Annotated in this window: 51 protein-coding genes and 4 tRNA genes (1 of these 55 only partly in view); 35 read left to right on the top strand and 20 right to left on the bottom strand. The window is 66.1% G+C overall.

From position 1 onward, the window contains the following. Together ilvD and QQS52_RS00270 are read right to left on the bottom strand one after the other, a co-directional pair. Positions 1–122: the 5' end (the start) of a dihydroxy-acid dehydratase gene (ilvD, locus tag QQS52_RS00275; protein ID WP_472772039.1), read on the bottom strand. 1,732 nt of this gene lie to the left of the window's left edge; the window shows 122 of its 1,854 coding nt (coding positions 1–122); its start codon is at positions 120–122; the stop codon falls past the left edge of the window. A gap of 96 nt (positions 123–218) precedes the next feature. Beyond that, entirely contained in the window at positions 219–827 is a 609-nt protein-coding gene (locus QQS52_RS00270) for a PH domain-containing protein (RefSeq protein WP_472772038.1), read from the bottom strand. Between the two features lie 414 nt (positions 828–1,241). Here QQS52_RS00270 and QQS52_RS00265 point away from each other — a divergent pair, with 414 nt between their 5' ends. From QQS52_RS00265 to QQS52_RS00205, 13 genes are all read left to right on the top strand, one after another. Continuing rightward, positions 1,242–3,077, top strand: a complete 1,836-nt coding sequence (locus QQS52_RS00265) for an acetolactate synthase large subunit (protein WP_472772037.1) — start codon at positions 1,242–1,244, stop codon at positions 3,075–3,077. 2 nt (positions 3,078–3,079) lie between these two features. Next, entirely contained in the window at positions 3,080–3,595 is a 516-nt protein-coding gene (gene ilvN / locus QQS52_RS00260) for an acetolactate synthase small subunit (RefSeq protein WP_070769661.1), read from the top strand. Positions 3,596–3,673: 78 nt separating this feature from the next. After that, positions 3,674–4,690: a ketol-acid reductoisomerase gene (gene ilvC, locus QQS52_RS00255; RefSeq protein WP_472772036.1), complete on the top strand. Its 1,017-nt coding sequence runs from the start codon at positions 3,674–3,676 to the stop codon at positions 4,688–4,690. A gap of 49 nt (positions 4,691–4,739) precedes the next feature. Continuing rightward, positions 4,740–5,675, top strand: a complete 936-nt coding sequence (locus tag QQS52_RS00250; protein ID WP_472772035.1) for a cation diffusion facilitator family transporter — start codon at positions 4,740–4,742, stop codon at positions 5,673–5,675. Positions 5,676–5,696: 21 nt separating this feature from the next. Further along, positions 5,697–7,502 (top strand): GmrSD restriction endonuclease domain-containing protein, encoded by a 1,806-nt coding sequence (locus QQS52_RS00245; RefSeq protein ID WP_472772034.1) that lies wholly within the window; start codon positions 5,697–5,699, stop codon positions 7,500–7,502. Then, complete coding sequence (locus QQS52_RS00240; protein WP_472772033.1) at positions 7,492–8,439, top strand: hypothetical protein; 948 nt, start codon at positions 7,492–7,494, stop codon at positions 8,437–8,439. Before QQS52_RS00245 ends, QQS52_RS00240 begins: the two co-directional genes overlap by 11 nt. A gap of 64 nt (positions 8,440–8,503) precedes the next feature. Beyond that, complete coding sequence (serA, locus tag QQS52_RS00235; RefSeq protein WP_472772032.1) at positions 8,504–10,090, top strand: phosphoglycerate dehydrogenase; 1,587 nt, start codon at positions 8,504–8,506, stop codon at positions 10,088–10,090. Positions 10,091–10,244: 154 nt separating this feature from the next. Beyond that, on the top strand, positions 10,245–11,270 hold the full coding sequence (locus QQS52_RS00230) for a 3-isopropylmalate dehydrogenase (protein ID WP_472772031.1): 1,026 nt from the start codon (positions 10,245–10,247) through the stop codon (positions 11,268–11,270). A 91-nt stretch (positions 11,271–11,361) separates the two neighbouring features. Further along, positions 11,362–12,948 carry a cell wall-binding repeat-containing protein gene (locus QQS52_RS00225; RefSeq protein ID WP_472772030.1) on the top strand — a complete coding sequence of 529 codons (1,587 nt, stop codon included), beginning with the start codon at positions 11,362–11,364 and terminating at the stop codon, positions 12,946–12,948. Between the two features lie 10 nt (positions 12,949–12,958). Next, positions 12,959–14,818, top strand: a complete 1,860-nt coding sequence (locus tag QQS52_RS00220; protein WP_472772029.1) for a DUF294 nucleotidyltransferase-like domain-containing protein — start codon at positions 12,959–12,961, stop codon at positions 14,816–14,818. A 53-nt stretch (positions 14,819–14,871) separates the two neighbouring features. Beyond that, positions 14,872–15,507, top strand: a complete 636-nt coding sequence (locus QQS52_RS00215) for an exonuclease domain-containing protein (protein ID WP_472772028.1) — start codon at positions 14,872–14,874, stop codon at positions 15,505–15,507. Positions 15,508–15,557: 50 nt separating this feature from the next. Continuing rightward, complete coding sequence (locus tag QQS52_RS00210; protein ID WP_472772027.1) at positions 15,558–16,352, top strand: fumarylacetoacetate hydrolase family protein; 795 nt, start codon at positions 15,558–15,560, stop codon at positions 16,350–16,352. 36 nt (positions 16,353–16,388) lie between these two features. Beyond that, complete coding sequence (locus tag QQS52_RS00205; RefSeq protein WP_472772026.1) at positions 16,389–16,871, top strand: hypothetical protein; 483 nt, start codon at positions 16,389–16,391, stop codon at positions 16,869–16,871. On the opposite strand, the gene QQS52_RS00200 is transcribed toward QQS52_RS00205, so the two are convergent. The 8 genes from QQS52_RS00200 to QQS52_RS00165 form a co-directional block, all read right to left on the bottom strand. Further along, positions 16,868–17,971: an isochorismate synthase gene (locus QQS52_RS00200; RefSeq protein ID WP_472772025.1), complete on the bottom strand. Its 1,104-nt coding sequence runs from the start codon at positions 17,969–17,971 to the stop codon at positions 16,868–16,870. The genes QQS52_RS00205 and QQS52_RS00200 overlap by 4 nt on opposite strands. 11 nt (positions 17,972–17,982) lie before the next feature. Next, a complete protein-coding gene (locus QQS52_RS00195; RefSeq protein ID WP_472772024.1) occupies positions 17,983–19,314 on the bottom strand; it encodes a hypothetical protein in 1,332 nt (443 codons plus the stop codon). 107 nt (positions 19,315–19,421) lie between these two features. Then, positions 19,422–20,300, bottom strand: a complete 879-nt coding sequence (locus QQS52_RS00190; protein WP_472772023.1) for an anchored repeat-type ABC transporter permease subunit — start codon at positions 20,298–20,300, stop codon at positions 19,422–19,424. A 2-nt stretch (positions 20,301–20,302) separates the two neighbouring features. Beyond that, the gene (locus QQS52_RS00185) at positions 20,303–21,043 is read right to left on the bottom strand and encodes an anchored repeat-type ABC transporter ATP-binding subunit (RefSeq protein ID WP_472772022.1); all 741 of its coding nucleotides are present in this window, start codon (positions 21,041–21,043) and stop codon (positions 20,303–20,305) included. Beyond that, complete coding sequence (locus QQS52_RS00180; protein WP_472772021.1) at positions 21,036–21,944, bottom strand: choice-of-anchor M domain-containing protein; 909 nt, start codon at positions 21,942–21,944, stop codon at positions 21,036–21,038. Before QQS52_RS00180 ends, QQS52_RS00185 begins: the two co-directional genes overlap by 8 nt. 69 nt (positions 21,945–22,013) lie before the next feature. Continuing rightward, positions 22,014–23,507, bottom strand: a complete 1,494-nt coding sequence (locus tag QQS52_RS00175) for an anchored repeat ABC transporter, substrate-binding protein (RefSeq protein ID WP_472772020.1) — start codon at positions 23,505–23,507, stop codon at positions 22,014–22,016. Beyond that, positions 23,507–25,093, bottom strand: a complete 1,587-nt coding sequence (locus QQS52_RS00170; RefSeq protein ID WP_472772019.1) for a TIGR03773 family transporter-associated surface protein — start codon at positions 25,091–25,093, stop codon at positions 23,507–23,509. The genes QQS52_RS00175 and QQS52_RS00170 overlap by 1 nt, the downstream gene beginning before the upstream one ends. Positions 25,094–25,117: 24 nt before the next feature. Continuing rightward, positions 25,118–26,239: a choice-of-anchor M domain-containing protein gene (locus QQS52_RS00165; protein WP_472772018.1), complete on the bottom strand. Its 1,122-nt coding sequence runs from the start codon at positions 26,237–26,239 to the stop codon at positions 25,118–25,120. A 215-nt stretch (positions 26,240–26,454) separates the two neighbouring features. Here QQS52_RS00165 and gltX point away from each other — a divergent pair, with 215 nt between their 5' ends. The 5 genes from gltX to QQS52_RS00140 all read left to right on the top strand — a co-directional run bounded on the left by gltX (position 26,455) and on the right by QQS52_RS00140 (position 29,765). After that, positions 26,455–27,948: a glutamate--tRNA ligase gene (gene gltX / locus QQS52_RS00160; RefSeq protein WP_472772267.1), complete on the top strand. Its 1,494-nt coding sequence runs from the start codon at positions 26,455–26,457 to the stop codon at positions 27,946–27,948. Between the two features lie 170 nt (positions 27,949–28,118). Then, a tRNA-Gln gene (locus QQS52_RS00155) sits at positions 28,119–28,190 on the top strand. A gap of 39 nt (positions 28,191–28,229) precedes the next feature. Continuing rightward, positions 28,230–28,302 (top strand) — tRNA-Glu (locus tag QQS52_RS00150). A 580-nt stretch (positions 28,303–28,882) separates the two neighbouring features. After that, positions 28,883–28,955 (top strand) — tRNA-Glu (locus tag QQS52_RS00145). 168 nt (positions 28,956–29,123) lie between these two features. Beyond that, positions 29,124–29,765, top strand: a complete 642-nt coding sequence (locus QQS52_RS00140; RefSeq protein WP_472772017.1) for a DedA family protein — start codon at positions 29,124–29,126, stop codon at positions 29,763–29,765. A gap of 1 nt (position 29,766) precedes the next feature. Here QQS52_RS00140 and QQS52_RS00135 read toward each other — a convergent pair whose 3' ends face one another. Further along, positions 29,767–30,450 carry an IclR family transcriptional regulator gene (locus QQS52_RS00135; RefSeq protein ID WP_472772016.1) on the bottom strand — a complete coding sequence of 228 codons (684 nt, stop codon included), beginning with the start codon at positions 30,448–30,450 and terminating at the stop codon, positions 29,767–29,769. Between the two features lie 51 nt (positions 30,451–30,501). On the opposite strand from QQS52_RS00135, the gene leuC reads away from it, so the two are divergent. Genes leuC through QQS52_RS00120 form a run of 3 tightly spaced genes read left to right on the top strand, consistent with a single transcriptional unit; the run spans position 30,502 to position 33,424 of the window. Then, positions 30,502–31,926 (top strand): 3-isopropylmalate dehydratase large subunit, encoded by a 1,425-nt coding sequence (gene leuC / locus QQS52_RS00130; protein WP_472772015.1) that lies wholly within the window; start codon positions 30,502–30,504, stop codon positions 31,924–31,926. Positions 31,927–31,967: 41 nt separating this feature from the next. Beyond that, complete coding sequence (gene leuD, locus QQS52_RS00125; protein WP_472772014.1) at positions 31,968–32,552, top strand: 3-isopropylmalate dehydratase small subunit; 585 nt, start codon at positions 31,968–31,970, stop codon at positions 32,550–32,552. 23 nt (positions 32,553–32,575) lie between these two features. After that, on the top strand, positions 32,576–33,424 hold the full coding sequence (locus QQS52_RS00120; protein WP_472772013.1) for a hypothetical protein: 849 nt from the start codon (positions 32,576–32,578) through the stop codon (positions 33,422–33,424). Between the two features lie 3 nt (positions 33,425–33,427). Here the strand turns inward: QQS52_RS00120 and QQS52_RS00115 are convergent, their stop codons facing one another. Next, a complete protein-coding gene (locus QQS52_RS00115; protein WP_472772012.1) occupies positions 33,428–34,426 on the bottom strand; it encodes an NUDIX hydrolase in 999 nt (332 codons plus the stop codon). A gap of 117 nt (positions 34,427–34,543) precedes the next feature. On the opposite strand from QQS52_RS00115, the gene QQS52_RS00110 reads away from it, so the two are divergent. Next, on the top strand, positions 34,544–35,539 hold the full coding sequence (locus QQS52_RS00110; protein ID WP_472772011.1) for an NAD(P)H-dependent glycerol-3-phosphate dehydrogenase: 996 nt from the start codon (positions 34,544–34,546) through the stop codon (positions 35,537–35,539). Between the two features lie 22 nt (positions 35,540–35,561). Next, positions 35,562–36,644 (top strand): D-alanine--D-alanine ligase family protein, encoded by a 1,083-nt coding sequence (locus QQS52_RS00105; RefSeq protein WP_472772010.1) that lies wholly within the window; start codon positions 35,562–35,564, stop codon positions 36,642–36,644. Here the strand turns inward: QQS52_RS00105 and QQS52_RS00100 are convergent. Beyond that, a complete protein-coding gene (locus tag QQS52_RS00100) occupies positions 36,641–37,561 on the bottom strand; it encodes a DUF3515 domain-containing protein (RefSeq protein ID WP_472772009.1) in 921 nt (306 codons plus the stop codon). The genes QQS52_RS00105 and QQS52_RS00100 overlap by 4 nt on opposite strands. Before the next feature lie 28 nt (positions 37,562–37,589). On the opposite strand from QQS52_RS00100, the gene QQS52_RS00095 reads away from it, so the two are divergent. The 8 genes from QQS52_RS00095 to QQS52_RS00060 are packed head-to-tail and all read left to right on the top strand — an operon-like array spanning position 37,590 to position 44,689. Continuing rightward, positions 37,590–38,546, top strand: coding sequence for a thiamine-phosphate kinase (locus tag QQS52_RS00095; protein ID WP_472772008.1), 957 nt, complete (start codon positions 37,590–37,592; stop codon positions 38,544–38,546). A 5-nt stretch (positions 38,547–38,551) separates the two neighbouring features. Further along, positions 38,552–39,208, top strand: a complete 657-nt coding sequence (locus tag QQS52_RS00090; protein ID WP_472772007.1) for a uracil-DNA glycosylase — start codon at positions 38,552–38,554, stop codon at positions 39,206–39,208. Positions 39,209–39,218: 10 nt separating this feature from the next. Continuing rightward, positions 39,219–40,571, top strand: coding sequence for a DAK2 domain-containing protein (locus QQS52_RS00085; protein WP_472772006.1), 1,353 nt, complete (start codon positions 39,219–39,221; stop codon positions 40,569–40,571). A 5-nt stretch (positions 40,572–40,576) separates the two neighbouring features. Next, entirely contained in the window at positions 40,577–42,652 is a 2,076-nt protein-coding gene (locus QQS52_RS00080) for an ATP-dependent DNA helicase RecG (RefSeq protein WP_472772005.1), read from the top strand. A 26-nt stretch (positions 42,653–42,678) separates the two neighbouring features. Further along, entirely contained in the window at positions 42,679–42,894 is a 216-nt protein-coding gene (locus tag QQS52_RS00075; RefSeq protein ID WP_296205180.1) for an acyl-CoA carboxylase biotin carboxyl carrier protein subunit, read from the top strand. Next, positions 42,891–43,454 carry a 16S rRNA (guanine(966)-N(2))-methyltransferase RsmD gene (rsmD, locus tag QQS52_RS00070; RefSeq protein ID WP_472772004.1) on the top strand — a complete coding sequence of 188 codons (564 nt, stop codon included), beginning with the start codon at positions 42,891–42,893 and terminating at the stop codon, positions 43,452–43,454. The genes QQS52_RS00075 and rsmD overlap by 4 nt, the downstream gene beginning before the upstream one ends. A gap of 27 nt (positions 43,455–43,481) precedes the next feature. After that, positions 43,482–43,955 carry a pantetheine-phosphate adenylyltransferase gene (coaD, locus tag QQS52_RS00065; RefSeq protein WP_070767775.1) on the top strand — a complete coding sequence of 158 codons (474 nt, stop codon included), beginning with the start codon at positions 43,482–43,484 and terminating at the stop codon, positions 43,953–43,955. Further along, a complete protein-coding gene (locus tag QQS52_RS00060; RefSeq protein ID WP_472772003.1) occupies positions 43,952–44,689 on the top strand; it encodes a TSUP family transporter in 738 nt (245 codons plus the stop codon). Before coaD ends, QQS52_RS00060 begins: the two co-directional genes overlap by 4 nt. A 242-nt stretch (positions 44,690–44,931) precedes the next feature. Here the strand turns inward: QQS52_RS00060 and QQS52_RS00055 are convergent, their stop codons facing one another. The 6 genes from QQS52_RS00055 to QQS52_RS00030 form a co-directional block, all read right to left on the bottom strand. Next, positions 44,932–45,963 carry an HNH endonuclease signature motif containing protein gene (locus QQS52_RS00055; RefSeq protein WP_472772002.1) on the bottom strand — a complete coding sequence of 344 codons (1,032 nt, stop codon included), beginning with the start codon at positions 45,961–45,963 and terminating at the stop codon, positions 44,932–44,934. Positions 45,964–46,064: 101 nt separating this feature from the next. Continuing rightward, positions 46,065–46,883 (bottom strand): DUF368 domain-containing protein, encoded by an 819-nt coding sequence (locus QQS52_RS00050; RefSeq protein WP_472772001.1) that lies wholly within the window; start codon positions 46,881–46,883, stop codon positions 46,065–46,067. Between the two features lie 52 nt (positions 46,884–46,935). After that, complete coding sequence (locus QQS52_RS00045) at positions 46,936–47,715, bottom strand: amino acid ABC transporter ATP-binding protein (RefSeq protein ID WP_070769304.1); 780 nt, start codon at positions 47,713–47,715, stop codon at positions 46,936–46,938. Continuing rightward, complete coding sequence (locus QQS52_RS00040) at positions 47,705–48,640, bottom strand: amino acid ABC transporter permease (protein WP_472772000.1); 936 nt, start codon at positions 48,638–48,640, stop codon at positions 47,705–47,707. Before QQS52_RS00040 ends, QQS52_RS00045 begins: the two co-directional genes overlap by 11 nt. After that, positions 48,637–49,548 (bottom strand): ABC transporter substrate-binding protein, encoded by a 912-nt coding sequence (locus tag QQS52_RS00035; RefSeq protein ID WP_472771999.1) that lies wholly within the window; start codon positions 49,546–49,548, stop codon positions 48,637–48,639. Before QQS52_RS00035 ends, QQS52_RS00040 begins: the two co-directional genes overlap by 4 nt. A 245-nt stretch (positions 49,549–49,793) precedes the next feature. Then, positions 49,794–49,870: transfer RNA gene (locus QQS52_RS00030), tRNA-Leu, on the bottom strand. A gap of 151 nt (positions 49,871–50,021) precedes the next feature. Between QQS52_RS00030 and polA the strand changes: the two genes are divergently transcribed. Continuing rightward, on the top strand, positions 50,022–52,628 hold the full coding sequence (polA, locus tag QQS52_RS00025; RefSeq protein WP_472772266.1) for a DNA polymerase I: 2,607 nt from the start codon (positions 50,022–50,024) through the stop codon (positions 52,626–52,628). Positions 52,629–52,679: 51 nt separating this feature from the next. Here the strand turns inward: polA and QQS52_RS00020 are convergent, their stop codons facing one another. Then, positions 52,680–53,144 (bottom strand): RDD family protein, encoded by a 465-nt coding sequence (locus QQS52_RS00020; protein ID WP_472771998.1) that lies wholly within the window; start codon positions 53,142–53,144, stop codon positions 52,680–52,682. A 242-nt stretch (positions 53,145–53,386) separates the two neighbouring features. Here QQS52_RS00020 and rpsA point away from each other — a divergent pair, with 242 nt between their 5' ends. From rpsA to QQS52_RS00005, 3 genes are all read left to right on the top strand, one after another. Then, positions 53,387–54,847 carry a 30S ribosomal protein S1 gene (gene rpsA, locus QQS52_RS00015; protein ID WP_472771997.1) on the top strand — a complete coding sequence of 487 codons (1,461 nt, stop codon included), beginning with the start codon at positions 53,387–53,389 and terminating at the stop codon, positions 54,845–54,847. Positions 54,848–55,193: 346 nt separating this feature from the next. Further along, entirely contained in the window at positions 55,194–56,324 is a 1,131-nt protein-coding gene (locus QQS52_RS00010) for a sensor histidine kinase (protein WP_472771996.1), read from the top strand. Continuing rightward, the gene (locus QQS52_RS00005; protein ID WP_472771995.1) at positions 56,285–56,968 is read left to right on the top strand and encodes a response regulator; all 684 of its coding nucleotides are present in this window, start codon (positions 56,285–56,287) and stop codon (positions 56,966–56,968) included. The genes QQS52_RS00010 and QQS52_RS00005 overlap by 40 nt, the downstream gene beginning before the upstream one ends. The last annotated feature ends 116 nt before the right edge of the window (positions 56,969–57,084 follow it).

Here is a 57,084-nt window from a genome sequence, read left to right as displayed (position 1 = left end):
TTGGCGATGGCTACAATGGGCTTGCCGAAGTCGTTTTCACCGGTACCGGTCGCGCGCCAGAGCGCGCGGGCTCCGGCGGCTTGCCGGCCAACGGTGGTGGTTTTTGAGCGCAGCGGGTACATGGGGGTCTAAAGCCTTGACCTTTCTACAGGCACACGGGGATATCAGGAAAGAAGAGGCAGAGCCGTACCGCCAGCGCGGATGAGGTGGCCGCGCGCCTAGTCGGGGTTCGAGTCGGTATGGGTGGCCGAGTCGCCCTCGGTGGCTTGGTAGGCAGCATACTCTTCCTTGGACATGAGAACCTGCTGCCCGTCGCGGTGGATGACCACGACCTTGTCGTCGGCGGCCTTTTTACCTGCGCTGAGCGCGTCCGGGATGCGCCCGCGGGAGGCCCGCGCCAGGTCGGGGAGTGAATTAAAGGTTACCCCCGGAAGGTTGAATTTCTTGCCCTGTCGGGTGGCGGCGAAGGCGTGGGCCCACTTGAATCCGATGCCCGCGAAGTCCCCCCACGGCAGGCGGACGTCCCCGCGGAAGCCGTAGCGGATGGCGATGCCGTCCTCACTCACCGTCGTGCGCGCCCGCAGCACCCACCAGAAAGCCAGCGCGGGGATGATGAGCAGCCAGCCCAAAACCAACGGCTTCCAGGAGATGATAAGTACCGCGATGGCGGTGAGCAGGACGATGGCGAGCAGGTTGGTGCGCTCGGGCCGAAAGACCGTGGTTTGCCCGGCCGGGGATTTAGGGGCCGTACGGGCGCGATTTTTATTCGGCGTCTCCGGGCGGGCCGGGCGGTTGGTGCGGGAGGGTCGGCGCTGCGGTGTGCTCATGGCTATCCATGCTAGTGGACGGGGGTTAGCGTGCGAAAACTCCCCACACGTTTCATTGTATGGTCAAATATGCGGTTTTAATTTCAGGCAATGAGATAACCCCGGCTAGGGGTAAAGGGGTTGTGGCGAAAATCCGGCTGTGTATGATGCAGGTCATGATCATTATTCGACTTCAGCTAGTACTCGCACCCGAGCGGCGCTCGCCGTAGCGGCTAACTGTTGTCGTATACGTCAAGCGCCCTCGACGCGGAACCACCAGAGGCAGGTTCCCGCCGGGGGCTTTGTCGTATCGGCAGACCCGGGCCGGCAATGATCATCGCCTCGCACCCAGGAGGTGGTAGCCGACATGAAAAACCCACAACAACCACTAAGAACAACGACAGACAACGCATAGTTCGAAGGAGCGAATCTACCGTGGCAGCTTCACCCACTCCCACGCCCGCTTCCGTGGCAGCCCGAACCGGCACTCCTGTTCGTGAGAGGCTCACCGGAGCCCAGGCTATTGTCCGCACGCTAGAGGATCTCGGAACTGAGCTGGTCTTCGGCATCCCGGGTGGCGCTGTGCTCCCGTTGTACGACGCGCTGGCCCACTCGGCACGCCTGCGCCACGTGCTCACCCGGCACGAGCAAGGCGCCGGGCATGCGGCCGAGGGCTTCGCCCAGGCCTCCGGGCAGGTAGGGGTGTGCATCGCTACCTCCGGCCCGGGCGCGACCAACCTGGTCACCCCGCTGGCCGACGCCATGCTGGACTCCGTGCCGGTCGTCGCCATCACCGGCCAGGTCGGATCCAACCTGTTGGGCACCGACGCCTTCCAGGAGGCGGATATCCGCGGCATCACGATGCCGATCACCAAGCACAACTTCATCGTCGCCACGCCCGAGGAAATCCCCGGAGCTATCGCCGCCGCCTTCCACTTGGCGTCGACGGGTCGACCGGGCCCCGTGCTGGTCGACATCCCGAAGGACGTGCAAAACGGCACGCTGGACTACACCGCCCCGACGCGCCTGGAGCTGCCCGGCTACAAGCCGGTCACGCGTCCGCACGCGCGCCAGATCAACCAGGCGGTCGAGCTGATAGCTGCTTCCCGCAAGCCGGTGCTCTACATCGGCGGCGGGGTCATCAAGGCCAACGCCGAAAAGGAGCTGCGGGAATTCGCCGAGTTCACCGGCATCCCCGTGGTGACCACGCTGATGGCGCTGGGCGCGTTCCCGGAGTCGCACCCGCAGCACCTGGGCATGCCTGGCATGCACGGCACGGTGCCGGCGGTCGCGGCCATGCAGCGCTCCGACCTGCTGATCGCCATCGGCGCCCGGTTCGATGACCGGGTGACGGGCGATACGGCATCGTTCGCGCCTGGGGCCCGTGTTATCCATGCGGACGTGGACCCGGCCGAGATTGGGAAGAACCGGGAGGTGGATATCCCCATCGTGGGCGATGCCCGCGAGGTCCTCCACCAGCTGCAGCGGGGGTTCCAGGGCCCGCCCCAGCCCCAGCTGCCCGAGCTGGACCGCTGGCGGGCTTACCTGGACGACCTGTGCGAGCGCTACCCGCGCGGGTGGGAGCCGACCACGGACGGCCTGCTCAACCCGCAGTTCGTGTTGGAGCAGCTGAGCAAGCTGGCCGGCTCGGAGGCCATCTATTGCTCCGGGGTGGGCCAGCACCAGATGTGGGCCGCGCAGTTCGTCGACTTCGAGCGCCCGCGCAGCTGGATCAACTCCGGCGGCGCCGGGACGATGGGCTATGCGGTGCCCGCCGCGCTGGGCGCCAAGGCCGCCAACCCGGACCGCGAGGTCTGGGCCATCGACGGCGACGGCTGCTTCCAGATGACTAACCAGGAGCTGACGACCGCGGCTATCGAGGGCTTTCCCATCAAGGTGGCGGTCATCAATAACGGCAACCTCGGCATGGTGCGCCAGTGGCAGACGCTGTTTTTCAACGGCAACTACTCGCACACCAAGCTGCGCGAGGCAGCCACCTTTCTGCCGGACTTCGTGCAGCTGTCTCAGGCGCTGGGCTGCGAGGCCATTCGCGTGACCTGCGAGGAGGAAGTCGCCCCGGCCATCGAGCGGGCCCGCGCTATCAACGACCGCCCAGTCGTCATCGACTTCATCGTCGGCGAGGACGCCCAGGTCTGGCCGATGGTCGGCGGCGGGGCATCGAACGAGGAAATTCAGTACGCCCAGGGGCTGCGGCCCCTGTTCGCGGAAGAGTCCAGCAAGGACTTGGACGCGACCGGAGAGGAGAGCTAACCATGGCAGCAACCGATGTCACCCGGCACACGCTGTCGGTGCTCGTCCAAGACGGGGAGGGGATCATCTCCCGCGTGGCGGGGATGTTTACCCGTCGCGGATATTCCATTATCTCTTTCGTCTCGGCGCGCACGGAGACCGAAGGCATTAACCGTCTGACCATCGTGGCGGATGCCAACGAGATTGTGATTGAGCAGATCACCAAGCAGCTCAACAAGCTCATTCCGGTCATCAAGGTCGTCGAGCTGGAGGAGGACTCCTCGGTCGCGCGGGCCATCATGCTGGTCAAGGTTGCGGCTGACAATGCGAACCGGCCCCAAGTGGTCGACGCGGTCAACATCTTCCGCGCCCGCGTGGTCGATGTGGCTCCCGAGTCTGTCGTCGTCGAAGCGACCGGCACCCCCGGCAAGCTCCAAGCCTTGCTGGACGTGTTGGAACCGTTCGGTGTGCGCGAGCTAGTGCAGTCTGGACACGTGGCGCTCTCGCGCGGCCCCAAGGCGATGGCCCCACCCAAATAAACGAATAATCACCCTGGCCGTTTAAGGCCACCGTTTTCCACCCACCAATACTAAGGAAAGAAAGTAGGTTTATACCTCATGGCAATCCAGACCTTTTACGACGACGACGCAGATCTGTCCATCATCCAGGGCCGCAAGGTAGCCGTCATCGGCTACGGCTCCCAGGGCCATGCCCACGCCCAGAACCTGCGCGAGTCCGGCGTCGAGGTCACCATCGGCCTGCGCGACGGCAGCAAGTCCGCCGAAAAGGCCGAGGAGGCCGGCTTCCGGGTCACCTCCGTCGCCGAGGCCGCCGAGTGGGCCGACCTGGTCATGCTGCTGGCGCCGGATACCTCCCAGAAGGAAATCTACGACAACCAGATCGCGCCGCACCTGCAGGACGGCGACGCCCTCTTCTTCGGCCACGGCCTGAACATCCACTTCCACCTGATCGAGCCGGCCGACAACATCACCGTCGGAATGGTCGCCCCGAAGGGCCCGGGCCATCTGGTGCGCCGCCAGTTCCTGGACGGTAAGGGCGTTCCCTGCCTGATCGCCGTCGAGCAGGACCCGAAGGGCAACGGCCAGGATCTGGCCCTGTCGTACGCGGCCGCCATCGGTGGTGCCCGTGCCGGCGTCATCCCGACCACCTTCGAGGCCGAAACCGTCACCGACCTCTTCGGCGAGCAGGCCGTCCTGTGCGGCGGCGCGGAGTTCCTCATCAAGACCGGCTTCGAGGTCCTAGTGGAGGCCGGCTATGAGCCGGAGATGGCCTACTTCGAGGTCCTGCACGAGATGAAGCTCATCGTGGACCTGATGTTCGAGGGCGGCATCGCCAACATGAACTACTCGGTCTCTGATACCGCGGAGTTCGGCGGCTACCTGTCCGGCCCGCGCGTCATCGACGAGGGTGCCAAGCAGCGCATGCGCGAAATCCTGTCCGATATCCAGGATGGAACCTTTACCAAGCGCCTGATCGCCAACGTCGAGGGCGGCAACAAGGAGCTGGAGGGCCTGCGCCAGGAGTTCGCCGACCACCAGATTGAAAAGACCGGCGCGCAGCTGCGCGACCTGATGAGCTGGGTCAAGGTCGAGCTGACCGACACCGCCCACTAGGTTTTCAAACTATTTTCAATAGCCGGTTTTTCGGCTATACTCAGTGGGTATGACAACGCACGGCCACGGTCACAGTCATGATCACTCGCCCGGCATTGACCCACAGACCACCCCGTTGCGGGCGCTGGTTACGGCGCTCGCTGTCACGGGCACGGTGTTTTTCGCGGAGGTCGCCGGCGGCGTGATCTCCGGCTCGTTGGCGCTGCTGGCCGACGCCATGCACATGCTCTCCGATGCCACTGGGCTCATCCTGGCGGTCATCGCCGTGGTCATCGGCCGCAAGGCCGCCTCGTCCCGGGCCACCTACGGCTACCGGGGGGTGGAGGCGCTCGCCGCCGCGGTCAACGCCGTGGCGGTCGTGGCCGTGTCCGTGTGGATCGTCATCTCCGCTTTGCTGCGCCTGAGCAACGACGAGACGGTGGACCCGCACGTGATGGGCGGGGTGGCCGTCGTCGGCCTGCTGGCCAACGCCATCAGCGCGTGGGTGCTGCACCGGCAGCGCAGCGCCTCCCTCAACGTCGAGGGCGCGTTCCTGCACGTGCTGACTGACCTGTTGGGCTCGGTGGCAGTGGTGGTGGCGGCCGTCGTCATCTACTTCACCGGCTGGCACGCCGCCGACACGATCGCCTCGCTGGCCATTGCCACCATCGTCGCCCCGCGCGCCATCAAGCTGCTGGGCGCGTCCTTGTCCGTACTGCTGGCCCGGGTGCCCGCCGGCTACGACATCGCGGAAATCTCCGCCGTGCTGGAGCAAATCCCGCGGGTGTGCGCCGTCCACGACCTGCACGTCTGGTCGGTCAGCGGCACCGAGACGCTGGCCACCTGCCACCTGGTGGTCAACGACGATTTCTCCACCGGCCCGGTGCTGGATAGGGCGCAGGAGATCCTGCACGAGATGGGCATCGAGCATTCCACCATCCAGCTCGAGCACCCCGGGCACCAGGCGCACGAGACAACCTGTACTGAGCACTCGCACCGGGATTAGGCCGGGGTTAAGCTAGGCGGCATGGGTTTCACCACGCCAAGCTATGACCTGCCCGACCTGTTCGCCCGCATCGACCGCGGGGATATCCAGCTGCCCGATTTCCAGCGCTCTTACGCCTGGGACGAAGACCGCATCCGTTCTTTAATCGTGACCGTCCTGCGTGGCTACCCCATGGGGGCGATGATGGCCCTGGACACGCGCAACGAGCCGCAGCGGTTCCGGCCGCGCCAGATTAGCGGGGCCCCGGCCACCGACAGTGCGCCCGGCATGCTGCTGCTGGACGGCCAGCAGCGCCTGACCAGCCTCTACCACTGCTTCCGCGGCTCCGGCGAGGTAGAGACCACCGATTTTCGCTCCAAGAAGATAACCCGCAGCTTCTTCGTCGACGTGCGCAGCGCCGTGCGCGGGGACCTGCTGCCGGACGAGGCGGTCTTCGCCGTCAACCAGGCTGGGCTGGTTCGCTCCCACTTCGGCCCGGACATCGAAGGCAACCTGCACGAGCGCCACCAGCAGGTGGCCAACCTCTGCCTGCCGGTCGCCGCGCTGCTGGGCGAGGAGGGCCCCGCGCTGCTTTTCGATATGGCCGCCCAGGCCGGCGAAGGCGACCGGGAGCTGCTCGCGGCCTTCCAGCACCGGGTCATGGCGCCGCTGAACGGCTACCACACGCCGATCATCCGGCTGGCGCGCCACACGGCGCGTGCGGGCGTGGGCTCCATCTTTGTCCAGGCCAACGCCGCGGGCCTGCAGATGGACGTCTTCGACCTGCTCACCGCGGTCTTCGCCGCCGAGGACCCGAACTTCCACCTGGCCCGGGACTGGGAGGTGACCGAGCGGGTGCTGCGGGACTACCCGGCGCTGGACGGCATCGGCCGCACGCAGTTCTTGTCGGCCGTATCCCTGCTGGTTACCGGCTCCCGGGGACTTGCGCGCGGGCAGCGCGAGGACATCCTGAACCTGCGGCTGGCCGACTACCAAAAGGCCACCGAGACGCTGCGGATTACCTTCCGCGAGGTCGCCGAATTCCTGTCGCAGCGCTGCATCTTCGAGCTGGACCAGGTGCCTTACAGCGCCCAGATCGTGCCGCTGGCGGTGATTTTGGCCCAGCTGAGCGACGCCCGCGGCGAGCACGGCCGGGTCTTGAGCTCCCAGGCGGCCTGGGACAAGCTCAACCAGTGGTTCTGGTGCGGGGTCTTCGGCGAACTCTACGGCTCGGCGGCTGTGAAGCTGCGCTCGGCCCGCGACGTCGACGAGGTCACCGCCTGGGTCGAGGGCAAGGCGGACCGAGCGCCGAAGACGGTGCGCGACGCGCAGTTTAGCGAGTCCCGTCTGCTGTCCGCCGGCCCGGATGACGGCGTATTCCACGCCATCTACGCGCTGCTGATGGGCAGGGGAGCGCGGGACTGGCGCACCGCCCAGCCGTTTAACCGCGGCACCATCGGGGAGCTGCAGCCGGGCTTCGAACCAGTCTTCCCGCTACCGTGGGCGAAAAAGCACGGGGTGGCGGCCGCTTTGGCGGAGTCCGTGCTCAACCGCGCGCCCATGGGCAAGCGCACCGAGGTGGTTCTGGACGGCTATTCGCCGGCGCGCTACCTGCCCCGGGTACAATCCAAGTCTTTAATGGAAGACCACGAGTTCGCAGCCGTTTTGGCCAGCCACGAGCTCGACCCGGACTACCTGTGGGCCGCCGATTTCGACGGCTTCCTGCGGGATCGCCGCCAGCGCCTGGTGGCGATGATCGAATACGCCATGGGCAAGCCGGTGCGTCGGGACGTGGACGAGGCCGATCTGACTGCCGGAGAAGAAGGACCGCAAGCCTTTGTTCGCTAAAGGTGTTCGCCCCCGCGCTGCAGTCGTCGCCGCCCACGTCGCGTCGGTGGCGCTCTGCCTGACGTTGGCCGGCTGCCACGACGTGCTCCACCAGCCGACGGCGGTGCCCACGGATTCGGTTACCCCGGCAGAATCCGACATCAACTTAGACGACGCGGCGGCCGAGAATCGCAACCGCATGGTCAAGGAGGAGTTCAAGGGTCATTTCTACGTCTTCGAGGACCCGTACGGGCTGGAGACGCTGCGCTACTTTTTCCCGGAGTCGCCGACGCTGGTCATTAGCGACCAGCGGGATTCCTCCAAGCTGCGGGCGGCCTCTATCGCGGTGTCCCAGCGCGCGCCCATGCTGGTCTACGACGAGTCCATCCGCCAGGACATCTACACGGAGATGATCCGGCTGGGCGTGGACCGGGCGTTGATAGTCGGCCGGGTGCCCATGACAGCATCGGACGGCGCCGTGCGCCTCATCCAGGACCCGGGCACGACCTGGGCGCTGGGGCAGATCACGGCCTTCCAGTTCGAGAGCAAGGTCGTGGCCAACCGGGAGAATATGGCGCGCGCGGTCGCGCACCTAGACGGGCGGACCCGCACGGAGCTGAAGGCGGCCTGGGAGCCGCTGGAGCGGCTCGAGGACGAAGAGGCCGTGCCGCTGCCGGCGCAGTCGCGGCGCGACGCGGACATGGCGCCCATCGTGGTGGCCACGGAGGCGGCATCGGTGGCGTCGGTGGCCAACGCCCGGTCTTATGGGGCGGGCGTGCGGATGATGCCTACAGCCGACCCGCGGGACTCGAAGGTCTCGCAGGCCATGGTCGAGGGGATGGAGGACGGCCCGCTGGTGGCTCTTGGCCCCGAATTCGGGGATGAAAAACTATTAGCCGATAGAATTAGGGAAGGCTGGTCGGAACCGCGTCCTGTCAGCAGCGTTCCCGCTGCATAGCTAGGGTACACGGGAAGTCCAGCCGGGTCCCTCTTTTTTAAGTCAACAACCCCAGGAGCCTTCAATGACCAAGCCCCTAGTAGTGATAGCCGACAAGCTTGCCCAGTCCACCGTCGACGCGCTTGGTGAGTCCGTGGAGGTCAAGTGGGTCGACGGCCCGAACCGGGCCGAGCTGCTGGCGGCCGTCCCAGCTGCCGATGCCCTCTTGGTGCGCTCCGCCACCACCGTGGACGCGGAGGTGCTCGCCGCCGCCACCAACCTGAAGATCGTCGGCCGCGCCGGCGTCGGACTCGACAACGTCGACATCGACGCGGCCACCGAGCGCGGCGTCATGGTGGTGAACGCGCCGACCTCGAATATCCACTCCGCCTGCGAGCAGGCCATCGCCCTGCTGCTGGCCACCGCCCGCCAGGTGCCCGCCGCCGACCGCAGCCTGCGCGAGGGGCGCTGGGCGCGCTCCGAGTTCAAGGGCGTGGAGGTCTACGGCAAGACCGTCGGCATCGTCGGCTTCGGACACATCGGGCAGCTTTTCGCCCAGCGCCTGAAGGCTTTCGAGACCACACTGCTGGCCTACGACCCGTACGCCAACCCGGCCCGGGCTGGGTCCCTCGGCGTCGAGCTGGTCGAGCTCGACGAGCTGATGGAGCGCTCCGACTTCGTGACCATCCACCTGCCGAAGACCCCGGAGACCGCCGGGATGTTCGACGCCGAGCTGCTGGCTAAGGCTAAGCCCGGCCAGATCCTCATTAACGCCGCCCGCGGCGGGCTGGTGGACGAGGTCGCGCTGGCCGAATCCATCCGCTCGGGCCGCCACCGCGGCGCCGGCTTCGACGTCTACGCCACCGAGCCGTGCACCGACTCGCCGCTCTTCGAGCTGGACGCGGTGACCGTCTCCCCGCACCTGGGCGCTTCCACGGTGGAGGCCCAGGACCGCGCGGGCACGGACGTGGCGGCCTCGGTGCTCAAGGCGCTGGCCGGCGAGTTCGTCCCAGACGCGGTCAACGTCTCCGGCGGCCGCGTGGGCGAGGAGGTCGCCCTGTGGCTGGAGCTGGCCCGCAAGGTCGGCCTGGCCGCCGGCAAGCTGCTGGATTCCCCGGCCGTGGCCATCGAGGTCCAGGCCTGCGGCGAGCTAGCCAGCGAGGACCCGGGCGTGCTGGGACTATCCGCCGTGCGCGGCCTGTTCAGCGGCGTGGTGGACGAGCCGGTCACCTTCGTCAACGCCATGCAGATCGCCGAGAGCCGCGGCGTCGACGTACGCGTCGGCACCGGCGAGGTCGCCCAGGGACACAGCTCCGTGCTGCGCGTGAAGGTCATCGGCTCCAGCGGCGAGGTCTCCGTTCTGGAGGGCGCGCGCACCGGCATCGACGGCGTGGAGAAGATCTTGCGCATCGATGGCCGCGGCGTTGACATGCGGGCCCAGGGCCGCAACCTGTTCTTCCGCTACGCCGATGCCCCGGGCGCGCTCGGCACGGTCGGCACGGTGCTGGGCGGAGCCCGGATCAACATCGAGGCCGCCGCGCTGACCCAGGGCAAGCTGGCCGACGACGCCGTCCTCATCCTGCGCGTGGACAACCCGGTCTCCAGCGAGCTGACCGACGAGATCTGCGACAAGCTGGGGGCGACCTGCTTGCAGTTGAAGTTCGACGCGTAGGCCTCTAGACGCTAGGCCTCTAAACGAAGCCTTGGCGAGAATATGTGATGTCTAGGCGGGGTGGAAGCTGGCCCGCGAACAAAAAGGGCCGCTGGGCCACCGGGTTTTGCTACACTGGGTCAAAGTCCATTATGCGGAATAGGAGTCTCAGTATATGAAACTGGCGGTTATTGGCGGCGACGGAATCGGCCCCGAGGTCACGGCGGAGGCCTGCAAGGTGCTGCGCGCTGTGCGCTCGGACATCGAGGTCACCGAGTTTGACCTGGGGGCTTCCCGCTACGTGCGCTCCGGCGAGCTTTTGACCGAGGACGACCTGGCGGCCCTGCGTGAGCACGACGCCATCCTGCTGGGTGCTATCGGCGACCCGGCCCGGGTGGCGCCTGGCGTGCTGGAGCGCGGCCTGTTGCTGAAGCTGCGCTTCGCCCTCGACCATCACGTCAACCTGCGCCCGTTCACGTCACGCGCCGGCGCGGCGAGCAGCCCCTTGGCCAACCCGGGCGATATCGACCTGGTGGTCGTGCGCGAGGGCACCGAGGGGCTCTACTGCGGCAACGGCGGGACCCTGCGGGGAGGCACCCGGCACGAGGTGGCTTCCGAGATCTCCCAGAACACCCGCTTCGGCGTCGAGCGGGTGGTGCGCGACGCCTTCGCCCGCGCGCAGGCCCGCCGCGGACACCTGACCCTGGTCCACAAGACCAACGTCTTGGTCAACGCCGGTGGCCTCTGGCAGCGCACCGTCGACGAGGTAGCCCGCGAATACCCGGAAGTCACCGTCGACTACAACCACGTCGACGCGGCCACCATCTACCTGGTCACCGACCCGGGCCGCTACGACGTCATCGTCACCGACAACCTCTTTGGCGACATCCTTACGGACCTAGCTGGCGCGGTCACCGGCGGCATCGGCCTGGCGGCCTCCGGCAACATCGACGCCTCGAGGGCCAATCCCTCCATGTTCGAGCCCGTCCACGGCTCCGCGCCCGACATCGCCGGCAAGGGCGTGGCCGACCCGACCGCGGCCATCCTGTCCGCCGCGCTGCTGCTGCGCCACCTGGGCGACGAGGACAATGCCGCGCGCATCGAGAAGGCCGTGGCCGCCGACGTTAGCGCGCGCACGGGTGCCCCCATCGTGACCGCCGAGGTCGGCGACCGCCTGGCACGAGCCGTGTGCGCTGGCTAAACCCTCCCGGCTCCGCCCAGCGGCCGACAACCGCGGGGGAAGAATGCAGGAAACTGCATACAGACCCCGGCCAGCTTGTAAGATGATCACGATGGCTACCAAGGCACTGAATTCTTTGTCCCCTCGCTCCCGCCGCACCCCGCGGGCGACGGCAGCGCTCATCGTCGCCGCGACCGCGCTGGGGCTGGCCTCCTGCGCCGGTGGCGACGGCTCCTCCGGCTCCGAGGACGGCGCGAGCGGCCCCGAGGGCGCCAAGGAGCTGGCGGCCGACTCCCGCGAGCTCGTCGCGGACGAGAACGGCAACGGCGTGGCTACCACGCGAGCCTTCTTCGACTCGGCCTCCGAGGTCTTCGTCGCCGGCGAAGACCGCAACGCCCAGGCCAGCGCCGCCGATGCCGCCGTGGCCGCCGGCGCCCCCATGCTCGTCGTGCGCGGCGAAGGGACAGCGCGGGATGGCAACGTGGCCGCCGTGGCCGAAGAGATCGAGCGCCTCGGCGCGGAGACCGTCCACGACTACGGCGCCGGCCTGAGCGATGCGGACCTGGCAGACGGGGTGTCGATCGAGGCGATCGAGGACTTCGGCACCCAGGCCGCAAACGCGGCGGATCCCTTGGGTGAGGTCAAGCGCATCGCGGGCCTGGACAGCGAGTACGACGTGCCGGCCGCGGCGCTGATTTCGGCCCAGACCGCCGAGGAGGAAGGCGGGGTCGCCCTGGCGGCGACGGCCCGCTCCGCCGGTGCCGAGGTGCTCGGCGTTCCGGTCGCCGACCCGCGCGCGACCAGCGAATCCATGCAGGCACTCGCGGACGGCGCCGTGGTCGGCCTAGGCAAGGACTTCGACTCCCAGGATAAATTCGACGCCAGCGCCGAGCTAGCCGCCGCCGGGGAGCTGCCGGGCGGCGGCGGGCTGGTTTTCCCGGGCCGCCGCATGGTGGCCCTCTACGGGCACCCCTCCGGAGGCGCACTCGGTCTGATGGGGGAGCAGCCCCCAGCCGAGGCCGTCGACCGCGTGGAAAAGCTGGTCGACGAGTACCAGCCGCACACCGACTACCCGGTCATGCCGGCCTTCGAGATCATCGCGACGGTGGCCTCCTCGGAGCCGGGCTCGGATGGTGATTTCTCCAACGAGGCGGATCCGGACGAGCTTATCCCGTACATCGACGCCATCACCGAGGCCGGCGGGTACGCCTTCCTGGATCTGCAGCCGGGCCGGGCGCGCTTGCTTGACCAGGCGAAGCTCTACGAGGACCTGCTCAAGCGCCCGAACGTCGGGCTGGCCCTGGACCCGGAGTGGAAGATCGGCCCGGTCGAGCAGCCCATGGGGCGCGTCGGCCACGTCGAGGCCCAAGAAGTCACCGAGGTTGCCGACTGGCTGGCCGGGTTGGTCCGCGACAACGAGCTGCCGCAAAAGGGCCTTATCGTCCACCAGTTCCAGTTGCAGATGATCCGCGACCGCGAGACCATCAACACGGATCACCCGGAGCTGGCCTTCATCCTGCACGCCGACGGCCACGGTGGCCCGGATCAGAAATTCGACACCTGGAACACCATGCAGCAGGGCCTGAGCGACGACTACTTCATGGCGTGGAAGAACTTCATCGATGAGGACGCACCCACTTTCACCCCCGGGCAGACTTATGATATAGAACCGCGCCCCTGGTTCGTCTCGTACCAGTAACCTAGCTCACATGAGCGTGGAGATTACCGAGGTCCGCACCTTCCTAGCTGCCCACGAGCCCTTCGCCCGCCTGCCGGGCGCGGTGCTCGACGCCCTGCCCGCGCGCTGGACCATGCGCTACGCCCGCCGGGGCGAGGTCTTCGTGGAGCCGGGCGCGCCCAACGATTTTCTCTACGTCGTCCGCTCGGGCGCCGTGGACATCATGGACGCCGACGGGGTCCTGCTAGACCGGCGCGACGCCGGCCAGTGCTTCGGATATTCCACGCTGGTGGGGAAGAACTCCTCCCGCTACCGGATGGAGGCCGTCGAGGACAGCCTGGTGCTGGCCCTGCCGCGCGCCGGCTTCACGGAGCTCGCCCAGCGCCACCCGGACGTGGACCGCTATTTCTCCTCCCAGTCCCGCCGCATCCGGGCGGAGGCGAAGAAACTCACCGACACCGAACACGCCGAGATCCTGCGCCAGCGCGTGACCGACCTGCCGCTGCAGGAGCCGGTCACAGCCGCAGCCGAAGTGGGCATCGCCGATGCCGCCCGCCGCATGACCGAGCACAACGTCTCCTGCCTGGTGGTCACCCATCCCGCCGACGGCAGCGCGCGCGGGATCGTCACCGACCGGGACCTGCGCGCCCGCGTGGTGGCGGCCGGCATCGACCCGGCCCAGCCGCTGTCGACAGTGATGACTGCACCGGTGGCCACGGTGCGCCCCGACAGCCTCGTGATGGAGGCACTTTTGGTCATGGCCGAAAAGTCCATCCACCACGTGCCCGTGGTCGATGGAGAGCAGGTGGTGGCGGTCCTGCTCCAGGCGGACATCGCGCGCACGCTGCAAGAAGACCCGCTCTACGTCGCCGCGGACTTCCACCGCTGCGAGGCCGGCGACGAGCTGGCCCCTGCCTTCGCGCACTCGCGCCAGCTAGCCGCCCGCTACGTGCGCCGCAACGCCTCCCCGCAGGAGACCGCCGGGGTGCTGACCTTGGGCGCGGATGCCCTGGCCCGGCGCCTGTGCACCCTCGCCGAGCGCGAGCTCGGTGCGCCGCCGGTGGATTACGCCTTCGTCGCCGTCGGCTCCCAGGGCCGCCGCGAGGTCGGCTTCGCCTCCGACCAGGACAACGCGCTGGTTCTGGCCGGCGACTACGACGAGTCCCGCCACGGCGAGTACTTCGCCCGTTTCTCCGAGTTCGTTTGCCAGGGGCTGGCAGACGCCGGCCAGCCACTGTGCCCGGGCGATATGATGGCCAGCAACCCGGAGTGGCGGATGTCCGTGGGTGCCTGGGACGCGACGTTCCGCCGCTGGGTCCAGGCCCCGCAGCCGGACGCACTGCTCCACGCCCAGGTCTTTTTCGACCTGCGGGCGGTGGCCGGCAGGGCGGAGCTGGCCGCCGGGGTCCACCGCGGGGCCGTGGCCGCCGGACAGGCCTCCCGGCGCACGCACGCCCACCTGGCCAGCCTGGCCGCCCGCCGCGAGCCGCCGCTGACGTTTTTTAAAGGCTTCGTGGTGGACCGTTCCGGCGACTACGCGCACACCCTCGACGTGAAGAAGGGTGGGCTCGCCGCCGTGGTGCAGATGGCCCGCCTGTACGCGCTGGTTACCGGAAGCACGGCCGTCGACACGCGCAGCCGGCTTGCCGATGCCGTCGGCCAGAGCGTCAGCCAGCAGGGTGCGGCCGACCTGCGCGACGCCTTCGACTACCTGACCAGCATCACCCTGGAGCACCAGGCCGGCCAACACGCCCGCGGTGAGCAACCGGACTACCACCTGTCGCCGAAGGAGCTTAGCCGCAACCAGCGTGAGCACCTGCGCGATGCCTTCCAGATCATCAAGGGCCAGCAAAACGCCCTGGCCACCAGGTACCCGGTCCGCAATATTTAGCCCGCGCGCGAGAAGACCGTGAGAAGACCACGAGAAGACAAGGAGGCAGGCCCATGGCGTTTTTTCGCCGCCCCCGCCTGGAGTTAGGCGCTCCGGCCCGGTCCACGCCGCTCCAGGAGCTGGAGCTGCTGGCAGTCGACATGGAGACCACCGGGCTGAACCCGGGCCGCGACCGGATCGTCTCGGTCGGCTGGGTGCCCGTGCGCGGGCGAGTCATCGACTTGGCGGGAGCCGGCTACCACGTCGTGCGCGGGGCCGAAGTAGGCGAGTCGGCCACCATCCACCTGCTCACCGACGACGCCCTGGCTAGCGGCGAGGCCGAAGACGAGGCCCTGGAGTCTCTTTTCGCCGCCCTGCGCGGGCGGGTGCTGCTAGCACACTTCGCCGGGCTGGAGGTCGGGTTTGTGAACGCGGCGGCCCGGCGCCACTTCGGGCGCGTGCCGCGCCTGGAGGTGGTGGATACCTTCGGGCTCGAGCGCCGCCACATGGAACGGATGGGGACGTACCCGCGCGGGGAGGACCTGCGCTTAGCAAACGTGCGTGCGCGCTACGGTTTGCCGGCCTACGGCAGCCACAACGCGCTGGGCGATGCCCTGGCCTGCGCCGAGCTCTACCTGGCGATTGTCAGTGGGATGCGGGTAGGTACTCTCAAAGAGATCCAGCGCGGAGTGCAGATCAAAGGAACCTAACAGGGGGGATTAACAAAGTTGCAAAGGAGTCCATGAGTACACTATGCGTCATGCGTTTAGGACGAATTGCACACCCAGAAGGAATCTGTTTCGCCATCATCGAGGGCGAGGACGAACTCGTCGCCAAGGAAATCGCGGACACCCCGTTTACCACCCCGAAGCCGACGGGCCGGGAGTGGAAGCTGGACGAGGTGCGCCTGCTGGCCCCGACGCTGCCGACCAAGGTTGTCGCTTTGGGCCGCAACTACGCGGACCACGTGGCCGAGGTCTTCAAGGAGTCCGCGGAGCACCTGCCGCCGACTATCTTCGTCAAGCCCTCTACGGCCGTCATCGGCCCCGGCAACCCCATTAAGATCCCGGATTTTGCCACCCGCGTGGAATTCGAGGGCGAGCTGGCCGTGGTCATCTCCAAGCCGTCGAAGAATATTAAGGCTGAGAACTGGCGTGACCACGTGCTGGGCTACACCATCTGCAACGACGTCTCCTCCCGCGACCTGCAGTTCTCCGACGGCCAGTGGGCCCGCGCCAAGGGTATTGACACCTTCTGCCCGCTGGGGCCGTGGATCGAGACCGACCTGGACACCCTGGATCTGGACAACACCAAGATCAACGCCTACCTGACTCACGAGGGACAGCGGGAGCAGAAGCAGGACTCGAACACCAACCAGATGATCGTCAAGATGGGCGGCATCCTGGAAGAGATCTCCGCTGCGATGACCCTGCTGCCGGGCGACGTCATCACCACCGGCTCGCCGGCCGGCACCGCCCCGATGACGCCGGGCGATCACATCGAGATCGAGATCCCGGGCATCGGCTCGCTGACCAACCCTATCGCGCGCGCTTAAAGACCGCGTCCATCGCGCGACGGTAGGCTGTGGGGCATGCAGCACAACAAGCGCGCAGACCCCCCACGGCCCGCCCGGCCGACAGAATTTCGTCGCGGTCTACGGCCACTCCGAGCAGGTCTGGTCCGGCAACCCGATTGCGGCCCTGGTCAGTTTCTTAAGCGATGCCCCCCCGACACCGCCGTCTGCGTCCGGCTGGAGGCCATCGACTTCCGCGATTTTTCCGCGCGCGGCGAGACCTTCGATCTTGCCAGCTGCCACTACAGCACCCTGCCCGCCGAGGCGGAGCCCCTCCACGCTCTCGAGGACGCGTTTGCCCCGGGAAGCTACCAGCTCTTTGTCCACCACTTCGCCGACAGCGAGGGCGCGGCCTTGCCGGCGTGGGTGCGCGATCGTCTATCTGGCCTCGAGGTCTTAAGCTTCGAGTCGCGCCAGCGCAGTGTCAGCCACGGTGTGGGCTCCCATCACCACGAGGACGTGGCGTGGATCGCTCAGCGGCCCGCAGAGGAGAGCTCCTAGAGGCCCAGCGCGGCCAGGATGGTGCGCAACTTGGCCGTGGTTTCTTCCAGCTCCGTGTCCGGGTCCGAGTCCGCCACGATGCCACCTCCGGCCCAGGCCCGCGCGCTCATGCCGTCGCCGGTGACTTCGGCGCAGCGGATGGCCACCATGTATTCGCCGTCGCCGGTCGAGTCGCACCAGCCGACCGCTCCGGCGTAGAAGCCGCGATCGGTCTCCGCGGTGTGGATGAGTGCTTCGGCTGCGGCCGCCGGGCTCCCGCAGATGGCCGGGGTGGGGTGTACCCGCAGGGCCAGCTCCAGCGCGTTGGTGGAAGAATCCGCCAGCGTGCCGGTAATCGGGGTGCCCAGGTGCCACATCTCGGTGGTGCTCAGCAGCTGCGGGGTCTCCGGGCAATCCAGGTGCGAGCACAACGGCTCCAGGATGTGCCGCAGGTGCTCGACTACGAAGGCGTGCTCGGACTGGTCCTTCGCGGAGCCGCGCAGGGTCTCGGCGGCGCGGGCATCGGCGGCGGCGTCGGCGTGCCGCGCCGCGGAGCCGGCCAGGGGGAAGGCCGAGACGGTCGAGCCCTGCTTCTTGATAAGGACCTCGGGCGAGGAGCCGACCAGCATGGCGCCGGTGCGGCCCGCTGGGGTTAGATCCGCGATGAATCCGTCGCGGTGGGAGGAATTATCGATAAGCCGCGCGGCGACCAGTCGTGGGTCGACGGGTTCCGCGAAGCCGATATCGACGGCGCGGGCCAGCACGACCTTCTCCAGGCGGGAATTCTGGATGGTGGACACGGCGGCCTCGACGCGCCGCAGGTGCTCCTGCGGTTCCGGATCCACCCCGAAGATCTCCGCGTTGAGGTGGCCGCGCCGGTAGTAGGCGTGCGGTTCGAGGGGGCCGTCCTCGCGGATGATAGACCGCGGCACCGTCAGGGCGGCGGGCTCGTCCGCGTTGAAGGGGATAGCCCCGACCACCATCTCGTGGCGGGACTCGCGCAGAGCTTGCGCCGCCTCCCACGGGTCCGTGTAGGACTGCGCGCAGCCCTGGGTGCGCACGGACCCCGTGGCGCGCGAGAGGAGGAAGTCGGGCGCGGTCGATGGCCGGTTTTCATGCATGAAATAATATTTTAGTCACCCGGCTGCGTTACCGCGGAATCAGCTCGGTCCTGCCGGCGCTGCCGCCAGTAGACCGCGAATACGAGGTAGGTGCCTACTAAGAAGGCCACCACGCCCATCCCCGCGAGGAGCCCGGACCAGAAGCTGACCTTGTCCATGGTCAACCCGACCGGGACCGGCTGCTCGGTGGCCGGGCTAGACGCCGGTGCCTGCGGGCCCGCCGCCGGCGGGGCCGGTTGCGTCTCCGGATCCTGAGTCTCGGCCGGCTTGGCCCTGTCCGGCTTGCCCGCAGCAGGCTTTGGCGCTGCGGCTTTCGCTGTCTTCTTGGGCGCGGGTTTAGCCGCGGCCCGCGGACCGGTAGCACCCGCACCGCCAGATGTCGAAGGTGCTGGCTTCGGCCGAGCCGCGCCCTGTGTGCTGCTTCCCGTCGTGCCGCGTGCGGCCTGTGACTCCCCTGTTGCCGGGGCGGACGGGCTGCGGTGGCCGCCTGCCTGCGTTCCCGGGCGGGCCGGGGTGCTGGGCGAGGCCGTTGCCGGGGCGCTGGAGGCCGAGGCGTCCTTGTCCGCCTTCTTGCCCACTAGGGCCAGGGCCTTCTTCTCCGTATCGCCGACGGCCTTGTCCAGGGCCTGCAGCTCCTTGTTAATGCCGTTGAGGTCGCGGGCGATAGCCACGGGATCCAGGCAGCCCTGCGAGGCGGTGACGTCGATGGTCCCATCCGCGGTGTTGGTACCAGATGGGCCGTCTTCGACGAGAAATCCGACGTCGAGCACCTCGGGCTGGATGTTATCCCCGGCGAAGTTAAAACGTAGCTGGTAGTAGCCGGGCTCGCTGAAGGCAAAGCCCACGGGCAGCGGCTCATCCCCGTCCAGGGTGGCCTCGCCGGCGGTCTGCTCGGCGCTATCGAAGAAGGGCTCGGCGGCGGCATCGTCAGCGCGGGTGCTCCAGGCAGCGACGCGGGCCGAGTCGGTGGGGCGCTCAGCGACCTCCACGTGCACGGCTGTGCGGGCGCCGGCGTCGGCATCGGGGGCGGCCAGACGCAGGTGGCTGCCCGGGCTGGCGGGGGAGAGCACCCAGGTGGTGCCATCGAACCCGATGGAGTCTGGTGCCTGCCGGGTGCCAGCGACCCGGAAGGTGGCCGCACCGGAGGCCAGCGGGGACTCGCTGGAGTCGGTGGAATCAAAGACGCCGGTGGCCGGCCCGTCCACGGACTCGTAGAGCGCCAAGGCCTGCTCGCCGTGGCTAATGCCCCGGGTGGTGGCCGGGTGCTCGCCGCGCTTGAGCAGCGAGAGGGTACAGGGTTCGCCGTCGGCACTCGGTTGGCTGGTTGGTTCTGCCGTACTCACCCCCGGCGCGACAGTAATTGCCACGTAGCAGGAGCAGGCCGCCAGCACCGGGAGGAGGCGGCCGGCACGCCGTCGGGTGGCACAGAGCGATGGGGTAGGAAGAGTTGTCACGGTGTTTGCACGCTTTCTAGTCGTTCGTTGGCGCGGCGGCGGCCCTTGAGCGGTGCCAGGGCCCACACGCATAAGAACAGGGCGGTCAGGGTGAGGACGATGGTGGCCCCGGCGGGCAGATCGATGGCCCAGGCCAGGTAGATGCCCACCACGCTGCCGGCCGCGCCCAGGGCGGCGGCCAACCACAGCATGGGGGTCAGCCGGTCGCAGACCAGCCGGGCGGTGGCCGCCGGGGTGATGAGCAGGGCGAGCACCAGCACGTTGCCCACGGTGTTGACGGAGATGACAATCGCGGCGGTAATGGCTAGGTAGAGCGCGATATCTAAGGCCATAACCGGCAGGCCCAGCGCACGGGCGGATTCCCGGTCCAGGCAGACCGCGCGCAGCTGCGGTCCGCAGGCAAACAGGAAGGCGCCGACGGCCGCAGCCACCCCGAGCGCGATCCCGATCTGGGACGCGGAGGTGCCCGTCAGCGAGCCGAAGAGGAAACTGGTCAGCGACGCGGTGTAGCCCTCCTGCCGGGAGATGATGACATTGCCCAGCGCAAAGGCCGCGGCGAAGAAGATGCCGATGACCGCGTCGGTCTTGAGGCTGTCGCGGCGGGAGAACAGCGCGATGAGTACGGCCACCACGCCGCCGGCGACGGCCCCGCCGGCCAGCAGGGAGACCTGCAGGCTAAAGGCGATGGTCAGGCCGGGGAAGACGGCGTGGGAGACGGCGTCGCCGATAAACGCCATGCCGCGCAGCACGACGTATCCGCCGACCAGGCCGCAGACCACCGCGGCGACGACCGCGATGATGACTGCTCGCAGGAGGAAGGACAGCTGCGGGTTGGCCAGGTCCGCGAAGAACTGGGCGATAGAGACCTCGAGCATGCCTAGCTCACCCCCAGCGCCGCTAGTAGCGGGGAAGTGGTGCGCACGCCGAAGGCCTCAACCCAGGCTGCGGGATCCGCGCGGACCTGTGCCACCGGCCCGTCGGCGACGACGGTGCGGTTGAACAGCACCAGGCGCGGGCAGGTGTGGACGGCCTCGGCGAGGTTGTGCGTGGACATGACAACCGCGGTGCCCTTGGACACCAGGCGGGCGAACAGGTCGAGGAGCTGCTCGATATTGGGCGCGTCCAGGCCCGTGAAGGGCTCGTCGAGGACCAGCAGCTCCGGCTCGGTGGCCAGGGCCCGGGCGATGAGCACGCGCTGGCGCTGCCCGCCGGACAGCTCCGCGATGGGGCGCCGGGCCAGTTCGGTCAGGTTGGTCTGTTCCAGCGCGCGGTGGGAGGACTGCCGGTCGCCGCGGCCTGGGCGCTTAAACCACCCGATCAGCCCCACGCGGCCGAGCAGGACGGCCTCGTAGACTGTGCACGGAAAGGACCACTCCACCTCGTGGCGTTGGGGGACGTAGCCGAAGCGGCGGGTGAGCCCTACCGTGCCGCGGTGGGGAACAAGCCCCAGGCAGGCGCGCATGAGGGTGGTCTTGCCCGCCCCGTTCGGGCCCAGCAGGCCGACCAGCTCCCCGCGGTGAATGCGCAACGACGCGTCCTGCACCACCGGCCGGGCGCCGAAGGAAACCTCCACCCCCGTCGCGTCGAGGACCGGCTTTGTCTCCTGCAGGTTAGGCATGGTCGTGCCCCTTTCGCCGGCGCAGCACTACCGCGACGACCGCGAGGACCACCAGTGCTGCCACCGCGAGTCCGGCGCCGATAAGCCAGCGCGGGGCGGGGCCGTCCTCGGCGCCCGTGCGGGCGGCAGCCGGGTCCCACTGCGCCTGATGCGCTTGGGCGGGGTCCGCGTCCGCTGCAGAACCGACGGCGAAGCTCAGGATACCGTCGGTGCTCAAGTCCTCGCCGCTGCGGGTCTGGGCGTGTAGTCGGATACCCACCTGGTGGATGCCGGGCTGCGTGAAGACCCAATTGGCGTGGGTGTGCGTGCCGGAATCCACCCAGAAACTATCCGTCTTGCCCGCCTTCGTCGACCAGAGGACCTCGGGCGGCTCGAAACCGCCGTTCTGCAGGAAGAGGGAAAATTCACCCGGGCCACTGTGGCCCAGAAACTCCATGTCCACGCCGCGGTCGACGGCCTCGACCAACGAGGGAGCCTGTGTGTTCCACCCCAGCCACGGCACGTCCGCGATCTCAGTCTGGGGCACGGTCCAGACCGGGGAGGAGCCTTCCGCACCGACGAAGGAGAACTCGTCGTTATCCGGCACGGTTAGCTGGGCGGCATCGCCGACGCGGAAGACCACGTCGTCCAGGTGGCGCCAGACCGGCTGCGGCTGGGAGTCGTCGCGGGCGAGAAACTCGGCCTGCCCGTCGATGACCTGGGCGCCGATGTCAACGTGCCCGTGGTCGATGGTGACCTCTTCCCCGGCGGGGGCTATCGTCTCATTGCCCTCGACGACCTGGGCCAGGTCCCCGGCCTGGGCGGGCCAGGCGGTAGGGCCTACAGCAAGGTAGGCGACGGCAGCGGCAGCCACCAGCGCGCGGGTAGCGCGCAGGCAACGGGTGGGATGGATTCGTGTCATGGTCATAAGTCCTTTTGCTTCTAACTCTTGTGGGGAATGGGTGCGGGCGGTGCGGGAGACAGCGGCCGGCTAGGTCAGGCACCGGCGTAGGCTCTCGGCGTTGAAACGCATCAGGTTGAGGTAGGTGGGGACCTGCTCGTCCAAGGTGTCGCCGTAGATGGGGCACAGCTGCACGCCGGCCTCCCGGGCGGTCTGCTCGAGGATGCCGGCACCGCCGGTACGGTTGGGCTCGATGAACACGGCCGGCACCTGCAGATCTCGCAGCGTGCGCCGCAGGGCCATCACGTCGCGCGGGGAGGGCTCGACGGACTCGCTCGGGGTGACAAAGCCCGCGACCTTGAGGCCGTAGGCCTTGGCCAGGTAGCCGTAGCCGTCGTGCGTGGTGACCAAGTGGCGGTGTGCGGCCGGGATTCCGGCCAGCGTGTCCTCCACGAAGCTGTTCGTCTCCGCCAGCTTTGCCTGGTAGGCCGCCGCCCGAGCCCGGTAGGCCTGGCCGTGGCTGGGATCGCCCAGCGCCAACTCGTCGGCTATGACGTCCACGAAGGCTCTCGCGTTGCCCAGGTCGTGCCACAGGTGCGGGTCGAGCTCGCCGTGGACGTGCTTGCCCAGCACCGCCTGCGGGAGGAGGTACGTCTCCTGCCCGGGCCTGCCCAGGAAGCGGTAGTGCGGATCCGGCGGGATGGGCTGCAGCGTCGACGAGGGCACGGCGATCACTACCTCCTCCGGGGTCCAGACCCGGTCCCGGTCGCGCAGCTCCAGCCGGCCGGCGTCGATATCGGCCGCGATATCCACGTGGCCCTCGTCCAGAACTTCGGCCCCGGCGGGCGGGGCTACACCCACCGCGACGGTCACGGTGGCGGTCACCGGGTCGGCACCTCCGGCCCGGGCGCTCAGCCGCAGCTGGTAGAGCCCCGGCTCGGAAAACGCCCACGATAGGTGCGTGTGGGCCGAGTTGGGCAGGCGGGTCCCGGAGCCGTCGCGCGCGGAGTCGAAGACCACCTGCGGGGCGCCGAAGGTGCCCACGATATAGGCGGCCACCGCGCCGGGCCCGTCGGCGCTGTCCAAGCGGAACTCGACCTCGTCGCCGGCGGTGGTGTAGGCCGACTTTAGCCCCAGCCAGATGGCATCTAGGGCGACGTTTTCGACCAGCGGGATGACCTGCGCCCCGCGGGCGCGGGCCTGCTCGGCGACCTCCACGACCGGATGGGCCGAGGTCTGCTCCAGCGTGCTGGTCAGCGCGGCCGGCTCCAGCAGCAGACCGTTGGCCAGCGCCACGTCGGCGTGGGCGGCCTCCCGCACCGTCCGCAGGCTGGGCTCGAAGGTGTGCGGGTCCCGGCCCGGCGGCACCAGGCTGGTCACCGTCGCGTCCGGCCCGGCGACCTGGCGCGCCATATCCGCAAGGATCGGGGTCGTGGCCACCACCCGGAGCTTCTCCGGGCCATCAGATCCCGCCGACGGGCCGGGTGCGCACCCGGCCACGAGGAAGGCCCCGCACAGCAGCGCCACCCTGGCCCGGCAGGCGGTGCGGTAAGGGCGCTGGCGGCCCGGGTCGTACCGGGCCATTAGCGGCGTCCTTCTGCCAGCGCCCAGCGCGCCATCCCGATGCCGAGGACCGCCAGGCCGATGCCCAACACGGCGATGGCCGTATTCATCAACGAGGCCCCCGTGTTGGCCAGGGTGCCACCGGCCGCCGCCGTCGACGAACCGGTAGCCGTACCCTGCCCTGTAGCCGCGCCCGCCGCCGGCTGGGATCCAGAAGAACCGCTACCCGGGGCGCAGGCCCCGCCGTCCGGGTTGACCTGGCCGCCTAAGTCGAAGTGGCCCTCGGTGAACGCGCCGGCAGGGGCCTGGCCGCCGACCACGAAGGTCAGCGTGGCCTGCCCGGAGACGTCCTTGCCGTTGGTCAGGCGGGCCGACTGGGAAATCGTCACCCGGTAGGTGCCGGGCTCGCTAAAGAGCCAGTTGGGGTGGACGTGGGTATTCGGGTCGATGGTGGTGGACCTGGACGGGGTGTTGCCTTCCGCCCGGAACCATTCCTTGCCCACGATCTGGCCCAGCTGGCCCTGCGAGTAGACCATCATCGCGCCGGGACCGGAAAACTCGGTAAGCTCCCAGGTCACGGGTCCGTCGAGGTGCTCCAGCATGGTCGGGTGCTGGGTGTTGGCGCCCAGCCAGGGCACCCCCGGCTGCTGCGTGGAACCGATCATCCACGCCGGGCCGCGGCCCACCGGGCCGATGTCCTCGGGCAGGTCGGCGCGGGCGGCGTCGGAGAGGTGGAAGACGGCATCGTCGGCCGGGACCCAGCGCGCGGGGGACGTGGAGTCGTCCTTGACTTGCGGCTGGATCCCCGGCGTGCAGTGGCCCGGCTGCCCCTTGTCCGCCGCGGCTGCCGGCGAACCACCGCGTGCCCCGCGCTCGGAAGAGGCGTCGTCCTGCCCGGCCTGGGCAGACCCACCGCTTTCCGATGCCGCCTCGCCCGCACCCGCGTCCTGATGCTCGCCGCCTGACTCGCCGACCACCCAGGTATAGGTCTGCGGGCTGCTCTCGGCGCCGTCGGCAGTAGCGCGCACAGTCATCGTGTACGTGCCCGGTTCGCTAAAAGCCCAGTTGACGTGCCGGTGCGCCGGGGTCTGCTGGGAGATCACTGACCCGGAAGCTAGCTCCAGGCCCCCGTCGGTGGTCACCCCGCCCAGGTCACCGAAACCGGTGGATTCGAAAGCGTAGACCGCGCCCGGCCCGGTGACTTCGTCGAAGTTCAGGTCGACCTGCCCGAAACCGCCGTCGCGCACGGGTTGGGTGTCCCAGCCCGGCCAGAGCAGGTTCGGGTCCTGGGTCTGCGGCAGCAGGTAGGTGCTGGCGCCGATGCCGTCGACGGATTCCGTGGCGTCAGTCCAGGACTGCTCGTTGACCTGCAGGGTTACCTCTTGCGGTGCCCGGACCACCCCGGAGCCGGTGACGTCCTCCTTCAGCGCCAGATCCAGCTCGCCGCCGTTGGCGGTGACGTAGAAGGCATCGACGTGCCCGGAATCAAAGGTGATGGCCTCGGCCCGGGCGGCGGGAAGGACCCCCGCAAGCAGAACAAGAAAGACCGCGGCGACCAGCGCGCCCACGTGGTGGCCGGCGCGGCGGGTGTAGTGCGCAACTCGCATGGAAGTTACCTTTCGGAAAAGCGATTATCGGATGGTTGTTGAGCGGCCAAGCCCGGCCAAGAAGCGCTCGACGGCGGTGGCTACCCCGGGCACGTGCCGGAAGACGAAGCTGACCGCGGCGCCGACCACCCCGAGGACTGTCAGCGGCACGAACAGCGCCAGCGGCTGGAAGGAGGACAGCACCACATCGCCCGTGCCCGGCTGCTGCGGGCCCGGCTGGGGCCTGGGGTCTGGTTTTGGCTCCGGTTCGGGTTTCGGATCCGGATTCGGCCGGGAGCCCTGGTCTGGGGCTCCGTTTTTCACGCAGTCGTCGACGGCGTCGTCGCCCACGGCGAAGCTGAGCACCTGCGGGCGCGAGCTGACCTCGCGGCCGTCGGTGGTGCGCGCCCGGAAGCTGACGGCGAACTGGTACCAGCCCGGCGTGCTAAAGGCCCAGTTGGCGTGCACGTGCGAGGCCATCTGGGTCTCCACGGTCGTGTCCTTGGCGCGGGAATCGGCCAGCACCGCCACCTCGGAGCCCAGGCCCTGGTTGGTAAACAGGCCCCAGCTCGCCCCATCCGGGACGTGCACCGGGTCCAGCTCCAGGGTGACCGAACCCTCCGCGTAGGCGCTGTAGTCCAGCTTCTCGGTGTTATAACCCGGCCAGATAACGCCGTCCTTTTGGGTCTGCGGCAGTAGGAAAAACTTTTTACCCACCGGGCCCATGAAGTCCAGGGCCTTATCCGCCATGTCCGGGGTCCGGGTGCGCTGCGCGTTATCGCGCACGCCCAGCACCACCTCGTCCAGTCGGTGGACCGGGTCCTTCTTCCCGGTCAGGCGCGTGTCGTCCTTCAGGCCGACGTCGAAGCCCTCCGCGCTTGGCGATGCCGCCACATCCACATGGCCTTTATCCAACAGATAGCGCTCGCCGCAGCGGGCAGGAGTCTGGCCGGGGACAACCGTCTTGGGCCGGGCGGCATCCGCGCCGGCAAGTGAGACGGTCTTTTCGAACGTCCCGGTCGGGGAGTAGTCCTCGGTGATGACCGCCTCGGTGGGGGTCTGCGTTGCGACGATCTTGCCGTCGTCGGGCCCGGCTAGAGCAGTCGCGGGCGACAGGAGGGCAGGGGTGAGGAGTAGAGCGATGCAGCGACGCCGGAGTGTAGCCACGGTTGGGAAAGCCTTTCTTCAGTTTGGGTTTTCACCCTAGATTAAAGAAAACGGTTTCCAATCCAAATAGTCTACCCCTGCGGTGCGGTGCGACGGGGCCCTGACGACGACTAATGAATACCATCCCCAATAGTGGCGGGGGTAGCGCCGTGCGGGTGGTCCGGTGGCGCGTGGCGCACAGGCTCAGCGAATTGCGGGCCGCCGGCTCGTCTACGATGGTGGGCATGAGTGATGTACGTGTACGATTCTGCCCGTCGCCGACCGGCACCCCACACGTGGGGATGGTGCGCACGGCCCTGTTTAACTGGGCCTATGCGCGCCACACCGGTGGCAAACTGATTTTCCGAATTGAGGATACGGACGCCTCCCGCGACTCCGAGGAGTCCTACCAGGCGATTATTGATTCCCTGACCTGGCTGGGGCTGGGCTGGGACGAAGGTATTGATGTGGGCGGCCCGCACGAGCCGTACCGCCAGTCCCAGCGCAAGGATATCTATGCCAACGTCCTGCAGAAGCTGAAGGACGCTGGCCTGGTCTATCCGGCCTATTCCACCGCCGAGGAGGTTGAGGCGCGCCACAAGGCCGCCGGCCGCGACCCGAAGCTCGGCTACGACAACTACGACCGCGAGCTGACCCAGGAGCAGATCGATGCCTTCGAGGGTGAGGGCCGCAAGCCCGTCTGGCGCCTGCGCATGCCGGAGCAGGACTGGTCCTGGACCGACCTGGTCCGCGGCGAGATGACCTTCAAAGCCGAGACGCAGCCGGACTACGTGGTGGCCCGCTCCAACGGTGAGCCGCTCTACACACTGGTCAACCCGGTTGACGACGCTCTGATGGGCATTACCCACGTCCTCCGCGGCGAGGACCTTTTGTCCTCGACCTCGCGCCAGTTGGCCCTCTATGAGGCCCTGAAGCAGATCGGCGTTGCCGAGTTCACCCCGCAGTTCGGCCACCTGCCGTTCGTGATGGGGGAGGGCAACAAGAAGCTGTCCAAGCGCGACCCGCAGTCAAACCTGTTCAACCACCGCGACAACGGCATCATCCCGGAGGGCATGCTCAATTATCTGTCCCTGCTGGGTTGGTCCCTGTCCGCAGACCAGGACATCTTCGGCACCGACGAACTGGTCAAGAACTTCGACGTCCACGACGTGCTGGGTAACCCGGCCCGCTTCGACCAGAAGAAGCTCGAGGCTATTAACGCCGATCACATCCGCCTGCTGGAGCCGGAGGAATTCGCCGTCCGCCTGCGCAACTACCTGACGGAGTATACTGACTTCCCGGCCGACTACGCCCCAGAGAAGTTCGCCTTCGCCGCCGACCTCGTCCAGACCCGCATCAAGACGCTGTCGGATGCCTACGGCCTGCTCAAGTTCCTAGTTACCGCCGACGAGGATCTAGAGCTCGACGAGAAGTCCGCCCGCAAGAACCTCAAGGAGGATGCCGTCCAGTCCCTCGAGGTCGCCGTCGCGACGCTGGAGCCCATCGAGAGTTGGACCACTGAGCCCATTGAGGCGGCCCTGTCGAAGGCTCTCATCGAGGATCTGGGGCTCAAGCCGCGCAAGGCCTACGGCGCCCTGCGCGTAGCCATCTCCGGCGCTGCGGTGTCCCCGCCGCTGTTTGAGTCCATGGAGCTGCTCGGCAAGGAGTCCACGCTCAACCGCCTGCGGGCCGCCCTTGCCAAGACCCCGTGGGAAAGCGCGCAAGCCTAAATCCACACGCTGTAATTCGTCCGCGGCAGGCACACTAGAAATAGCACTAAAAACCGACTCTAACCAGGCGATTTGCTAGTGTGCCGCCGGGGTGGTTATAGTTATTAACCGTTGCAGCGAGCGGTTGCGAGAGACTTAATAATCTTCCAACCGAAAAGCACGGCAGCAATTGGCCTATGGTGTAATTGGCAACACAGCGGTTTCTGGTACCGTCGTTCTAGGTTCGAGTCCTGGTAGGCCAGCAGTGATAAAGGGGTTTAAACCTGGAGTCACAGTCCTATGCCCCGTTCGTCTAGCGGCCTAGGACGCCGCCCTCTCACGGCGGTAACACGGGTTCAAATCCCGTACGGGGTACAAGTCGGAAGGCGGTCAGTTTTACTGGCCGCCTTCTTTCGTGTCCACGGGGTGGTATTAACCTACCCCAGACCACTGCCGGGAAGGCTCAAGTTGCCGGGCCCGGTGGGGTAGGACCACCCGCCATTTTCGGGACTTTCCTCCAATCGCTTCCATCCCCTCTGAGCTGGTCATATACTAGTGCTCAAGACGTTAGCCGAAAGATAAGGAGATTGGATGAAAGCTTCTTTCCGTTTTAAGCGCAACGAAGATTTATAGCTCGTGAACATGCGGCATTGCCATAATTCATAACTTCCCACCGCGACTATTGCACGAAGTACAGGAGCTAAACGAGGATGAATCTCGACGCAGAAACGAAATCCCAGTGCAGCGTAGCTGAGGATCCTTCGGGCCGCTGACAGTCAGACAGACTGCAAGCGAAATAACCACTGATTCGATTCGCATCCGGCCGAGCAGAAGGAACTGTCACTGCCGCACTGGGATTTTTATATTCTCAGCTGCTGATTTGTTGATGCTTGGCGCATAGTTTAGAGTAATTCAAGTCCGCAACGCACAGCGCTCGCTGCTGTGGACAGGCTAGGCCCCGTTCGTCTAGCGGCCTAGGACGCCGCCCTCTCACGGCGGTAACACGGGTTCAAATCCCGTACGGGGTACAACGTAAAAAGCCCAACCCGGCCCGTGTTGGGCTTTTTCTTTTGCCGCCAGCTGGCTGCGAATGTTCTGGGGACTTGCCCGCAACGGCGTATTTGCCTTTGTCTAACGGGGCGCGGGGGAGTAGAGCTAAAACGTGCTCCATATTCCTGCCACAGAAGGGATGCGACGTGCATCTTAGCGATCTCATGGACGCGGGCGTTTTGCTCCAGAATTTTGGGGGCTGGGCGCTCGCGGGCCTGGCCCTGGTCATCTTCATCGAGTCGGGCGTGCTCTTCGCGTTCCTTCCCGGCGATTCCCTCTTGGTCACCGCGGCCATCCTCCGCGACGACCTAGGCCTGAGCGTCCCGCTTATCCTTTTGGTCGGCACGGTGGCGGCCTTCCTGGGTGACAAGGTGGGCTTCTGGCTGGGGCATACCTTCGGCCGCCGGCTGTTTAAGCCGGTCGCGAGGATCCTGAAGGTAGAGTACCTCGAGCGCGCGGAGGCCTTCTTTCGCAAGCACGGACCACTGGCGTTGGTGCTGGGGCGCTTTGTGCCCATCGTGCGCACCTACGTGCCGGTCTCGGCGGGTACGGCCGCGATGCCGTACAAGAAGTTCGTGAGCTGGAACGTCCTGGGTGCGGTGGCCTGGATCGTCACCATGACCATGGTTGGCGTCCTCCTGGGCGGCATCCCGGGGATTGCTGACCGCATCGACGCCATCGTGCTGGTCATCGTGGGCGTCTCCGTGATGCCGGTGGTCATCTCCGGCGCGCGCAGCTGGCGCCGGAAGCCGGACGCTACGGCTAACGATGCCGAACCAGCCCGGTAGTCTACAACAGCGCGCCCAGCTTCCGGGCGGCGTCCTTGAGAGGTGAACCGAACTTAGCGGCGGGGCTGGGGCGGAAGCGCTCGGCTGAGCCGGAAACGGAAAGCGCGGCGATGAACGTGCCGGCCGGGTCGAGGACCGGCACGGAGACTGAGGAGAGGCCGGCCTCCCGCTCTTCGACGGACTCGGAGATGCCATTGCTGCGGGCGGCCTCGATATCGGCCTCGCCGAAGGTGGTGCCGCTGACGGTGGTGGGGGTAAACGCCGCGATGATGCGCGCCGCCGAGCCGGAGGTGAGCGGCAGCTGCCGGCCCACGGGCACGACGTTGTGGAGGCCAGCTTCCGGCTCCCGGGTGGCAATACAAGTGCGGGTGGTGCCGGTGAGCTCGTAGAGCTGAACCGATTCGCCGGTTTCCTCGAGCAATTTGTCCATGATCGGCCCGGCCGCGTTGAGTAACCGGTCCCGGTTGCCCGGCAGGGCGGGACCGGCGGTCCATTTACCCTCATCTGTGCGGGTTAAAATTCGGTGTGCTTCCAGTGCGGTTGCCAAACGATGCGCCGTGGCCCGCGGCAAACCGGTGGTCTCGCACAGGTCATTGAGGCTCGAGGGCCGGTTGGCGGCCGCCATCATGATGGCCACGGACCGATCCAGTACCTTGATCCCGGAAACTGCGCTATACTCTCCCATACTTTGAAATTTACGTCTCAAATTCTGAGATTTCAAGTGTGGAGGAAGAGTATGAGTCAAAAAGTGACGTTGGCAGAGAAGATCTGGCGTGACCACGTCGTCACCCGCGGCGAGAACGGGGCCCCGGACCTCATTTATATTGATTTCCAGCTCCTCCACGAAGTTACCAGCCCGCAGGCCTTCGAGGGGCTGCGCCTCAACGGCCGCAGCCTGCGCCACCCGGAGCTGCACCTGGCGACCGAGGACCACAACGTGCCCACCACCGGCATCAAGATCGGCGGGCTGAACGAAATCGCCGACACCACCTCGCGCACCCAGGTGTCCACCCTGCGGAAAAACTGCGAGGAGTTCGGAGTCCGCCTGCACTCGATGGGCGACGAGCAACAGGGCATCGTCCACACGGTCGGCCCGCAGCTGGGCATCACCCAGCCGGGCATGACCATCGTGTGCGGCGACTCGCACACCTCGACCCACGGTGCCTTCGGCTCCATCGCCATGGGCATCGGCACCTCCGAGGTCGAGCACGTCATGGCTACCCAGACCCTGTCGCTCAAGCCGTTCAAGACCATGGCCATCGAGGTCAAGGGCCAGCTGGCCGAAGGCGTGAGCGCCAAGGACCTGATCCTGGCGATCATCGCCAAGATCGGCACCGGCGGGGGCCAAGGACACATCATCGAATACCGTGGCGAGGCCATCCGCGCGATGTCGATGGAGGCCCGCATGACCATCTGCAACATGTCGATCGAGGCTGGCGCCCGCGCGGGCCTGGTCGCCCCGGACGAGACCACCTTCGACTATGTCCGCGGGCGTGAGTTCGCCCCGCAGGGCGCGGACTGGGACGCGGCCGTCGAGTACTGGAAGACCCTGCCCACCGACGAGGGCGCCAAATTCGACACCGTCGTCGAAATCGACGCCGACGAGCTGACCCCGTTCGTGACCTGGGGGACTAACCCGGGCCAGGGCCTGCCTCTGGGCTCCACCGTGCCGAGCCCGGAGGACTTCGGTGACGATAATTCCCGCGCCGCCGCCGAGAAGGCCCTGGAGTACATGGACCTGACGCCGGGCACCCCGCTGCGCGATGTCGCCATCGACACCGTATTCCTGGGCTCGTGCACCAACGCGCGCATCGAGGACCTGCGCGCCGCCGCCGAGGTTGTCCGCGGCCGCCGCATCGCGGACGGCACCCGCATGCTGGTCGTGCCGTCCTCTACCGTTGTCAAGCAGCAGGCCGAGGCCGAGGGGCTCGACCGCGTCTTCGCCGACTTCGGCGCGGAGTGGCGCACCGCGGGCTGCTCGATGTGCCTGGGCATGAACCCGGACCAGCTGCGCCCGGGCGAGCGTTCCGCGTCCACCTCTAACCGCAACTTCGAAGGCCGCCAAGGCCCCGGCGGGCGCACCCACCTGGTCTCGCCCTTGGTGGCCGCCGCCACCGCCGTGACCGGCCACTTGGCCTCCCCGGCCGACCTGCCCGCTTAAGCGCACCCGAGCCGACAACCGACACAGAGGAGTACATTCCGATGGAGAAATTCACCACGCACACCGGCACCGGCGTGCCCCTGCCGTATTCCAATGTGGATACGGACCAGATCATCCCGGCCGTCTACCTGAAATCCGTCAAGCGCACCGGCTTTGCCGATGCTCTCTTCGCCAACTGGCGCAAAGACCCCGCCTTCGTCCTGAACCAGGAGACCTTCCGCGACGGCTCCGTTCTGTTCGCCGGCGCCGACTTCGGGACCGGCTCGTCGCGCGAGCACGCCGTCTGGGCGCTCAACGACTACGGCTTCAAGGCCGTCTTTTCCTCCCGCTTCGCCGACATCTTCCGCGGCAACGCGGGCAAGGCGGGCCTGTTGGCCGGCGTGATGGCCCAAGAAGACATCGAGCTTATCTGGAAGCAGCTGGAGGGCGGCGAGACCACCGTGAGCGTCGACTTGGAGGCACGCACTGTCACGGTCGGCAGCAACGTCTATCTCTTTGACGTCGACGACTATACGCGCTGGCGCCTCCTGGAAGGCTTGGACGACATCGGGCTGACGCTGCGGGACGAGGACACCATCACAGCGTACGAGGGTAACCGCCCGTCGTTTAAACCAGAGGTGCGCTAGGAGTTGGAATATGCTCTAGTGTCATGACGACACCTGAGTGGAACAACTCCCACAACTACGGCCAAGGCTCCGGGCAAGGCTACGGCTACCAAAACCAGAACCCGAACCAGGGCGCGCCGTACGGCCAGCCCGGCTACGCCGGGGCCGGCCCGCAGGCCGGCTTCCAGCCGGGGACCGTTTACGCGCCCACCCCGCCGGACGCGCCCGGGGCCGTAGGCCAGGGCTTCAAAGGCTACTTCCAGAACTTCGGCCCCTGGTTCGGCGCCGCGGTGGTCTACCTGGTGCTGCAATTCGTCCCCATGATCCCGTTTACGTTCGTCATCGCGCTTTCCGGCATCCTCGAAGCCGAGGGCACCGCGAGCTCCGGCCCAATCGGTGCGACCGCTGCTTTTATTAGTTTGCTGCTGCTGGGCGTCTGCGTGTTTCTGGTGGGCCTGTGGATGTACGCAAACTTCTACCACGGCGCCGTCGAGGAGGCCAACGGGCAGCGCGTAAGTTTCCGCGGGCTATTCCGCTTTGACGGAGGCCGTGTCGGAACCATGGTCACGCTCGCCGCCTACGGGATCCTGGTGTGGCTGGGCTGCCTTTTGTTTATCATACCGGGCCTTATCATCGCTTTCTTGCTGTGCTGGGTCGCCGTGATTAAGGCCGAGGACCCGTCCAAGGGCATTGGCGAGGCGATGGGGGAGTCCTACCGCCTGTCCACCCAGAATATTGGCACCACGCTGCTGCTGGTCGTCCTGCTGGTGTTGCTGCAGCTGGCCGCGAGCCTCATTCCGATTGTCGGCAGCCTCGTGGTGCTGCCGGTGCTTTACTTCGCCTGGGTCTTGGCCTACCGCTGCCTGACCCAGCGCCCGGCCGCGCGCTGGTAGGCGCTAGCGCACGGGCAGCGGGCTGGCCAGGTAGTCCGCGCCGGTCAGCTCGCCGCCGTTAAAGGACAGTACCCACACCGAGGACTTTTTGACCTTCAGGTCGTCCACGTCGCACTTCAAAAACACCGGCTCCAGGCTGGCTATCATCTCGGGGATGGCCAGGCCCTGGCTCACGATGACGGGCGTGCCGCCCTGCTCAACGATGCCGTCGAAAGCCTCCCGTGCCGCCTCCTTGTCCTGCAGCCAGCCGTCGTCGCCTAGGCGCTCGTCCACCGTGACGTCGAAACCGAGCTCGGCGGCCAGGGGAGCGGCGGTCTGCTGGCAGCGGTCGGGCAGCGCGGAATAGATGGCCGTCGGCTTGTAGGGCGTAAGCATCGGTACGAGCATCTCCGCCTGGCGCAGGCCCTTCTTGTCCAGCGGGCGCAGGTTGTCGTCGCCGCTGAATCCCTTGCGCGGCAGGGCGCGGGCGTGGCGGACGTAGAGCACGCGGGTGGTCGGGGCCAGCCGCAGGCGCTTTTTCGCCTTCCACAGCACGTCTGCGTCCACCTGGTAGGACAGCCGGTTAATCGCCGCGTCCACGGTCATCCAGCTAATCTGGTCGACCTCGTCGTTGGGCGTGAACTCGCCGCCTTCGACCTTGCCCAGCCAGTAGTAGACCACCTTGGTCCGCCCCTGGACCGGGTAGGTCACCTTGCCGATGAGCTTGCCCAGCTTGATCTGGTAGCCGGTCTCCTCGGCGACTTCGCGCACGGCGGTCGTCGGCAGCGACTCGCCCGGATCGACCTTGCCCTTGGCCAGTGACCAGTCGTCGTAGTGCGGACGGTGGATGACGGCCACCTCCGGGTCGTGGGGGTTGCCGCGCCACAGCACCGCGCCCGCCGCCAGGGTGGTCCGGGCGAATTCCTTTGCCGGATCGGGGCTGATATCCTGGTGCCGCCCAGAAATAAAGACCTCGGACTGGCTGTCTTTGTCGTTTTCGTGCATGTTCTTGGGCTTGGGCATGGGCGTGGGCCTACTCCTTGCAACTGTCGGTAGCGGATAATTCTCGCGGTCCATCATAGTCCCGCGGTGGGTCCGGCTACACTGTTATTGTTCGTGATGTCTATGGAGGAGCGCTTAATGGTCCGAGTTGCAGTGATGGGGGCTGGTTCGTGGGGCACCACGCTGGCCAAGGTCTTCGCCGATGCCGGCAACAGTGTCCGGCTCTGGGTCCGCCGGCCGGAGTTGGCCGCCACCATCCGGGAGACCCACCGCAACGCCGACTACCTGCCGGACATCGAGTTACCCGCCACCATCGCCCCGACGACCGAGCCGGAAAACGCGCTTGTCGATGCCGATATCGTCGTCCTCGCCGTCCCCTCCCAGACCCTGCGCGAAAATCTGGACGCCTGGTCGCAGCACCTGCCTGAGGATGCCACCGTGGTCTCCATCTCCAAGGGCGTGGAGTCGAGCTCGCTGCAGCGAATGAGCCAGGTGATTGCGGACTCCGGCGTGGATGCCGAGCGCATCGCTGTGCTCTCGGGCCCGAACCTGGCCAAGGAGATCGCGCTGGAGCAGCCGGCGGCCACCGTCATCGCCTGCGAGGACGAGTCCCGCGCTCAGCTGGTCCAGGCTGCCGTGGCCACCAACTACCTGCGGCCGTACACCAACACTGACGTCATTGGCTGCGAGATCGGCGGCGCCTGCAAGAACGTCATCGCCCTCGCCTGCGGTATCGCCTCCGGCAAGGGCCTGGGCAACAACACCCTGGCCTCCCTGATTACTCGCGGCCTGGCCGAAATCAGTCGCCTGGGGGTGGAGCTGGGCGCCGATCCGCGCACCTTCGCCGGCCTGGCCGGCCTGGGCGACCTGGTCGCCACCTGCAGCTCCGAGCTGTCGCGTAACCGCACCTTCGGCTACCGCCTGGGCCAGGGCGGGACCCTGGAGGAGGCCAAGGCCGCCACCAACGGCCAAGTCGCCGAGGGCGTTATCTCCTCGGACTCGGTCTTCCGCCTGGCGCACCAGCACAACATCGACATGCCCATTACCCATTCGGTCTACGGCGTGTGCCACCGCGGAGTCGCCGTGGAGGAAATGATCGTCGCATTGATGGGTCGGTCCAAGAAGTCGGAATAGGCACCCGGTAAGCTAGCTGCCTATGAGTTCCCGAAAGATCCGCGTGGCGGTCGTCTACGGTGGCCGCAGCACTGAACACTCCGTGTCCTGTATCTCCGCCGGGGCGGTGATGAGCCACCTCCCGCACGACAAATACGAGTCGGTGCCTGTAGGCATTACCCGCCAGGGGCTGTGGACCCCGGGAACCACCGAGGGGCTGCAGCTGGACGGCGGCGTCCTGCCGGAGGTTGCCGCCGGCGACGAGCTCTCGCTGTCGCTGACCCCCAGCTCCCGCGGGCGCTTCGTCAATGTCACCCGCGGCGAGGTCTACGCCGAGGTCGACGTCATCTTCCCGGTCCTGCACGGTCCCTTCGGCGAGGACGGGACCATCCAGGGCCTGTTCGAGATGTCCTCAGTGCCCTACGTGGGTACCGGGGTACTGTCCTCGGCCACGGGCATGGACAAGGAGTTCACCAAGAAGCTCATGGTCGCCGAGGGCCTGCCGGTCACCCCGGAGGTCATCCTCCGCGACCGTTCCGAGCTGACCGAGGAGGAAAAGGCCGTGCTGGGCCTGCCGGTCTTCGTTAAGCCCGCGCGCGGCGGGTCCTCGATCGGCATCTCCAAGGTCACCGACTGGGCGCAGCTGCCGGAGGCCGTCCGCCTAGCCCGCGAGTCCGACCAGAAGGTCATCGTGGAAAAGGAAATCGTCGGCTCCGAGGTTGAGGTCGGCGTCCTGCAGTATCCGGGCGGTAGGCTGCTGGCGTCGGTGCCGGCGCTGCTCAACGGCACCGGAGACTCGGAGGAAGGCTTCTACGGCTTCGAGACCAAGTACCTGGACAACGTCGTCTCCGCCACCATCCCGGCCCCGTTTGAACCGGCGGTCATCGATCAGCTCAAGGAGCTGGCCCTGGAGACCTTCCAGGCCCTGGACTGCAAGGGGCTATCCCGCGTGGACTTCTTCGTCACCGAGCAGGGCCCGGTCCTCAACGAGATCAACACCATGCCGGGCTTTACCCCGATCTCGATGTACCCGCAGGTCCTCGCCGCCAGCGGCGTCGACTACGAGGCCCTGCTCGACACGCTCATCGAAACCGCGCTGGCAGACGCAGCCGAAGCCGCGGATTAGTCGGCGGCCCCAAGGGCATCGCCCAGCTCCACCAGCACGCTGTCGGCGACGTCCTGCGGCAGGTGTGCGGCGATGTCGGTGTCCTGACCCAGCGCGAACCAGGTGCTGGCCGTGGTGCCCGGAGCCAGGGTGGTGTCCTCGAACCAGGGCACGTCGTCGACCTGCTGGACCTGCTCGCCGGCCGCATAGCCCGGCGCCGGTTCCACCCCGCAGCGCAGGACTATGGCCTCGCGGCCCGGTGCGGTCCACACGGCCGTGCCCGCGGCGGTGCCCTCCGGCAGCTCCCGCTGGCGCTGGTAGTCCTCGGCCAAGGTCTCCGGCAGGGCGGCATCGAGGGCGCGGCAGGCTGAGCGGTTGTCGCCTGCGGCGGCTTGGAGCTGGGACAGGGGAGCCGCGTGCGGCTGATGGTCCGCCTGGTCCAGCTGGTCCAGGGACTCGTCTAAGCCGTCGGGCTGACCGTCGTCGTGGGTGGTCACCGCCACGATGGGGGCGCGGTCGACGGTGTACCACGTGGTCATGGTCGACCCCGGCGTCATGTCGCGGACCTGCAGCCACTGCGCGCCGCTGGCCTCGGTGGTCTCGGAATAGGGCGTGTACTGCAACGGCAGGTCGACGCCGCAGCGCAGCGTGGTCGCTTCGGAGGAGATGGTCGCCCAGGCGGCCACCCCGTCCGGCACGGGCTCGACGATGTCGGAGCGCTCGTGGCCGTAGAACTTGCCCGGCAGGTTGTCTATCACCGCGGCGCACTCGGCCGACGATGCCTCCTGCGACGGCACCGGCGACATCGCCACCGGCTCCCGCGCCACCGTGGAAAAGTAGTACTTGGCCCCGAACAGGACCGCCACGATAAGACTTAAGGAGATAGCCAGCAGCGCGTAGACTGCGGTGCGGTTAAATTGGTTACCCTGAGAGTCCATAAACTGCAATCTTATCGAAAGGTATTCGGTGAACTTAACCCCGACTCTGGCCGATGTGGGCGAACACGAGGTGATCGGCGAGATCATCGCGGCCGCGCCCAGCGCACTCAACGGCGACGACGCGGCGGTGATGTTTCCGGCCGCCCCCAACACGCGCACCGTCGCGGCTACGGACATGATGGTCGAAGGCCGCCACTTCCGGCGCGACTGGTCAACGCCCAACGAGATTGGGCAGAAGGCCATCCTAGAAAACTTCGCCGACGTCGAGTCCATGGGTGCGCGCCCCATCGCGGCCCTTCTAGCCATCAGTGCCCCAGCCGAGACCCCGGTGGAGTTCGTGCGGGGGATTGCGGAGGGCATCGCGCAGCGCTGCGAGCCTTATAACGCCGAGCTCGTGGGCGGAGATCTCACCCAGGGCATGCAGGTGACCGTCACGGTCACCGCGATCGGGCACCTGGGCGGGGATAGGCCGGCGATGGCCCTGGACCGCGCCCGTCCCGGCCAGCAGCTGGTCTCGCACGGCAAGATCGGCTGGTCGGCCGCCGGGCTGGCCCTGCTCGAGCGGTTCGGCCGCGAGCTACCCACCGAGCTGGATCACCTCAGCCCGCTCATCGATGCCCATTGCTGCCCTTGGCTGGATCCCAGCCGGGGTATGATCGCCCGGGCGGCGGGCGCGACCGCCATGACGGACATCTCCGATTCGCTCATCCGCGACGTCCGCACCATCGCGGCGCGCTCCGGGGTCAACATCGACTTGGATTCGGCCGCTATCGCACCGCACGAGCTGCTAGTCGAGGCCGGCCGCGCCTTGGGGGAGGATCCGTGGCGCTGGGTTTTGACCGGCGGCGAGGACCACACCCTGGTGGGCACGACGGCGAAGGAGGCGCCGTCGGGGTTTAGGGTCATCGGCAGCGTTAACAAGGGCGCGGCGGCTACGGTGGATGGGAAAGAATCCGCCTACGACGCCGGCTGGGAGGCCTTCTAAAACCCATGAGCGATATTCCCACGTGCACGCCGACTTACCACCCGTCCTGGGAGGAGGTGCTGAGCCCCGTCCTGGACGAGCACTGGCCGCAGATCCAGTCCCTGCTGGACACCGGGCCTTTTCTGCCCGCCGCCGAGAACCTTTTCCGTGCCTTCTGGCAGCCGCGCGACCAAGTGCGCGTGCTCATCCTGGGGCAGGATCCGTACCCGACCCCGGGCCACCCGATGGGCCTGGCCTTTTCTACCCAGCCGGGGGTCAATCCGCCGAAGTCGCTGGTTAACATCTACAGAGAGCTCCACGACGACTTAGGCGTAGAGCCGCCCGCCGACGGTGACCTGTCGGCCTGGAACGACCAGGGGGTCATGCTGCTCAACCGCGTGCTGAGCGTGGCGCCTGGCCAGGCGGGTTCCCACCGCGGCCACGGCTGGGAGGCGGTCACGGAGGCCGCCATCCGCAGCCTGGACTCCGAGCAGCTCGTGGCCATCCTGTGGGGCCGAGACGCGCAGAAGTGCGCAAGTTTCATCCCGCACGCCCACAAGCTGGCCGCCCCGCACCCGTCGCCGCTGTCCGCGCACCGCGGGTTCTTTGGTTCACGGCCATTTTCTCAGGCGAACGAGTACCTTCGGGCGGCTGGCGCGCGCGAAGTGGACTGGCGCTTGTAAGATAACGGCCATGTCTTTTCTAGGGTCCTTAGATGCGGCCGGGCTGCGCGGGTGGGCCAGCCGGGCCACCGGCGAACTCTCGCGCCGGCGCGCGGAGATCAACGCCCTGAACGTCTTCCCAGTGCCGGACTCTGACACCGGCTCCAACATGGCCTACACCATGGAGGCCGCGCTGCGTGAAGCCGACCAGCACCCGCAGGCGGACCTGGGTGGGGTGGCCCAGGCGCTCGCCGTCGGATCGGTGCGCGGGGCTCGCGGCAACTCCGGGCTGGTGCTCTCCCAGGTGCTGCGCGGGGTAGCGGAGACCGTCCACGACGGCCCGCTGGACGGCCAAGTGCTCGCCGATGCCCTGACGCTAGCGGTCCGGCTCGTCAGCCGTGCCATCGCGCAGCCGGTGGAGGGCACCGTGGTCACGGTCCTGCGCGCGGCCGCGGAGGCCGCCGAGGACGCGGCCGAGGACGACCCGCACCTAGAGCCGGTGGCGCAGGCGGCGGTGGAGGCGGCGCGGATCGCTTTGCAAAACACGCCCTCGCTGCTGCCGGAGCTGGCCGCGGCCGGCGTCGTGGACGCGGGCGGGGCGGGCCTGGTCGTGCTCCTCGAGTCCTTGCTGTCCACCGACACCCAGCCCGCCCCGTCTGCCGCGCCGGCGGAGGAGGGCGACTGGATGGAGGTCATGTTCTTCTTCCGCGGCGACGTTGACGAGCTCCAGGCCCGCCTGGACGCGATGGGCAACTGCCTGGTCGTCGCCCCCGCGGCCGACGATGCCGCCACCGTCCACCTGCACACCACCGTCGCCGGCCCGGTCATCGAAGAGGCCTTCGCAACTGGCCAGGTCAGCGACCTGCGCCTGGAGGTCCTGCCGGCCCCGTCGGAGCCTGTGGCAGGCAGCGAGCAGGTGCGCCGAGTGATCGCGGTCGCCCCGGCCGGCGCGGTGGCCAAGCTCTTTGCCGCGGCAGGCGTGGACGTCGTCGTCCCAGGGCAGAGCGCGGGCGAGACGCAGGACAACGATATTTTCCTCACCAACGGCACCGAGTCCGAGACCGGCCGCTGCCAGGTGGTTCCGACGGGATCTTTCGTCGCCGGCCTGGCCGCGCTGAGCGTCTACGAGCCCGGCAACCCCGACACCACCGCCATGGCGCAGGCCATGCAGGAGGTCGCCGACTCCATGCGCGTTGAGATCCTAGATGAGGAGACCCCCGAGGCCGTCGAGGAAGCCGGCCGCCGGCTGCTGGCCGCGGGCGGGGAACAGGTCACCGTCCTGTCCGCCCAGCCGATCGACTCGGTGGAGCTGGGGGAAAGGCTCGGCGCCGAGGTCGCGGCCCTCCAGGTGCCCGGGATCGCTACGGAAGTTGGGGTAGAGTAGCAGGCATGCTGGGGTGGCGCGATGAACGAAAGCTGTCGGAGGTCTTAGACCCGAAGCAGGCGCGCCGGCTGGAGGCCGCCTTCGGCTACACCACCTGCGGGCAGCTGCTGGAGCACTACCCGCGCGACTATATGCGCCACGGCTATGACGTGGGCATCGCCGATGCGGACGAAGGCGACCACGTCACCCTCTCCGGAGTTATCACCCGCACCAATTTCCGGCCCACCAGCCGGCGCGGGGTGCTGCGGGTCTTCCTGGACAACGGCCTGGTCGTGAGCTTTTTCAACCCGACGTTCCAGCGAAAATTCCTCCAGCGCGGGCGCCGGGCCATGTTCTCCGGCAAACTGCAGTTTTTCCGCGGGACCCCGCAGCTGCAGCACCCGGACTTCGTGATGCTCGATAGCTACGACGGCACGGTGTCCGGCTCCGGAGCCCTGCGCGGGCTGGCCAGCGCCGGTGAGCTCGAGGAGGTGTTGAGCCAGTGGGAGTGGCTCCCGGTCTACCCGGCCTCGGAGAAGGCCCCCTCGTGGCTCATCATGATGGCGGTCAAGCGCGTCCTCGACACGCTGCCCACGGTGCCCGAGCCGCTCGACCAGCGGCAGATGGTCAGTTTCGACACCGCGCTGCGCCAGGTCCACCAGCCCGGGCCGGCCGGCCCGGAGCGTGCCATCCAGCGCCTGAAGTACAACGAGGCGCTGGGCATCGGGCTGGTAATGGCCCTGCGGCACCGCGACGCGCAGTCGCACCGGGCCAAGCCACTGCCACCGCTGGGTGATGGCTTCCGCGCCGAGCTTTTAAGCAACCTGCCGTTCGACCTGACCAACGGGCAAAAGCGCGTGATCGCCGACATCTCCCACGACATGACCCAGGACGCGCCGATGGCCCGGCTCCTGCAGGGCGAGGTCGGCTCCGGCAAGACGATAGTCTCCGTGTTGGCCATGCTGCAGGCCGCCGATGCCGGCTTCCAAGCCGCCCTGCTCGCGCCGACGGAGGTGCTTGCCGCGCAACACTACGAGTCCGTGACGGCCACCGTCCCCGCGGATGTCAAGGTAGTCTGCTTGACCGGTTCGATGAAGGCCGCCGAGAAGCGCCAGGCGTTGCTGGACATCGTCTCCGGGGACGCGGACATCGTCATCGGAACGCACGCCATCATCCAGGACAAGGTGGAGTTTTTCAACCTGGGGCTGGTCGTTGTCGACGAGCAGCACCGCTTCGGTGTCGAGCAGCGCGAGGCCCTGCGCACCAAGTCTCACCCGGGCTTTAGCCCGCACCTGCTGGTCATGACGGCGACCCCCATCCCGCGCACGGTGGCGATGACCGTCTTCGCCGACCTGGCCGTCTCCACGCTGACCGAGCTTCCGGGCGGGCGCAAGCCTATCCAGACCTCGGTGGTGCCCGAGTGGATGCCGTCCTGGGTCTCGCGGGCGCTCGAACGCATCCGCGAGGAGGTCGCGGCCGGGCACCAGGCCTATATCGTCTGCCCGCAGATCGAGGGCGAGGGCGGCGTCGAGGCTGTTTGCGAGCAGCTAGCCCACGGGCCGCTCAAGGACATGCGCGTTGGGCTGCTGCACGGGCGTATGACGGACAAGGACGAGCGGATGGCCGCCTTCGCCCGCGGCGACATCGACGTTCTCGTGGCGACTACCGTGGTAGAAGTCGGCGTCGACGTGCCGAACGCCACCGTGATGCTCATCCGCAACGCGGAGAACTTCGGCGTCTCGCAGCTGCACCAGCTGCGCGGGCGTGTCGGCCGCGGTGGCAACGCCTCGGTCTGCCTGCTGCACACGCTCGCCGAGGAGGGCACCCCGGCCTTTAACCGCGTCCAGGCCGTCGCGGCCACGAACTCGGGCTTCGAGCTAGCCGAGCTGGATCTGGCCCAGCGCCAGGAGGGCGACGTGTTGGGCACCGAGCAGTCCGGCACCCGCCGCAGCCTCAAGCTGCTTAACCTGTTGCGCGACCGCGATATCATCGAGCGCAGCCACGCCGACGCCTTCGCCTTGGTCGAGCGCAACCCGGATCTGGCGCTGCAGCTGACCCAGGAGATGAACGCGGACAAACTCAGCTACCTGGAGAAGAACTAACCGGGCGCGGTGCTAGGGTATGGGGCATGGAAATTTGTGCGCCCTTCGCGGGCATCGTCCGCTACCACGTGGCGGAAGGGGACACGGTTGACGCCGGCGCCCCTGTCGCGACGGTGGAGGCGACCAAGCTGGAGATCCCGGTGGTCAGCCCGGCGCCGGGCATCGTGAGCCGGGTGCTGGTTCCAGATTTTTCGACCGTGGCCGGCGGTGACCGGCTGGCCGAGATTGGAGAGCGCCCATGACGCGGATCATTGCTGGACAAGCCCGGGGACGCACCATCGTGGTGCCGGATAGCGGAACCCGCCCGACCGCCGACCGCGCCCGGGAGGGCCTCTTTTCCTCCCTCAACGCCCGCTGGGGCTTTGCCGGTTCCCGCGTACTGGACCTATTCGCCGGCTCCGGGGCTCTAGGCCTGGAGGCAGCCAGCCGCGGCGCCGAGGAGGTCGTCTTGGTCGATGATGCCGCCGTCGCCTGCCGCGCCATGGAACACAACGTCGGCGTCGTCGGACACCCGCGGGTAACCATCCGGCAGCAGAAGGCCTCGGCCTACCTGGCGGGCGCCCCGCGCGGGTTCTTCGACATGGTCCTAGCAGACCCGCCCTACGCCTTCGATGCCGTCGATGAGCTCATCACCGCCATCGAGCCGGCGCTGGCCGACGAGGCCATCGTCGTCATCGAGCGCCACGTTGACTCCCCACACACCGAGTGGCCCGCCGGCTTCGAGCCGACCGGTCAGAAACTGAAGAAGCGTACCTTTGGTATTGCGCGGATGGACATGGCGCTGTACCATCGCGCCTCCTAGACCGCTACAGGAAGGACCTTGAACGCCATGACGAAGGCCGTGTGCCCGGGCTCTTTTGACCCGATGACCTTGGGGCATCTTGACATCTTTACCCGGGCTAACCAGCTGTTCGACGAGGTCACCGTGCTCGTGACCGGCAACCCGGACAAGCCGTCGGGGCTGTTTAGCATCGACGAGCGCATGGAGCTCATCCGCCAGAGCGTGCCCGCCGACATCAAGGTCGATAGCTGGGGCGGCCTGCTGGTGGACTACACCAGCGAGCACGGTATCGATTGCCTGGTCAAGGGCCTGCGCTCCTCGCTGGACTACGAGTACGAGCTGCCGATGGCGCAGATGAACCGGCGGCTGACCGGAATTGACACCATGTTCTTGCTCACCGATGAGAAATACGGGTATATCTCGTCCTCCCTGTGCAAGCAGGTCGCCAAGTTCGGCGGCGACGTGCAGGGCATGTTCCCCGAGGCGGTGGCCTGCGCGGTCATGGACAAGTACCACGCATGATGCTGCTGGCCGTCTTTGCCGTCGTCCTTTTAGGATCCTGCCTGCAGCGGGTCTCCGGGATGGGGCTGGGGCTTATCGGCGGGCCCGTGCTCATGCTGCTGATGGGGCCGGTCGAGGGCATCCTGGTCATCAACGTGCTGGCCTGTATCAACGCCGCGCTGACGACGGTGCCAGTGCGCCGCGACGTGGACTGGAAGGTCTTCGCCCAGATTGCGGCGGTGATGATGCTCGGCTCCATTCCGGCCGGTTTCCTGGTGGCGCGCACGGACACGGCTCCGCTGCTGGTAATCGTCGGCGGCGCGCTGCTTGTCGCGCTGGGCGTGGTGACCTTCGGCAAGCGCTTCGTGCCGCCGATGCAGGGCACCGGCCCCGCCGTCTCCGCCGGCATCCTGGGAGGGTTTACCAACACGCTGGCCGGCATCGCGGGACCAGTCATCACGGTCTACGCTCAAGCCGCACGCTGGCCACAGCAGATGTATACCGCCACGCTGCAGCCCATCTTCATGGTGGGCGGGTTCATCTCCGTCACGGTTAAGCTGCTGGTCGGTGCCGGCGGCCTCGACGGCGTGAGCGGCTGGCTGTGGCCGGTGGGCCTGATAGCGATGCTGCTGGGCATTAGCACCGGCACCGCGCTGGCGCGCCGTGTCCCGCGTGGGGCGGCGCACAAGTTTTCGCTCTTTATCGCCTCGGTCGCCGCCGCCAGCGCCGTGGTCCGCGGCCTTACCAGCCTTTAAAACGTGGGGTCTAGGCGCGCTATTTGGTCTCGCAACCTTGGCGCGCGATTCACCGGCGCAACTTAAACACTCAGCCTAGGTGCGCGCCCTAGGCTCACGATCAAAGTTCGCTACCTTGGCCCACCGTCTAGGCGCGCCGAGTAGGCACGCCGAATGGGCGTTCACGGTTTTCAACCGTGGACGCCTACTCGCGTGTTCCTGGTGTTTGCTGCGCGTCTGCCACCAGATCGGCCGCCGGCGGACTAGGCCGGCACGCGTTCGGGTGGTATCCACACCACCCGGCCGCCGACCCTAGCCATCCGGCCCCTAGCCTGCGCCGGGCCCGGCCCATCCTCATTGGCACCGTTATGGTGCGGGCACAACGTCGCCAGGTTCGCCGCGTTCGTCGGACCACCCGAGTCCCACGACTCCAAATGATGAACCTGGCACTCATCCGCACCAGCCAAACACTCCGGCCACGCACACACCGGATGCTCCATCAACGCCAAGCGCCGCTGCTTCCACGAGGCCAAACGCACATCCCGGTAACAATTAACCGGGCCGACCACCGGATCGAAAACCCCAACGTAGCCAACCTGCTCAAACGCCCGAGTCACCAACTCCGCACCACTAATCACCGCGCCGTTGGTCAGCTGCACGGTAATATCCGCGGCATCCTTGCCACCAACCAAGTGCCCGAAATCCTTGAGGTTGAGCACCACATTAGTGGTAACCAACGCACGCACCCCGCCGCGGCACCTACCGCCGGCACCGACACCATCACCGGCCCCGGCACCTTCCCCGTCGCCGCTGGTGAAAACCGCGCGCGCATCCTCGACGGTGCGAACTTGAGCTTTGATATCGGCGACGAGGCCAGCATCGGCGATAAGACGCATCGACCACAACCCCTCCGCCGAACGGCGGTAGATCACCCCCGGCTGCGGCGTCAGGGCAGGCCGGGCCTCCTGAATTTTGCGGCGGGCCGTGGCGGCCATTGCCTTGGCATCAACCGGCTGGGCAGATAACTCCTCCATGATGCGCCAGGCATCGTTTGTGTTTTTCACCCGCCGCAGTACCCCACGCAACACGTCGAGCACGGGCAGGCAGTGGCCGTGGCGGGCGGCATTCGCGCGCACCCGACGCTGGCGGCGGGCCTGCCTGACCGGGCCGAAGAATACCCCGGCCAGGTCGAAGAGACGCTCCAGCTCGTCACGACCGGAGCCAGCGGCCGCGCGCTCGGCATCCCAGTCGGCGTGCCAAGCACCCTCCACGATCTCAATGCCAGGCTGGGTCACGGCAGCCACAAACCTAGAAAAACAATCCCCCGATCTCATGCCCCACACACTAAAAGAGCCCCTGCCAGCCTGCAACTGGAAGGGGCATCGTGGGCTCGAAGCTACTGGTAGGATTTGGCCTTGCGGTTGTCCAAGTAGATGAACGCGGAGACAATGGCCACGCCGAGGACAATCATGCCGAGGATGGCCGGGGAGCCGGCGTCCTGGCTCTCGCCCCAGGGCCACAGGGCACGCAGCGAGCCCAGCATGAAGCCGGCCATCGCGGCCAGGGTTATGGAGTGGTGGTTGTCCAGCAGGTAGTTGAGCACCTTGACGAAGGCGGCCAAGCCGCACAAGGCGCCCAAGGCGAAGACGGCGACGGTGCCTATCTCGCGGTCGCTGACGGCGCCGATGATTGGCTGGTAGAGGCCCATCGTCAGCAGGATGAGGGAACCGGACACGCCCGGCAGCACCAGGGCGCAGACGGCGATGGCGGCGGCAAAGAAGACGACGACCAGCGACGGGTCCTCATGCGGGGCGGAGGTAAAGCCGGTGATGAAGAAAATGAGCACGGCGGCTACCACGAAGGCGATGAGGGAGGGGGCCTTGAAGCGGTCGGCCTTGTCCATCATGGACACCGGCACGATGATGGAGACGGCGACCATGCCCAGGAAGAGGGCCTTCGACAGGGACACATGCCCCTCGACGAAGCTGGACATGACGGACGAGAGGCCGAAGACCGCGGCGAGCATGCCGGCGGCTACGGCGATGATGAAGCCCCACTCGACTTCCTTGAAGCGGGCTTTGAGGATCTTGTCGGCGTTGTGGAGGGCCCGCTCGTAGATGCCTACGATGAGGGCAACTGTGCCCCCGGAGATGCCGGGGACCAGCTCGGCGGAGCCGATGAGCCCACCGCGGATTGCATTGGCAAAATGATTCATTCTTTCCAGCCTAGCGGCAACTAAACCCGCGGTGGTCGCGCCACTCCGGCGCTTAGAGCAGTGAAGACAGGAACTCCTGCGTACGCGGCTGCTGCGGGTTGTCGATGACCTGGCTCGGCGGGCCGGCCTCGACCACGCGGCCGTCGGCCATGAAGACGATTTTGTCGGCGACCTCGCGGGCGAAGCCGATTTCGTGGGTGACCACGAGCATCGTCATGCCGTCGGCGGCCAACTCCTTCATCACGCGCAGGACCTCGCCGACGAGCTCGGGGTCAAGCGCGGAGGTCGGCTCGTCGAAGAGCATCAGCTTCGGGTCCATGGCCACGGCGCGGGCGATGGCCACGCGCTGCTGCTGGCCGCCGGAGAGCTGGACCGGGTAGGCGTTGGCTTTCGATGCCAGCCCGACCTGGTCGAGCAACTCCATGGCGCGTTGCTTGGCGGCCTCGGGGTCGACTTTCTTGACGTGGATGGGGGCCTCAACGACGTTTTCGAGAACCGTCCGGTGGCTGAACAGGTTAAAGTTCTGGAAGACCATGCCGATGTCGGCGCGCTGGGCGGCAGCTTCCTTCTCGGAGATTTCGTAGAGGACGCCGTTGCGCTCCTTGTAGCCGATGAGGTCGCCGTCGACGTAGAGGCGGCCGGCATCGATGGTTTCTAGGTGGTTGATGCAGCGCAGGAAGGTCGACTTGCCGGAGCCGGACGGCCCCAGGAGGCAGACAACCTCGCCGTGCTGGACCTCCAGGTCGATGCCGCGTAGAACCTGCAGGGAGCCGAACTTCTTGTGGATCTGCTGCGCTTGCACCATGGGCTGGCGGGTATCTTTAGCGTTCATTGCGCGGGGCCTCCTGGACGACGTTGACATTGTTGGGAATGACGCCTTCGGCATCGGCGAGCGCGGCCAGTTGGCGGGCGGTCAGTTCGCGGGTGGCGCCGCGGTCGAAGTAGCGCTCGAGGTAGTGCTGGCCGATCATCAACAGCGAAGTGATGACCAGGTACCAGGTGGCTGCAACCATCATCAGCGGGATCGGCTCGAAGAGCGCGGCGGAGATGTCCGTGGCACGGCCGAAAATCTCGTGGGTGTACGGGATGGCCACGACCAGGGAGGATGTCTTGAGCAGGGAGATGAACTCGTTGCCGGTCGGCGGGATGATGATGCGCATGGCCTGCGGCATGACCGTGCGGTACATGGTCTGCCACCAGCTCAGCCCCAGCGCCTTCGATGCCTCTCGCTGGCCCTCGCCCACGGAGTTGATGCCGGAGCGCACGATTTCGGCCATGTAGGCGGCCTCGTTAAGCCCCAGGCCGATAACGGCCAAGAAGAACGCGTTGGACAAAAGTTCATCGAGGGAGATTTCCGCAAAGCCCAGGTTGATGGACTGGTAGATGGCGCTGAGCAGGCCCCAGAAGACCAACTGCACGTAGATCGGGGTGCCGCGGAAGACCCAGAGGAAGACCCAAGAAACCGCGCGTAGCACCGGGTTGGGGGACATGCGTAGGATGGCCAAGACCGCGCCGCCGACGACGCCGATTACCATCGCCAGGATGGTGATCGCAATGGTGTGCAGCGAGGCGATGGCGATGCGCGTATCCAGCAGGTAGCTGAAGTACGTCGACCAGCCGTAGGCCTCGTTGTTGGCGGCGGCGATGACGAACCAAGCGGCCAGCACGAGCAGTAGGGCGGCGAAAGCCCAGCGCCACGGGTGGCGCAGCGGTTTCGCGTGGATTTCCGGGGGAGTGGAGGGGGTATCCTGTGTCATTTCACTGGCCTTTCGTTGATAAGAGCCTCGTCGACGAGCCCGTCTTCGACGCCCCACTGCGCGAGGATTTCGGCATATTGCCCGTTGTCGATGAGGTGCTGCAGCGCGGCCGCTGCGGCGGGGCCTAGTTCCGACCCCCTGGGGACGGCCATCCCGTAAGGGGCGGCCTGGGAGATGCCGCCGACTAGCTCCAGGCGGCCGTCGGCGCGGTTGACGGCCCAGCCGGCGGCGGGGGAGTCGGCCGAGAGGGCATCGGCCCGCCCCATGAGCACCGCGAGCGCGGCGTTGTCGGCGGTGTCGTAGGCCAAGACCTGCATGTCGCCGTCGCAGGCTTCCGCCTTGGGGCGGACGTCGTCGGTGTCGGAGACGGTGGTGCGCTGGACGGCCACGGTCAAGCCGCAGGGGTTGTGTGGGTCGATCTCCTTGGAGGAGTCCGTGCGCTTGGTCCACTGGATGCCGGCGTAGAGGGTGTCGACGAAGTCGAAGTTCTCGCGGCGGTCCGGGGTATCGGTAAAGCCGGAGACACCCATGTCAATCTGGCCGGACTGGACGGCCGGCAGGATCATGGCGAAGTCTTGCTCCTCGATGCGGAAATCGAGCCCCAGCACATCAGCGACGGCGTGGGCGAGATCCATCTCCAGGCCGACGATCTGGCCGTCGGCGTCCTTGAGCTGGAAAGGGGCGAAGGGCGGGTTGACACCGATGCTGAGCACACCGTCATCATCGTCATACATTGCGGCGATCTCGTCGACCTTGTCGGCGCGGATGGGTTCCCACCCGTCGGGCGTGGATTTTTCTACGTTGGTCACGCAGCCGCTCAAGCCCAACGTGGCTATCGTCACTGCGGCGACCGTAGCCCGGCGGGCGCGGCGCGCGGCGGTGACTTTGCCTGGTGCAGGCACAACCATAGTCGTGTGGTCCTTTGGGAAACGTGCGGATGAATAGTTACCCCTCAAATGTATAATATTCGACCGCATTTAAGAAATTACCGCGCCGGAACGCGAGATTCGTTCTCTACCTCGCCCAGCCTCTATCCCCGATCAAAAAACCGGCCGAGCCGTTTGCCCTGGCCGGTTTTTGTGCGAATTATTTTTGACACTTTTTGACACTAAACGGGGTTCTCGCGTTGGGTGCGAAGTGGTTCCGCTGGTAGTGGTGCCCCTGGTGAGACTCGAACTCACACTGGACGGGTTTTGAATCCGTTGCCTCTGCCAATTGGGCTACAGGGGCGCGCGGGCATGGCCGCACTGGGGAAATACTAGCGCATTGGGAGCGGGGAAGAGAAATCGAACGCTGACCCACGCGGCGGGGCGCCTATTGCCTAGACTAGGGAGCCGTGACTGATTCCAAACAACGCCTTCTGCTCATCGACGGACACTCTATGGCCTTCCGCGCTTTCTACGCGCTGCCGGCAGAAAATTTCTCCACCTCGGGTGGCCAGCACACCAACGCGGTCTATGGGTTCTTGTCGATGCTGTCGAGCATCGTGAGCGAGGAACGCCCTGACAAGATGGCCGTGGCCTTCGACGTGGGGCGCAAGACCTTCCGGACCGAGAAGTTCCCGGAGTATAAGGCCCAGCGCGAGGCGGCGCCGGAGGAATTCAAGGGCCAGGTGGACATCATCCGCGAGGTGCTGACCACCCTGGGCATTACGACGCTGTCGCGGGAGAACTTCGAGGCCGACGACATCCTGGCGACCCTGGCCACCGAGGCTACGGTGGCGCAGGACTTCGATACCTATATCGTCACCGGCGACCGCGACTACCTGCAGCTGGTCAACGAGTCCACGACGGTGCTCTATCCTATGCGCGGGGTGAGCAACCTGCACCGGTTCACCCCGGAGGCCGTGGAGGAGAAATACGGTCTGACCCCGCGGCAGTACCCGGATTTCGCGGCGCTCCGCGGCGATCCGTCCGATAACCTGCCCGGCATCCCGAAGGTCGGGGAGAAGACGGCGACCAAGTGGATTACCCAGTACGGCAGCCTCGACGAGCTGGTCGCCCACGCCGATGATATTAAGGGCGTGGCCGGCCAGAACTTTAGGGATCGTGTGGAGCAGGTCCAGCTCAACCGCGAGCTGACCCAGATGATTACGGACATGGACTTAGAGGTTGGCCCGGCTGACCTGGCCTTTAAGGGCGCGGTCGTCAGCGAGGTCGCCGATCACTTCGACGACCTCGAATTCGGCACCAACCTGCGCGATCGTGTCCTCAAGGCCATCCCGAACGACGGCGGTGAGGCCGCCTCGCAGGACGAGGATGCGCAGGTGCCGGAAGTGAGCATCGTTAGTGAGAAGCTGGCGGACTGGCTTCCGGGGCGTGGGCACGTGGCCGTCTTCGTCCAGGGCGACGGGCGGCCCGGGCAGGGCGATGCCGCCGCGATGGCCTTCGTCGACACCGACTACCACGGCCTGCAGGTCGAGCTGGCCGAACTCGACGCGGCCGATGACAAGGCCCTGGCCGTATGGCTTGCCGACGCCGACTGCCCCAAGTACCTGCACGAGGCCAAGGCGGTCTACCACATGCTGTTGGGGCGCGGCATTGAGTTGGCGGGCATCGCCCACGACACCGCGGTGGCGGCCTACCTGCTGCGCCCGGGCCAGCGTACCTACGAGCTGCCGGACGTTTACCAGCGCCACCTACACAAGACTCTGGGGGCGGCTAGCGACCAGCTGAGCCTTTTGGATGAGACCTCCCTGGTGGATTCCGCGGCCGCGATCATGGAGCTGGCCGCGGAGCTGACCCGACAGCTGCACGACATCGACTCCTTCCAGCTGTACACAGACCTGGAGATGCCGCTGATTTCCATCCTGGCGCGGATGGAGGCCACCGGCATCGCCGTCGATATCGACACGCTGGACGCCCAGCTGGAGGCCTTCGTCGCCCAGGTCAAGGAGCAGGAGGACGCCGCGCGCGAGCTGGCGGGCGACCCCTCGCTGAACTTGAACTCGCCGAAGCAGCTGCAGGCGGTGCTGTTTGATACCTTCGACCTGCCGAAGACGAAGAAGACTAAGACCGGCTATTCAACCGCGGCCAAGGAGATCGAGGCCCTGGCGGCCAACCACCCGCACCCGTTCCTGGACCACCTTCTGGCCCACCGCGAGTACCAGAAGCTCAAGTCCACGCTGGAGGGACTTATCAAGACGGTCCAGCCGGACGGGCGCATCCACACCACCTTCAACCAGACGGTGGCCTCGACGGGCCGGCTGTCTTCGGCGGATCCGAACCTGCAGAACATCCCGGTGCGCACCCCGGCCGGGCGCAGGATCCGCTCGGGCTTCGTGGTGGGCGAGGGCTTCGAGACCCTGCTGACCGCGGACTACTCCCAGATTGAGATGCGCGTGATGGCCCACCTGTCCCAGGACCCGGGGCTCATCCAGGCCTACCAGGCGGGCGAAGACCTGCACAACTATGTCGGCTCCAAAGTTTTCGATGTCCCGGTCGACCAGGTCACCTCCGAGCTGCGCCGCCGCGTCAAGGCGATGTCCTACGGCCTGGTCTACGGCCTGTCCGCCTTCGGGCTCTCCCAGCAGCTGGGCATCAGCCCGAAGGAGGCCAAGGACATCATGGAAAGCTACTTCGAGCGCTTCGGCGGGGTCAAGACCTACCTGGACGAGGTGGTCGATACTGCCCGCAAGGACGGCTATACCTCGACCATCTTCGGGCGCCGGCGCTACCTGCCGGAGCTGGCCAGCGACAACCGTCTGGCCCGTGAGAACGCCGAGCGCGCCGCCCTCAACGCCCCCATCCAGGGCACCGCGGCCGACATCATCAAGGTCGCGATGATCCGCGTCGATGCCGCACTCCAGGGCAAAAAGTCCCGCGTCCTGCTGCAGGTCCACGACGAATTGGTCGTCGAAATCGCCCCCGGCGAGCTCGACGAAGTGCGCGCAATCCTGGAAAAGGAGATGGATTCGGCCATTAGCCTGCGCGTGCCGCTGGAGGTCTCGGCCGGGGCCGGCACCAACTGGGACGCCGCCGCGCACTAGTCAACCAACCTCCGCTGGCGCGGGGTATAGGCCATTTCCTTTAGACCTCTTCTAAACCTCCTCCATGGGGTCAAAGGGATCCAGGCGCCGGTCGACGCGGGCCTGGGCGGCGAAGTCGCCGGGGTGGCGGCCCAGCAGCAGGACGCTGAGCGCGACCAGGCCGATGATGAGTTCGTCGAGGATGGCCGGGCCGATGGCGGCCAGCATGGTTAGCAGCACCCAGCTGTTGCGGATCGCCGCGCCGGTATAGCCGCGGGCGCCCTCGTAGACCTGTAGTCCCAGCGACCACTTGCCCAGGCTGGTGCGGTAGCGTCCCTCGACCACCACGCGGTAGGCGAAAAAGCCTAGACCCAAGCCGACGACGTTGTAGGTCTCGGCCGCCGGGCCGGTCAGCGGCTCGGAAAACATGAGGTTGATAAGCCCTCGGAGCAGCACTAAGACTGCGGCGACCGCGAAGGCGTCGATCCACCAGGCGACGGCGCGGCGGAGCAGTACGGCAATTCTTTCGGTCCACATAGCCTTCCACCTTAGAAGAAAACCGCCGGTATTTGCGCAAGTAGCTGCACGGATGTAGTGTGTAGCAGGTGCGTCTATGCTCTCAAGCGCTCGTTCGGCTCTGGTAGGAAAGCCAAATGGCGCTTGGGGCGGGATTGCGTCTAACCGTTCATCAATACTCTCAGCAGCATTAATGCGGCGGCGCAAGAGACGTGCGAATGTCCAAATTCGATTTCCTACGTTATTTCGGAGCATTTTTACGCATGCCATCTTCTAACACCCCTCAGGTTGCGATCAACGACATCGGAACCGCTGAGGACTTCCTCGCAGCCGTTGACGCGACCATCAAGTACTTCAACGATGGTGACATCGTTGCCGGTACCGTCGTCAAGGTTGACCACGACGAGGTGCTGCTCGACATCGGGTACAAGACCGAGGGCGTTATCCCTTCCCGTGAGCTGTCCATCAAGCACGACGTCGACCCGGATGAGGTCGTCGAGGTCGGCGACGAGATCGACGCTCTGGTCCTCACCAAGGAGGACAAGGAAGGCCGCCTGATTCTATCCAAGAAGCGCGCTCAGTACGAGCGTGCTTGGGGCGCCATCGAAGAGCTGCAGGCCAAGGAAGAGCCTGTCACCGGTACCGTCATCGAGGTCGTCAAGGGCGGCCTCATCCTCGACATCGGGCTGCGCGGCTTCCTGCCGGCTTCCCTGGTCGAGATGCGCCGCGTCCGCGACCTGGAGCCGTACATCGGCCAGGAGCTGGAGGCCCAGATCATCGAGCTGGACAAGCAACGCAACAACGTTGTCATGTCCCGCCGTGCATACCTCGAGCAGACCCAGTCCGCGGTCCGCTCCGAGTTCCTACACCAGCTGCAGAAGGGTCAGGTCCGCAAGGGCGTTGTCTCCTCCATCGTCAACTTCGGCGCCTTCGTCGATCTCGGCGGTGTCGACGGCCTGGTTCACGTCTCTGAGCTGTCCTGGAAGCACATCGACCACCCGTCCGAGGTCGTCACCGTGGGCGACGAGGTCACCGTCGAGGTTCTCGACGTCGACCTGGACCGCGAGCGCGTGTCCCTGTCCCTGAAGGCAACCCAGGAAGATCCGTGGCGCGTCTTCGCCCGCACCCACGCTGTGGGCCAGATCGTCCCGGGCAAGGTCACCAAGCTGGTTCCGTTCGGCGCCTTCGTCCGCGTCGAGGAGGGCATCGAAGGCCTGGTTCACATCTCCGAGCTGGCTCAGCGCCACGTGGATGTTCCGGACCAGGTCGTCACCGTCGGCGAAGAGGTCATGGTCAAGGTCATCGACATCGACCTCGAGCGTCGCCGCATCTCCCTGTCGGTCAAGCAGGCTGACGAGGACTACACCGACGAGTTCGACCCGTCCAAGTACGGCATGGCCGACTCCTACGACGAGCAGGGCAACTACGTCTTCCCCGAGGGCTTCGACCCGGAGACCAACGAGTGGAAGGAAGGCTTCGACGAGCAGCGTCAGGCCTGGGAGGCCCGCTACGCCGAGTCCGAGCGCCGCTTCCAGCTGCACTCCGCTCAGATCGAGCGTCACCGTGCCGCTGCCGCCGAGGCAGCCGAGGCCGGCGAGTCCTCAAACTACTCCTCCGAGTCCGCAGATGCAGCTCCGGCATCTGAGGCTCCGGCAGAAGAGGCTGGCTCCCTTGCTTCCGATGAGCAGCTCGCTAAGCTGCGCGACAAGCTAGCCGGTAAGTAAACCCACTGCGCGCCGTAGTCGATGCACTAGACTACCCGTAAGTCGTGGTTTTGGGTTTACTCGGTGAAAGCGTTGGTAATCCGCTAATAGACCGACCGATGATCGGTTTACTAGCGGATTATTTGATTTTTTATGACGCGCTGATTATTTTTTAGTAACCAGCTCGATTTCTCGTTATGTTGAAGTCGTAGTATTTAAGCTACCGTAAAACAGATAACGCTATGAGCTGCCTCCCTTGCTTAACCAGGGGTCGACACGCTTGGGGCTTAAACTGCTAGTGCCCTTGCTTCCTGTATCCCTCTTCTTAATTAAAGGGGACGATATTATAAAGTGTGCTAGGTGAATTGTGGACTTTAAGAAAGGGATTCTTTTTCTTGCGCTGCCGCCGGCTATTTTCATAGCTTTCGTGCAGTTTACTGTGCTGGACGCCTTGTATGTGAATAATCCGGTGCCGTGGATTGTCGACGTAGTACTTGCAATTTTCATAGGTGTTGTAGCGTATTATGGGTGGTGCGAGAAACCCACCGCTGTAGCTATTCTTGTTGCCACTGCAGGGATTTCAGTTCTCTTATTCTTCACCCCCTTTCAGTGGGCTGGCATTAGTACATGGATGCTAATTTTTTTAACCGTCCAGATATATAAACAGCATAAGTTACATCTTATTTCGTTTTCCTATTCGGCGGTTTGCTGTCTTGGTCCACTTGGGATTTCTACTAGGGAAAGCTCTGATGCCTGGATTATCGTAATTTTCGGGTTTTTGACATCCGCGGCGGCCGCTGTGGGGCTTTCCCTTCGTATGGAATCCGAACGTTCTCGGGATCGTGCTTTGCGCGAAGTGGGCGACGAACTACACGACGTGGCCGCTAATGAACTAAGTGGGATGGTGATAATGATTCAAGCGCTGCGGCATACTTTCGAAGGAAAAGAACCAGGATTAAATAGTTTGCAGGAATTAGAGGAGTCGGGCTTACGCGCCCTGTCCGCTATCCAGGATGCCGTCGACGCCCCTGCTAAAAGAGATTTAAAGAAAAGTGGTAGCTTAGCCGAATTAAAAACACTCGTTTTTGGATTCCTGAATAAGTATCCTGCGGCAGAGGCAGATATTGGCGGTTTGGAAGTCGATCCCGAAATACTAGATCCGCGGTGTATCCATGTCTGCACGAGAATACTCAAAGAGGCATTCAGCAATCTTAATAAATATGGCTCTCAATCGCCCGTTGGCCGGGGAATTGTCTTAAGGATAAGGGTCAACGACCTGGGGGATATAGATATCTTCCTAGCCAATCCCCTATATGAAAACAGTGTACTAAACGAGGGCCGTACAATCGATAAAGCCATTTTTAGTACAGGCCGTGGTCAAAAGACTATGGTGCACCGTGCAGATTCTGTTGGAGGAAAAGTGCATTCCGGTCCCGTCTTGGATAATGGTGGCTCTAAATGGATATTAACTGCTTATCTTCCCAAGGGGCGAAAGTGATACGCGTTCTTGTGGCAGATGACCAGCATTTGGTCCGGACAGGCGTCTCGCTAATCTTGTCAGCGGAACCGAATATCGAGGTGGTCGCGCAGGCCTGTGATGGGTTCGAGGCCTTGAGCTCCATTGAGGTGGAGCGACCTGACGTTTCCTTAATTGATATTGAGATGCCTGGGGCAGGAGGTTTGGAAGTCTGCCGTAAGGCTGCGGACAAAACAAATATTATTATGCTCACTACCTTCGGTTTCGATAATTATGTCGACTCAGCCTTGGAATACGGGGCAAGAGGATTCTTGCTTAAGAATTGCGGGACGAACCTTTTAATTGAATCAGTCCGGGCGGGCGCTCGTTCGCAATGTTTGATAAGCCCGGAGTTGATTAGGGGGATTCTGCAACGGAGGGAAAAACCGAATGGAGGAGCTCTCGACTTAGGACTAAGTCCACGTGAACTGACTGTGGCTAAACTTGTCGCCCAGGGAAGGACAAATCAGGAAATCGCATCAGAACTGTATATATCTATGTCGACGGTAAAAACGCACCTCGAACATATTAGTAGTAGGTTGGGAGCTCGGAACCGCGTTGAAATTGCGGCGCGTGTTTGGCAGTCTGGTGCCTGCGACGGAGACTACCAGTGGGGTGGTGCCTGACGGCCTTTGGCGGGCACAATGAGGGTATAATTATAGGGCTGGTTCGCCCCGGGTTTAATGGAGGGTAGGAAATTGGAAAAGGAAACTCTCACATGCCCGTCAAATACACCCCGGAG

It is taken from the genome of Corynebacterium sp. 1103A, from assembly GCF_055700955.1.
This window is presented reverse-complemented; position numbering and strand designations above follow the sequence as displayed.

Excerpts from the sequence above, each read along its gene's own strand:
- QQS52_RS00180 (WP_472772021.1), bottom strand. The coding sequence starts at position 21,944 with ATGACACGAATCCATCCCACCCGTTGCCTGCGCGCTACCCGCGCGCTG.
- gltX (WP_472772267.1), top strand. The coding sequence starts at position 26,455 with ATGGTGGGCATGAGTGATGTACGTGTACGATTCTGCCCGTCGCCGACC.
- ilvN (WP_070769661.1), top strand. The coding sequence starts at position 3,080 with ATGGCAGCAACCGATGTCACCCGGCACACGCTGTCGGTGCTCGTCCAA.
- leuD (WP_472772014.1), top strand. The coding sequence starts at position 31,968 with ATGGAGAAATTCACCACGCACACCGGCACCGGCGTGCCCCTGCCGTAT.
- QQS52_RS00110 (WP_472772011.1), top strand. The coding sequence starts at position 34,544 with ATGGTCCGAGTTGCAGTGATGGGGGCTGGTTCGTGGGGCACCACGCTG.
- QQS52_RS00005 (WP_472771995.1), top strand. The coding sequence starts at position 56,285 with ATGGATATTAACTGCTTATCTTCCCAAGGGGCGAAAGTGATACGCGTT.
- QQS52_RS00060 (WP_472772003.1), top strand. The coding sequence starts at position 43,952 with ATGATGCTGCTGGCCGTCTTTGCCGTCGTCCTTTTAGGATCCTGCCTG.
- serA (WP_472772032.1), top strand. The coding sequence starts at position 8,504 with ATGACCAAGCCCCTAGTAGTGATAGCCGACAAGCTTGCCCAGTCCACC.
- ilvC (WP_472772036.1), top strand. The coding sequence starts at position 3,674 with ATGGCAATCCAGACCTTTTACGACGACGACGCAGATCTGTCCATCATC.
- polA (WP_472772266.1), top strand. The coding sequence starts at position 50,022 with ATGGCCTTCCGCGCTTTCTACGCGCTGCCGGCAGAAAATTTCTCCACC.
- QQS52_RS00080 (WP_472772005.1), top strand. The coding sequence starts at position 40,577 with ATGCTGGGGTGGCGCGATGAACGAAAGCTGTCGGAGGTCTTAGACCCG.
- QQS52_RS00270 (WP_472772038.1), bottom strand. The coding sequence starts at position 827 with ATGAGCACACCGCAGCGCCGACCCTCCCGCACCAACCGCCCGGCCCGC.
- QQS52_RS00090 (WP_472772007.1), top strand. The coding sequence starts at position 38,552 with ATGAGCGATATTCCCACGTGCACGCCGACTTACCACCCGTCCTGGGAG.
- QQS52_RS00170 (WP_472772019.1), bottom strand. The coding sequence starts at position 25,093 with ATGCGAGTTGCGCACTACACCCGCCGCGCCGGCCACCACGTGGGCGCG.
- QQS52_RS00115 (WP_472772012.1), bottom strand. The coding sequence starts at position 34,426 with ATGCCCAAGCCCAAGAACATGCACGAAAACGACAAAGACAGCCAGTCC.
- QQS52_RS00225 (WP_472772030.1), top strand. The coding sequence starts at position 11,362 with ATGGCTACCAAGGCACTGAATTCTTTGTCCCCTCGCTCCCGCCGCACC.
- QQS52_RS00045 (WP_070769304.1), bottom strand. The coding sequence starts at position 47,715 with ATGAACGCTAAAGATACCCGCCAGCCCATGGTGCAAGCGCAGCAGATC.
- QQS52_RS00040 (WP_472772000.1), bottom strand. The coding sequence starts at position 48,640 with ATGACACAGGATACCCCCTCCACTCCCCCGGAAATCCACGCGAAACCG.
- QQS52_RS00230 (WP_472772031.1), top strand. The coding sequence starts at position 10,245 with ATGAAACTGGCGGTTATTGGCGGCGACGGAATCGGCCCCGAGGTCACG.
- QQS52_RS00185 (WP_472772022.1), bottom strand. The coding sequence starts at position 21,043 with ATGCCTAACCTGCAGGAGACAAAGCCGGTCCTCGACGCGACGGGGGTG.
- QQS52_RS00205 (WP_472772026.1), top strand. The coding sequence starts at position 16,389 with ATGCAGCACAACAAGCGCGCAGACCCCCCACGGCCCGCCCGGCCGACA.
- leuC (WP_472772015.1), top strand. The coding sequence starts at position 30,502 with ATGAGTCAAAAAGTGACGTTGGCAGAGAAGATCTGGCGTGACCACGTC.
- coaD (WP_070767775.1), top strand. The coding sequence starts at position 43,482 with ATGACGAAGGCCGTGTGCCCGGGCTCTTTTGACCCGATGACCTTGGGG.
- QQS52_RS00105 (WP_472772010.1), top strand. The coding sequence starts at position 35,562 with ATGAGTTCCCGAAAGATCCGCGTGGCGGTCGTCTACGGTGGCCGCAGC.
- QQS52_RS00200 (WP_472772025.1), bottom strand. The coding sequence starts at position 17,971 with ATGCATGAAAACCGGCCATCGACCGCGCCCGACTTCCTCCTCTCGCGC.
- rsmD (WP_472772004.1), top strand. The coding sequence starts at position 42,891 with ATGACGCGGATCATTGCTGGACAAGCCCGGGGACGCACCATCGTGGTG.
- QQS52_RS00175 (WP_472772020.1), bottom strand. The coding sequence starts at position 23,507 with ATGGCCCGGTACGACCCGGGCCGCCAGCGCCCTTACCGCACCGCCTGC.
- QQS52_RS00100 (WP_472772009.1), bottom strand. The coding sequence starts at position 37,561 with ATGGACTCTCAGGGTAACCAATTTAACCGCACCGCAGTCTACGCGCTG.
- QQS52_RS00250 (WP_472772035.1), top strand. The coding sequence starts at position 4,740 with ATGACAACGCACGGCCACGGTCACAGTCATGATCACTCGCCCGGCATT.
- QQS52_RS00190 (WP_472772023.1), bottom strand. The coding sequence starts at position 20,300 with ATGCTCGAGGTCTCTATCGCCCAGTTCTTCGCGGACCTGGCCAACCCG.
- QQS52_RS00035 (WP_472771999.1), bottom strand. The coding sequence starts at position 49,548 with ATGGTTGTGCCTGCACCAGGCAAAGTCACCGCCGCGCGCCGCGCCCGC.
- QQS52_RS00135 (WP_472772016.1), bottom strand. The coding sequence starts at position 30,450 with ATGGGAGAGTATAGCGCAGTTTCCGGGATCAAGGTACTGGATCGGTCC.
- QQS52_RS00075 (WP_296205180.1), top strand. The coding sequence starts at position 42,679 with ATGGAAATTTGTGCGCCCTTCGCGGGCATCGTCCGCTACCACGTGGCG.
- QQS52_RS00050 (WP_472772001.1), bottom strand. The coding sequence starts at position 46,883 with ATGAATCATTTTGCCAATGCAATCCGCGGTGGGCTCATCGGCTCCGCC.
- QQS52_RS00085 (WP_472772006.1), top strand. The coding sequence starts at position 39,219 with ATGTCTTTTCTAGGGTCCTTAGATGCGGCCGGGCTGCGCGGGTGGGCC.
- QQS52_RS00020 (WP_472771998.1), bottom strand. The coding sequence starts at position 53,144 with ATGTGGACCGAAAGAATTGCCGTACTGCTCCGCCGCGCCGTCGCCTGG.
- QQS52_RS00210 (WP_472772027.1), top strand. The coding sequence starts at position 15,558 with ATGCGTTTAGGACGAATTGCACACCCAGAAGGAATCTGTTTCGCCATC.
- rpsA (WP_472771997.1), top strand. The coding sequence starts at position 53,387 with ATGCCATCTTCTAACACCCCTCAGGTTGCGATCAACGACATCGGAACC.
- QQS52_RS00215 (WP_472772028.1), top strand. The coding sequence starts at position 14,872 with ATGGCGTTTTTTCGCCGCCCCCGCCTGGAGTTAGGCGCTCCGGCCCGG.
- QQS52_RS00245 (WP_472772034.1), top strand. The coding sequence starts at position 5,697 with ATGGGTTTCACCACGCCAAGCTATGACCTGCCCGACCTGTTCGCCCGC.
- QQS52_RS00120 (WP_472772013.1), top strand. The coding sequence starts at position 32,576 with ATGACGACACCTGAGTGGAACAACTCCCACAACTACGGCCAAGGCTCC.
- QQS52_RS00220 (WP_472772029.1), top strand. The coding sequence starts at position 12,959 with ATGAGCGTGGAGATTACCGAGGTCCGCACCTTCCTAGCTGCCCACGAG.